Source organism: Clostridium sp. CTA-6 (assembly GCF_054768115.1).
Genome location: NZ_BAAAAU010000002.1, coordinates 115,343 through 173,013, shown reverse-complemented (window position 1 = coordinate 173,013; position 57,671 = coordinate 115,343). Strand labels below are relative to the sequence as shown.

Sequence of the window (57,671 nt, the reverse complement as noted above, 5' to 3'; positions counted from 1 at the left end):
TTTTCACCTACTATAACCGGTGCTGCTTGATATCCCTTTTCTGCTGTTCTTTGCCCTACAACCCCATTAAAACTAAACACATCTCCTGGCATTAATATCTTACCATTTATAGCACTTGTAGATGTAGCTATATTGTTTGCCCTTTGAGGTGAAGATATAGACCCATAATGACTTGAATAAGATCCTATCATTCTACCTACCCCCTGTAGCTTGTCTTCTGTGATTCTAGGCGTAACTGTTTTCATTACAGCTTTTTCTGTTATATCACTAGATATATCATTATTTATTTTAGGGATCAAATCTTTTTTTAATTTATCTTTATCTAATTTTTCCCCATTTTTATGAGATATAACACCAAAGCCACCCCCGTTTAAAGCTAAGGATGCATCTATAGGACTTATATTTACATCCTTTTCTATTTTACTTATTAATGAGTCTATTACCTTCTCATCATATTTGAAATTTATAGAATAATTTTTAGGAGTTTTATTTTTTATCAAACTATACCTTTTAAAGATTATCAAATTTTTTCCATAAGCTTCTGCATCTTTTAATAGATTGTCTAAATTATTTGTAAGTTTTAAATCAGAATACTTTAATGTATAGGTCTTATCTTTAACTTTTACATTAATATTCTTACCTAACAATTTATTCCAATACCTTTCTTGTATAATCTTTTTTGCTTCCTCTTTAGTTTTTCCGGATAAATCTATACCTTCTACAGAAACTCCTGGATAAATTAAATTATTATAAGATTTTATATTATTATATTGATATGTTGCAAAAGCTGATAAAATCAATAATATTGCAACTGATAAGGTAATTAATGCTATCTTCATTGGTTTTAATTTTTTCTTTCTTCTATCTTTTCTTGATTTAACCAAATATATCACCTCTCTAAAGTCCATAAATATTATACTACAAAAGACATAAACTTCCTATGGATTAATAAGTTCTTTCCAATTGAATATTTTAAAATACTAAATTTTAGTATATACTTGGAAGTAATAAAAGTATATTTTTAGGGAGTGTTTATATGGATTACCACAAAAAACTTATATTAAATTATTTAAAAAATATATTAACTATTCCAAGTCCAACAGGCTTTACTAATCATATAACAAATTATCTAAAAAAAGAATTAGATACTATTGGTATACAATATAAAATAGCAAATAAAGGTTCCATAATAGTTACTTTAGAAGGAGAAGATAAAAGCTTTGAGCGAACCTTATCTGCTCATATGGATACCCTCGGTGCTATGGTTAAAAACATAAATGATAATGGAACATTATCCATAGTTCCATTAGGTGGATTTATGATGAATTCTATTGAAGGTGAAAATTGTAGTATCCACACACTAAATGATGAAGTTTATTCTGGAACAATACAAACTATAAAACCTTCCGTTCACATTCATGGTAAAGAAGCTTATGATTTAAAGCGTTCCCCTGAGAACATGGAAGTAATATTAGATGAAAAAGTATTTTCTAAAAAAGATTTAGAAAATTTAAACATAAACATAGGGGATTTTATTTCCTTTGATACAAGAAATATATTTACTGAAAATGGTTTTATAAAAAGTAGACATTTAGATGATAAAGCCTCCTTAGCCATTCTTCTTTATGCTATAAAATATATTCATGTTAATAATTTACCATTATCTTGTACTACTAATTTCTTATTTAGTAACTACGAAGAAGTAGGTCACGGAGCTAGTTACATACCAAAAAATACAAAAGAATTCATTGCTGTAGATATGGGTGCCCCTGGAGAAAATCAAAACTCCTCTGAATATAGTGTATGCATATGTGCAAAAGATTCTACAGGTCCCTATGATTTAGATTTCAGGAAAAATTTAATTAATATATGTAAAACTAGCAATATCCCTTATAAAATAGATATATATCCTTCTTACGGATCTGATGCAAGTGCTGCTTTAAGGGCAGGTTTTGATATAAAAACTGCCTTAATAGGCCCTGGAGTATATGCCTCACATGCTTATGAAAGAACCCATATGGATGCAATACTAGCCACATTAGATCTAATAATAAAATACTGTGTATCTTAATATTAAATAGATTCACCTCCTTTAATTTTAAAAATTTACACACTATTTAGTTTAAAAATAATATATTAATATAAATTACTCTAATCTAATGTATTTTATTAAGGGGGAAAATATGTATCACACAGCCAATATTAAGAACACCAAAACTAAAAAATACAAAATATTATTTTTAATACCTATATTGATAATTTTCATAATCATTAATATATTAGGTTTTTATAATGGTAATTTAATATATGTTAGGGCATGCATAGAACCCACTAGTAGAAACATCACTAACATGTACGATACTTATAAATCAACTTTTGATGAAAGGCGTTTCAATTCATTGAAAAAAGAAAACATAACTATAAACTCTAAATATGGTTATGCTCTAAAAGGGACTTATATGGAGAACCCCCATAAGACTAAAAATTCTGTAGTTATAGTTCATGGTATCCGCTCATCTCGTTGGGAATCAATGAAGTATGCAGATTTATACTTAGATAAAGGCTTTAATGTTTTAATATACGATTCTAGATATCATGGTTTGAGCGGTGGTTCTGATGTAACCTATGGATATTATGAAAGATATGATTTGGATCAATGCATTGATTGGCTAGAAAGAAAAAATCCTGCTGGGATTATAGGTGCTCATGGAGAATCTTTAGGTGCATCCACAATATTACTTCACTCTAAAATAAATTTATCTAAAAATAGAGTAAAATTTTATGTAGCAGATTGTCCCTATTCTAATTTAGAAGAGCTTTTAAAAAATAAGTTAAATGAAGAGCTACACATTAATAATAAAATCATTACTGATTCATTATTATTTTATTCTGGTGCTTGTACCCTTTTAAAATCAAAGTTTCTCTATAGCAGTGTTTCTCCTATAGATTCTATAAAAACTGTACAAACACCTATAATGTTTATACATGGTGATAAAGATATTTATATACCTAAAAAAATGAGTGAAGAAATGTATAAAATAAAACCAGGACCAAAAGAAATATATATTGCTCCTAATGCAGGCCATGCTCAAGCCTATTTATATAACAAGAAAGAATACAGAAAAAATTTATATAAATTTATAGATAAATATGTAAAGATTAACTAAACTATTTAAGGAAGGTGCTAAAATCATGAAAGCAGAAATACTTTGTGTAGGAACTGAACTATTATTAGGTGACATTGTAAATACAAATGCCCAATATATATCTAAAGAATTAGCTAATATGGGGATAGAGGTCTATCATCACTCTGTAATTGGAGATAATGAAAATAGATTATTAAAAGAACTCGAAAGGGCCTTTAATTATTGTGATTTAGTTATAACTACTGGGGGTTTAGGACCTACCAAGGATGATCTTACTAAAGAATCCGTAGCTAAATTTTTTCAGGAAGATTTAATACTACATCAAGAATCCTTAAATCAAATAGAAAAAAGACTATTATGTTTTAATAAATCTATTACAGAAAGTAATAAAAAACAAGCTTACTTTCCTAAGAATTGTACAATACTAGAAAATCCTAATGGGACCGCGCCAGGATTTATAATAGAAAAAAATAGTAAAATAGCTATAATACTGCCTGGCCCACCTTATGAAATGCAACCTATGTTTGAAAACAAAGTAATACCTTATTTAGGTAAACTAACAAATTATACTATAAAATCTAAAGTTTTAAGAATAACAGGCATAGGAGAAAGTGATGTAGCAGATTTAATAAGTGATATTTTAGAAAATCAAACTAATCCTACAGTAGCTCCCTATGCTAAACAAGGAGAAACTACATTAAGAATTACCGCTAAGGCACATTCTGAAGAAAAAGCCCTAAGTTTAATAAGCCCTGTAGAAGAAAAAGTAAGAGAAATACTAGGAGATAATATATATGGTTCTGGTGAAACTTCATTAGAAGAAGTTATTGCTAATACTCTTATAAAAAGAAATTTAACTATAGCTACAGCAGAATCTTGTACTGGTGGTTTACTAGCAGGAAAACTTATAAACTTTCCTGGTATATCATCTATATTTTTAGAAGGGGCTATAACTTATAGCAATGAATCTAAAATAAATAGATTAAATGTAAAAAAAGAAACCTTAGAAAAATATACAGCTGTAAGTAAGGAAGTGGCCCTAGAAATGGCTAAAGGTATAGCAAAATCTTCAGGTACAAATATAGGTATATCTACTACAGGAGTAGCAGGTCCTGGTGGTGGCGCATATGATAAACCTATAGGATTAGTTTACATAGGCCTTTATATAAATGGAAAAACCTTTGTTAAAGAATTAAATTATTCTGGTAACAGACAATTTATAAGAAATATAACTGTAACTAGAGCACTAGATTTTTTAAGAAGAAACTTAAAATAAGGAAAGTGCGTCGCACTTTCCTTATTTTATAGTTTTGATAATCCCATTTCTAGGGCTACTTTTTTTACTTCCTCTGCTACAACTTCTGCTACTCTTTTATCAAAGGCTCCTGGTATTATATACTCCTCATTTAGTTCATTATCCTGTACCAAAGAGGCTATAGCCTTAGATGCTGCTAGTTTCATTTCTTCATTTATAACTTTAGATCTTACATCTAATGCTCCTCTAAAAATTCCTGGGAATACTAATACATTATTTATTTGATTTGGGAAATCAGATCTTCCTGTGGCTACTACTCTTGCTCCTGCCTTTTTTGCTTTATCTGGCATTATTTCTGGAGTTGGGTTTGCCATAGCAAATACTATAGAATCATTATTCATAGTGGCTACCATTTCTTCTGTAAGTATGTTTGGTGCTGACACACCTATAAATACATCTTTTCCTTTTATTACATCTTTTAATGTTCCTTTTTCATTTTCTTTATTAGTTACTTCTGCTATTAATTTTTGAGCTTCATTTAAATTATTATTACCTTTTACTAAAGAGCCTTCTTTATCACACATTATTATGTTTTTAGCTCCTGCTTGTAATAATAACTTACATATGGATATTCCTGCAGAACCAGCTCCATTTATAACTATTCTTGCTTCTTCTAATTTTTTTCCCACAAATCTTAGTGCATTATATATTCCTGCTAAAACAACTATGGCTGTTCCATGCTGATCATCATGAAATACTGGAATATCTAATTCCTCTTTTAATTTTTTTTCTATGTAAAAACATTCTGGAGCTTTTATGTCCTCTAAATTTATACCTCCAAATCCTGGAGCTATAAGTTTAACTGTTTTTATAATTTCTTCAGGGTCTTTACTATCTATACAAATTGGAAATGAATCTATATTGGCAAATTCTTTAAATAAAAGTGCCTTTCCTTCCATAACAGGCAACCCTGCATCAGGGCCTATATCTCCTAAACCTAAAACTGCTGTACCATTAGTTACTACAGCTACTGTATTTCCTTTCATGGTATATTCATAAACTAAAGATTTATCCTCACTTATTTTTACACAGGGTTCTGCAACTCCTGGAGTATATGCTATGGATAAATCTTCTTTATTTTTGACTTGTATTTTCCCTTCTATTGATAATTTCCCTTTAAATTTTTTATGTACCATTAGTGATTTTTCTTTAATATCCATATTATTCTCCCCTCTTTCATTGTATATCCATATATATGATTTATTTAATTTATCCGATGACTACCCGCTCTAATACTCTCATCGCACTCTGTGAAAGCGATTCGCACCAAATCAAAGATTTGGACTCTCTGCTTTTCTTCAAAGTGAGAGTAAAGAGCGGCTACGTCCCTGGATAACGATTTCCCCTAAAGGATAATGACTTCTAAGGAGTGAAACTCCTAAGAATTCTGTTAATAAGCTTTAGTGGGAGTAAAAACTCCCTCTGAAGCCAAGAACTCTGTTTATAAACAAAATCTAAAAAAAATTATCCACATGTGGATATCTTTAATAGCAAAACCATCTTAGATATAAGATAATTTGCTATTATAAGTAAACACTTATATTTAAGATGGTTTAACCTCTTCATTATAATATTTGCAATATTTTTTTATAGTACATTCTTCACATTTAGGTTTTCTAGCTACGCAGCATCTTCTTCCATGAAATATTAACACATGATGCATTAATATCCATAGTTCCTTTGGTATAACTTGTTGTAACTGTTCCTCTGTTTTTAATACATTGCTAGCATCTACCAATCCTATTCTGTTAGATACTCTAAAAACATGGGTATCTACTGCTATAGTGGGTACTTTAAAAGCATTTGCTAAAACCACATTAGCAGTTTTTCTACCTACTCCTGGTAGTGAAGTTAAGTCATTAAAATCATTAGGGACTTCACTTTCAAATTTTTCTTCTAACTCTTTACAAAGTAATAATATATTCTTAGATTTATTTCTATATAAACCTATTTTTTTAATTTTTTCCTCTAATTCTTCTCTTGTTAATTTTAAAAAATCCTTAGGAGTAGAATATTCCTTAAATAGTACTTTTGTTACCTCATTTACTTTTTTATCTGTAGTTTGAGCAGATAAGACTGTAGCTATTAAAAGTTCAAAAGGATTTCTATGTTCTAATTCACAATTAGCATCAGGATATGTGTCTATTAATATATCTATAACATTTTTTATTTCATGATTATTCAATTGAAAATCACTCCCATAATTTTAGTTTAATAAATAACTCTACTTATTAAACTAACCCTTAATTATTATTAAATTTCTATATACATAAGTTTTAGTTATCATATATTCCTCTATATTCTTTTGGTATCAAATTAGCTATTTCACCCATAAGGTAATCCATGAGTTTATCTTCATATTCATGTTTTGATTCTTCTTTATTTTTTTTAGGTAATTCTACTGCTCTTCCTATATTTATTGTTACATTAGCAGATTGAAAACGCTCCAAGGCCATGTCTTTGTCATTTATGGGTAAAAGTTTTTCTGTTCCACTAATTCCTAAAGGTACTATAGTAGCTTTGCTTAATTTTTGTATTAAAACTACACCTTTTTTAGGCTCCATTAATTTTGCAGTTCTACTTCTAGTTCCTTCTGGGAATATTAAAATATTATTCCCTGATTTCAAAGTTTTTACTATATTATATATAGCCTCTTTATCTGCAGTGTTCGGCTTTATTGGTATAGTTTTTGTTATTTCTAATCCAAGTTTAGTTAGAGAATTATCTTTAAGCTTAACTCCTGCTATAAAAGTTATATCTTGATCTTCTAATACTTTATTTATAACTAAAGCATCTGAATTACTTAAATGGTTAGAAATAAAAATAATTGGCTTATCTATATTTTTTAAGTTTTCTTTACCATTTATAGTTAAATTAGCATATTTGTTTATATATCTATTTAATATTTTTTGTGATAAAAATTTTAAAAATCCCTTAGGCATATGTCCTATTATTTTTGTCATTGTAGGAGAAATCATTTATAACACCTCTCAAAGCTCCTAATTTGTCTCATTACTAATAATTATAAAGTACCTAGATTGGTTCAACTAAAATTTATATAGAGTAAAAACTCAGTCTAAATTAAGTTTCCCTTTATAAATACTGTTCTAAATAAATTATAATTATTATTTCTTTAAAAGTCTATGATAATAATCTAATACATAGGGAGATTTTATATTTTTTCCCTGTATATCTATATTCTTATTCATTGTAATACAATTAATTAAAGCATTTCTTTGTAATATACTCTTTCCTCTCCAACCACAGGATGTTAGTTTATATTTTTCTTTAAATTCTTTATTGTTAACATATATCAGCTCTTCTAAATCTAAATTTTCCATAAAATTAAAAGGCTTAAATCCCTCTATATTAGAAGTGTCTATATCCTTATTATAAGGACATACCCTTTGACAAGTATCACAACCAAACATTCTTCCTTTTAGTTTATCAAACCATTCATCCTCTATATTCTTTTTTTGAGTAATGTAAGATAAACATATATTAGTGTCTTTATTTTCTAAAGAATTAGTTGGACAAGCTTTAAGGCATATATTGCAATCCTTACACTTACACTCCATTGGTTCATCTTCATTGATTTCCATATCTGTGATTATTTCACCTAAAAATACATAAGAACCATATCTTTCTGTAACAAGCATATTATTTTTTCCTATAAATCCTATACCACATAAATAGGCAATATATCTTTCTGGCAAATCATTGCTATCTACAAAATGTTCTGCTCTGTAACCTTTACTTTGTATAAATTCACATATTTTTTTTAAATATTCATTTACTATAGTATGATAATCCCTACCTTGAGTATATTTTGAAAAATATATATTATTTTTGTAATCTAAATTAAATAAATAGGGAAAAGCAATAGAAATTATTGTTTTCCCCTCTCTCATATATTGAAATGGATCCACTCTTTTATTTATATCTTTACCTTCAAATTCATTTTGTCTGTTTTCATTTTTTCTTTCTGTAAATTCTGGTATAAGCTCATGAAAAATCCTACATTTTGTGAATCCTATTAAATCTAACCCTAAATTTCTGCAATATTCTTTTACAGATTCCTTACAATCCATATTAATCTTTTCTCCCAAAAACTATATTATCATATCGTTGTATATTACTTTTTTAACACCATTATAATCTTTTATTTCTATAACAGACGCCTTTTTTTCATATCTTACTACCTTAGCTGGTATACCTACCGCTGTAGAATTAGCTGGTATATGATGCAATACCACTGCATTAGCGCCTATTTTTACATTATCTCCTATATTTATAGGTCCTAGTACTTTTGCTCCACTTCCTATTATAACATTATTACCTACAGTAGGGTGTCTCTTACCTTTATCTTTTCCCGTTCCGCCTAAAGTTACTCCATGATATAAAGTTACATTATCTCCAACCTCCGCAGTTTCACCAATAACAACTCCCATACCATGATCTATAAAAAGACCTTTTCCTATAGTTGCCCCTGGATGAATCTCTATGCCTGTAAAAAATCTTGATATTTGAGAAATAAGTCTAGCTAAGAAAAATAAATGTGCTTTATAAAACAAGTGGGATATTCTATAGGCTATTAAAGCATGAATAAATGGATATAATATAAAAACTTCTAAAACATTTCGAGCGGCTGGATCTTTTTCCTTAGCATTTTTTAAATCATATATTAAAGTTTTAAAAGGATTTTTCATAATAATTCACCTCTTTTATTTATCATATAACCCGGTGGATATATATTTTTCCCCACCATCTGGAGCTACAGTTACAACTTTTTTACCTTTTCCCAATTCTCTAGCTATTTTTATAGCTGCTGCTATATTTGCTCCTGAAGATATACCTACTAATATTCCCTCTTCTGTCCCAAATCTTCTTGCATATTCATAGGATTCTTCATCTGTTATAGTCATTACCTCATCTACTACATCTTTTTCATATACCTCTGGTACAAATCCTGCTCCTATGCCCTGTATTTTGTGCGGTGCGGCTTTTCCTCCTGATATTACTGGAGAGTTATGAGGTTCCACAGCTACAACTTTTATATTTTTATTAGATTCTTTTAATCTTCTTCCAATACCTGCTATAGTGCCTCCAGTACCTACTGAAGCTACAAAAACATCTAAATCTTTTACATCCTTTAATATCTCAACAGCAGTAGTTTCATAATGCTTTTTTGAATTAGCTCTATTTGAAAATTGTTGAGGAATAAAATAACCCTTTTTATCTCTAGCTAATTCTTCTGCCTTTTCTATAGCACCTGTCATTCCTTTATTTCCTTCTGTAAGAACCAATTCTGCTCCGTAAGCCTTTATCATGTTTCTTCTTTCTATACTCATGGAATCCGGCATAACAATAATCACTTTATAACCTTTTAATCTTCCTACCATAGCAAGTCCTATTCCTGTATTACCACTAGTAGGCTCTACTATTATATCTCCTGGTTTTATTTTACCCATGCTTTCTGCCTCTTCAATCATACCCAAAGCTGCTCTATCCTTTATACTACCACCAGGATTAAATTTTTCTAGTTTTACATAAACATCTGCCATATTTTCTTCTTGCATATTGTTTAATTTAAACATAGGTGTATTTCCTATTAAGTCTATAGAGCTTTCGTATAACATATTAATCTCCCCTTTTTAAAATAAATTTAATCTAAAAAAACTTCATCTCTATAAAAATATAGAGACGAAGTATATGCTCCGTGGTTCCACTCTAGTTAGATATTAAAATCCCACTTTATCAGGTACTTAATAAATTTATACCCTATCACTATAACGGGTGAACCCGATGTAGCCTACTTTATTCGGTACACAACTCCAAAGGGCACTTCACATAAACCTTCTTTAGAAATTTTCCAGCAAAACAATTTCCTCTCTGAAAAGATTGATTATGCTACTTTCCTTTTTCAACGTTTTTATTTCCGACTATTTTAGTATGAATTCTATAATATAATTATATGATATTTTTTGAATTTGTCAACTACTTATTTACAAAATCTATGTTTGCCTATTACTTTTATTAATGGTCTTGACCAAATCCAAGAACTTGTAGCGGTAACAGGATTAAAGTAATACATAGCCCCACCAGATGGATCCCATCCATTTAAAGCATCCCTAGCTGCATTTATAGAGTTTTGTTCCATAGTTGCATGTATTTGACCATCTACTATAGCAGTAAATGCACCTGGTTGATATATAACTCCGGCCACACTATTAGGGAATTTAGGATTCCTTGTTCTATTTAAAACTACTGCTCCTACTGCTACTTGCCCTTCATAAGGTTCTCCTCTGGCTTCTCCATTTATAAGTCTAGCTAAAAGCATAACATCTTGGTTATTAGAACTTGCACTTCCTCCTGATGATGATCCAGTATTTATTCCAAGTGCAACTAAAGTTTTGTCTCCAATTATTCCATCTACTGTCAAACCATTTTTAGATTGAAAACTTCTTACGGCTGTATAAGTTCCATGGCCAAATATTCCATCTACTCCTCCATTATAATACCCCCAGGCTTTAAGTTTTCTTTGAACCTGTGAAATAATATCTCCTCTATGTCCATAATAATATGCTACAGCTTTAGTAGCATTTGTATAAGGTAATATATAAAGAGTAGTACTGCCATAAGCTATCATTAAAGCTAAAACATATATTATTGCTCTTTTTAAATATATATTCTTCCTCATAATACTCCTCCCACAAAATCCATAGTTTTGCTATTTATTTTAAAATTAGTTTGTGCATAAAATTATAAAAAATACTCTTTTATAAAATAAAATCAAAAAATAAAAAACACATGTAATAAACATATTAATAAATTTATTACATGTATTTTTTATATTTGCTATATTAAATATATTTTAAGATACCATCTTTCATAATAAATATAACTTAAACCGTAACTATTTTAACTTTCTTTCTCCACATAGGTGCAAATACATCCTCTATAATATCATCTATCGATATTGTTCCACATAATTTATTTTCTCCTTCAACTACGGGAATAGATAATAAATCATACTTTATTGCTAATTCTACAGCTTCATTTATATGGTCTGTATCTTTAACTTTTACTATATCCTTATCCATTATATCTTTTAATTTAGCTTTTGGGGTAGATATTATTAAATCTGTGAGGGATATAGCTCCTTTTAGTTGTTCTTTTTCATCTACAATATATATATAATAAGATTCTTCATCCTTAGGTTTTATTTCTCTTAATAAATCTATAGTTTCTTCCGCAGTTATGTTTACATTAAAAGATATAAAATCTTTATTCATTATGCTTCCTGCAGTTTCCTCCTTATAATCCATAAGTTTCCTTATATCCTTAGCATCTCTTTCTTCCATAATAGAAAGAATTTCTTCCACTTCTTCCTCTCTCATTTGTGCCAGTATATCTGCCGCCTCATCCTTTGACATATTATATATAATTTCAGCTTTTTTAGAGGAAGTCATTCCTTCTAACATTTCTGTTTTTACTTCTAAGTCTATTTCTTCAAAAGTATCTGCAGCTAAATCATCATCTAGGCTTTCAAAAACTAATTTTCTATAACTATCATTCATATCTTCTATAATATCTGCTAAATCTGCTGGATGTAATGTTGAAAGCTTTTGGTAAGATACAGATAATTTCAAATTATTATTTACCATTTCTAAAGATTCTACACTATCCCACATTATTAAAGTGTCTTCTATTTTCTTATTAAATATTTTATAAATACTTCTTAATAAGTTTTCCATCCCTATTCTTCTACTTAATGCTAGTGCACCTGTATCTACAGCTATTACTTTATATTCTCCTGCAATTTCTCCAATTCTTAAGTCATGCACTTTAACCATCTTTTTGCCATTTATATCAATTATTTGTTTATCTAAAAGATGTTGTGACAATAAATAGGAATATTTTCTTAATATTATATCTCTAGTTCCTATTACTTTTATAATAGTTTTACTCTCATCATCATAAAAAGAAATATTTTTAAACTCATAATTTGCTAATTCTCTTCCCTTTTTTATCTTATAGGCTATGGCTCTTGGATAGTCATCCTCAGAAGTTACATAAATATCAATTAGTTTACCTATATAATCACCATACTCATCATAAACTCTTTTATTAATAATTTTACTTAAGAAAAAACTTTGTAGCTTCTTCATAAATATTCCTCCTTTCACATTTGTAAAGGAATATTTTAAGCTACAAATAAATAGTTCTGCTTAAATAAATATTCCTCTACAAAATAATATAATTTTTATTTGGCCTATGCTCCCATCATACGGACCAGTTTCCATTTATATCACCATCCTAAAAATTTATAAAACAAAAAGAGCCTATTAGGCTCCTTATACATGCATAACTAAAACTTTAACATCAATCGTTGAGTTTTAGCACTATATAGCTTTGGACTACAGCCAGCTACATTAAGTAAAACCTTACTTCGGTAATACCTGGTGACCCATTGGCATCTCTCGATGTTTCCGGGCAGTAGCGTATATCTATATAGGAGCCTCACCTAACGTACACTATTAACATTTTGCCTTATATTTTTATTATATTGTTTATACCTTTGTTTTGCAACTGAATTTATCAAATTTTTTTAAATTTATTCATTATTTAAATTTATATTGTTTTATTTTAATATATCTTGCTTTTATACCGTATTTCTTATTTTTAAATTATTTTTGATATTAAACAAAATGAACTGTATAATAATATTATTACAAAATTGTATTTAAGATAGGAGAATGAAAATATTGAATAGTATGGACTTTTTACCCATAAGTAAAGAGGATTTGAAAAAAAGAAACATAGATGTTTTAGATTTTATAATAGTAACTGGTGATGCTTATGTAGACCATCCATCCTTCGGTACTGCAATTATAGGGAGAGTATTAGAAAGAGAAGGATTTACTGTGGGAATCATAGCTCAACCTAATTGGAAGAACATAGAAGACTTTAAAAAACTAGGAAAACCTAAATATGGATTTTTAGTTAACTCTGGTAATATAGATTCTATGGTAAATCACTATACTGCATCTAAAAAAAGAAGACATGACGACTTCTATTCCCCAGGTGGAAAATCTGGATATAGACCTGATAGAGCAGTTATTGTTTACTGTAATAAGATAAAGGAAGCTTTCAAAGATTCACCTATAATAATAGGTGGTATAGAAGCTAGCTTAAGAAGATTTGCCCATTATGATTATTGGGATAACTCAGTAAGAAGAAGTATTCTAGAAGATTCTAGCGCAGATTTATTAATATATGGTATGGGAGAAAAACCTATAGTTCAAGTTTCTAATCTTTTAAGATATGGTATGAAAATAGACAGTATAAAAAATGTAAGAGGTACAGCGTATATTGAGAAAGATATATCCTCTTTAAAAGATTATATTGAAATACCATCCTTTGAAGAGGTTTCTACAAATAAAAAATCCTATGCAGAAGCTTACAAAATACAATATTATGAACAAGATTCCATAAGGGGTGAAACCTTAGTGCAGAAACATAAAGAAAGATATGTAGTGCAAAATCCACCCCAACCACCTCTATCTCAAGAAGAAATGGATGAAGTTTATGCACTTCCATACGCTAGGACTTATCATCCTATGTATGAGGCTGAAGGTGGAATTCCTGCCATTAAAGAGGTTAAATTTTCAATTACTAGCCATAGAGGCTGCTATGGAAGTTGTTCTTTTTGTGCTTTGACCTTTCATCAGGGAAGAGTCATTCAAAATAGAAGCCAAGATTCTATTTTAAAAGAAGCAAATATGATGACTAATATGAAGGATTTCAAAGGCTACATCCATGATGTAGGTGGCCCTACAGCTAACTTTAGACATAGGGCTTGTAAAGTTCAAGAAAAACATGGTACTTGCAAAAACAAACAATGTGTATTCCCAAAAGCCTGCAAAAACTTAATTGTAGATCATAAAGAATACTTAAGTTTATTAAGAAAAATAAGAAAAATGCCTAATGTAAAAAAAGTATTTATACGTTCTGGTATTAGATTTGATTATTTAATATATGATAAAAACGATGAGTTTTTTAAAGAATTATGTGAACATCATATAAGTGGACAGTTAAAAGTTGCTCCTGAACATATAAGTGATAAAGTTTTAAACTTAATGGGTAAGCCTACTAGAAATGTTTATGATTCTTTTGTTAAAAAATATTATGATATAAACAAAAAAATACATAAAAATCAATTTTTAGTTCCTTATTTAATGTCTAGTCATCCTGGTAGCGATTTAAAGGCTGCCATAGAACTAGCTCAATATATAAAAAAAATGGGCTATACTCCAGAACAAGTACAAGACTTTTACCCTACTCCTGGTAGCTTATCAACTACTATGTATTATACAGGAGTAAATCCTTTAACTGAGGAAAAAGTTTATGTACCTAAAGATCAAAAAGAAAAAAGCATGCAAAGGGCATTATTACAATTCTCTATTCCTGATAACTATGATCTAGTAAAAGAAGCCTTAATAAAAGCTCACAGAGAAGATTTAATAGGAAATGGACCTGATTGTTTAATACCTTACAATAAACCTCATAAAAAATCTCATAAAAAAAATAATTTTAAAAATAACAATAACCATTCTAATAAAAGTAATGGTAAAAATAAGGATACTAGTAAAAACAATAAAAAAATTAAGAAAAACTCTCTTTCTAAGCATAAAAAAAGAAAATAAACAGCCTCTAGTGCTGTTTATTTTTTATATATTATTAAATAAAAATTATCATAAATTCTATACTCCATTAAATAGTTAAATAAATTTAGTTTTATCTTATCAATTTATTCACAGCTATATATAAAGTATATATCCAAATAATATTCCCTAATATATTGGGTGGTAATATATTAATGTTTAAAAAACTTAGTATAATATCCGATATATTTGCTATTGTACTAAAAAACATTAAATATAATATATTTTTATTTATATACTTATTATTATGTTTTATAAAACATAAAATTAAAAATATTAAATTAATAACTATAAAAAACATGTACATATTAATAGGTGTTAATAATTCCATTATATAGTACTGGCCGTTAAACATATTTATTTTTAAACTATATTTACTCATAAAAAATATTAAAATAGAAGTTATTAATACTGTTATAGAAATTATATAATTTAAGTTAAATTTATTATTTTTTATACATATATAAAAACATATTAATATAGCTATAGGTATAGCTAAAAAATCTAAAAAATATATCCACTTTAGCCAATATAAATTTCTGATATTGCTAACAAATACTAATAAGGTTAAAGATATGAATCTTAAAATCATTAAAAAATATATTATTATAGATATAATTTTTATTTTATGAGGTGCCTTAAAGGCTACTTTTCCACCTTGTATACATATAATAAACATAAGTAATATGGCTGCTATATAAATAAATAAATTTATCATAATTAATTAAACTCTCCAATTTAACAATACTACTACTTATATTTATTAAAATTAAAATTAAAATATTCCTATATTAATCTAATATGCCTAAGATATCTAAACCTTCTTTCACACATTCTATACATAAAGGAAAATCTGGGCCTCTTTCTCCATCTATATCCGTAACTATATCTTCATTAGATTCTATTATAAGCTTATTTGTTTTAAAATATATTAATGCATTTACATCTTCTAGATGTTCTCCTTTTATCATTTTTATAAATAATCCTATCATATCCTTAATAGCGCAAGCCTTTATTATTATTACATCTAACATGCCATCATCAACCTCTGCCTTATAAGCCATATGAAGATTACCTGCTGTTTGTCCATTGAAGACCATCATAAGATACATATCTCCATCAAAATTAACTTCCTCAGATTTAACATTAATCTTCAATCTTCTAAAATTAGGAAGTTGTTCTAATCCTTTTACATAGTAAGCAAGTTTGCCCATAGTATTTTTTAAATTAACATCAGTTTTTTGAGATACATCTGTAAATAATCCTGTGCTAGCAACGTTAATAAAATATTTATCATTTATTTTGCCTAAATCAACCTTTTTTACAGAGCTCTTTAATATTTGCTCACAGGCCTCCCTAACATTTATTGGCATACCAATAAATTTAGCAAAATCATTAGCAGTACCTGTAGGTAATATTGCAATTGGAAGATCAATTGCAAATTTTTTTAAATGATTTACCACATTATCTACAGTACCGTCTCCCCCTGCTACCAATATATATTTATAGCTTTCATCAATAGATTTAAAAGCGTCATCAAGATCATATTCTAAACTTATCCTATAAGGCACTACTTCATATCCATATTTCTGATGTATTCTTATTACCTGGTCTATTTGAGATATTATAGCCTTTTCTCCTGAATATGGGTTATAGATAAATTTTACCTTACTCATTTCAAATCTCCTCTTATAGTTTTTACTTTATAATTAAATTAGCTGTACCATTATATAATAGCAAATCCACAAGATTTTAACAATAAATCCTGTGGATATTTTAACCTAATTATTTTGCTCTGAAATACCACTTAAAGCTTTTTGGGCTTCATTTTCATGTTGAGGTTCTATAGCTATATCACCTAAAGAAACTATACCTACTATATTTTTGTTATCCTCTACAGGTAATCTTCTTATTTGTCTTTCACTCATTATCCTAGCTGCATCATGTATATCCATATCTTTATTAGCTACTACAGGATTAGATGTCATAATATCTCCAACTTTAATATTATTATCTGATCCATTTGCTACGGATCTTAAAGCTATATCCCTATCTGTAATAACTCCAACCACTTTATTATTTTCACAAATAGGTATAGATCCAACATTATGTTCACTCATAAGCCTCGCTGCCTTTTCTACAGAATCATTTCTATTCACCGTTGCTACATTTTGGGTCATAACGTCCATAACTTTCATAATAACACCTCCAAACATAGTTTATCCACATACCTATTTTTTATTTAACAATTATTATGAATTTCTTAATTAATTATTATTTTTTGTTTTTAATTCTATTTATAGCTTAAATATATTTGCAAAATGTTGTATAATATTATATATTTCAATTAATAGGAATTATATTTTTTTAGGAGTGATAATATAATGGCAAAAATAGCAAAGAGTGCCGTACCAAATGCTTTTACTTTAGGAAATTTAGGTTGTGGAATTATGTCTTTAATGATGACATTTCAACAAAACTATAAATGGGCTGCTTTATTTATACTAATTGCGGGTTTAATGGATAGATATGATGGAAGAGTTGCTAGGTTTTTAAAGGTTGATAGTGCTATTGGTAAAGAATTAGATTCTTTGGCTGATTTAGTTTCTTTTGGTGTAGCACCTTCTATATTAACTTTTCACATTTATAATTTTAGCAATTTAGGGATACTAGGTTATTTATTAGTATTAATGTTTCCTATAGCTGGAGCATACAGACTTGCTAGATATAATATTACTGAATTTGATGGTTCTTTTTCTGGTATACCAATAACCTTAGCTGGTATGTTTATGGCTCTATATTGTTTAATTAGCTTAAATAGAATTGGCTCTTCAAGTTTAACTGTAATTTTAATCATAACATTATCTTATCTTATGGTTAGTAATGTAAAATTGAAAAAATTCTAAAAAAATCGTGGTTTTCCACGATTTTTTTATTATTAATAAATTAAGTACATTAAAATCTATGTTTTTGATATTAAATCTCTTTTATACTTTTTAAATATTCGCTATCTAATTCATCCACACTTGAATCTAAATCTATATTTACTGTCAAATTATCGTAACTTTCTTTATTAAAATTATATAAATCCTCTTCTAGCAATTCTAAAAAATATTCATCTGGATAAAACAACTCCACTTTTTTCACCTCTTTAAATTATTTGTAATTTTCATAGTATATTTTTTAAATATCTTTGTTCATATTCATTTTATTCTTACCTCATAAAGTTGTTACTAAACAATATAAGGAAAGTGCATCGCACTTTCCTTAATATTCGTAAAAACAGCTTCCACCTATAAATTCTCTTAATATGGAGTTATCTGGTACTAAGTTCATGTCAACTTCTTTAAAGAAGTTTAAGAAACTTTTTAACCTAGTTGCTTCATAATGAACAGTGCTGTTTTTATCTATTTTGTTAAGTTCTGCAAGAGCATATTTTTTTAATATACAAAGTTCATAAACTATTGTGGAATTAAACATTACATCTGCATTTTCTTGGAATACAAATATATTTCTGTCTTCACCTCTTTTTATGGATGGCCACATTTTTAAGGTTTCTTCTCCTTTATAACCTCTTGATAAATAATCTCTAACTAGCCTTCTTATTATTCTTACATCTGTTGTAGATACTCTGTTATGATTATCTATATTTAATTGAGTTAATGCACTTATATATATTTTAAATTTATTTTTATCCGGTATTTCTCTTGTTAATATTGGATTTAATCCATGTATTCCTTCTATAATAAGTATTCCATTTTTAGGAAGTTTTATTTTTTTATCATTATATTCTCTTTTACCTTTTTTAAAATTGAAAGTAGGTATTTGTACCTCTTCTCCCTTTAATATATGTTTTAAATTTTCATTAAATAAATCTATATCTAGAGCATCAATAGATTCAAAATCATAATCTCCATTTTCATCTTTTGGAGTATCCTCTCTATTAACAAAATAATTATCTAATGAAATAGGCACAGGAACCAAAGCGTTAACTCTTAATTGAATTCCTAATCTATTAGCAAAAGTAGTTTTTCCTGATGATGAAGGTCCTGATATTAGTACCATTTTTATGTTCTCTTTATCATATATCATATCTGCTATATTTGCTATTTTCTTTTCATGCAGAGCCTCTGATACTCTTATTATGTCTTTTATTTCGCCATATACAACTTTATCGTTTAGTGCCCCTACGTCTCCTACATCTAAAATTTTAGCCCATTTCTCTGTTTCTCTAAATATTTTTGTAAGCTTTTTATATTCAACAAACTCTGGTATATTAAATGGGTCTTTTTCCCTAGGATATCTCAATATAAAACCTGGATCATAATACATAATATCAAAATTTTTAATTGCTCCTGTTGAATATGCCATAGGTCCATAAAAATAATCATATCTTCCATCTAATTCGTATAGCTTCACTTCTTCATGTGGAATATGACTTAAAAGCCTAACTTTATCTTTCATTCCATATTCTTTAAATATTTCTATAGCTTTTTCTTTTTTAACTGAAACTTTTTTTATCTTTATGTCTTTACTTATTATTTCATTCATTTTATTTTTAATCTTTAATATATCATTTTCATTTAATGATATATTCTTATGAATTTCACCATATAATCCTTTGCCTAAAGAATGCTCTATAATAACAGTAGCTTCAGGATATAAATCTAAAACCGCCTTTATAAATATAAACTGCAAAGTTCTAACATAAGTTTTTAATCCCATTTCATCTGTTATATCTACAGGAGTGAATACTCCCTCTTTTTTCACTTTGGAAGTTAGTTCATAATATTCTTCATCTATTTTTCCTAAAACAATAGGTATATTACTTTCTAATTTATTTTCTTTTACTACATCATATAAGATTTTATCTCCAGATACTAGAATATTACTACCATTAGGCATATATAGCTTTAATTCTTCCATTTTATTCATCTCCTTATTTTAGGCTGTAATATTATTATAATTCAATTCATTATATTTTGTTACCTATATTTATTCATATTTTTATTTAAATTTGCCACAATATGATTATAAGGAGGTTTGCATATGTTTATAGTCTTAATCAGAACTATAATTTTATATCTTTTGGTTATATTATCTATGAGACTAATGGGTAAAAAACAAATAGGTGAATTGGAGCCTTTTGAGTTAGCTATAACCATAATGATATCAGAATTGGCGTCACTGCCCATGCAAGATTCTCGTATACCCTTATTACACGGAATAGTTCCTATATTAACTCTTTTAATACTTCAAAACCTATTTTCTCTTATTCAACTTAAAAGCGAAAAAATAAGAAGCTTAATTAACGGAGAACCTAGTATATTAATAGAAAAAGGGAAAATAGACTTTCAAGAATTAAAAAACCAAAGATTCAACATAAATGATTTAATGGAAGAACTAAGACTCCAGGGGTATTATGATTTAGAAAATATAGAATATGCAATTTTAGAAACTAGTGGTCAATTATCTATAATCCCTAAAACAGAAGAATCACCTGTTACCAAAAAAGATTTATCTTTACAATTTACTCAAGAAAGATTGCCTGTAACATTAATATTAGATGGAAAAATTAACAAAAAAAATTTAAAGTTAATAAAAAAGGATGAAAAGTGGTTAGAAAACAAATTAAAAAAAGATAATATTAGTTCTTATGATGAGCTATTAATAGCTATTTTAAATTCTAAAGGTAATTTATATTATCAAAAAAAATAAAAATATAAGTAGGTGGTATTATCAAAAGAAGTATAACATCATTTATATTATTTTTAATTCTAATTTTTACTCTTGTTAACTATTCATTTAAACTAAATACTACTTGTAAAAATTTCATGAATCAATGCAATGAATTAGAAGAACTAGTTTCTTCTGAATCCTGGGAAAAAGCATATGGTAAATCCTTGGAACTATTTAATGACTGGCAAGACAACCATTTTGTTATTTCTATGGTTATAAATCATTCAGAAATAGATAATATAAATAATGAATTATGGAAACTTACTCAATATGTAAAATGTAAAAGTGAAGATGAATCATTAGCTTCTATCCATGTAGTTAAATTTTTATTAGAACATATTATTAAAATGGAAAAAATAAATATAGAAAATATAGTATAATATTAATGCATTTTGATATATAAGTATATACTAATATAATATATAATACTCATAATTCATTTATTGCACTTTTAAAAAATATATAAATGAATTATAATTAAATTGTGGAAAATATCTAAGTAATAATTTATAATATAATTATAGTTATTAAACAAAAGTCCCATAGGGACTTTAATTGTCCCTATGTATTTGTTTTAAATTTATTTTTGGAAGGTGGAATTTTAAATGGCATTAGTAACAACTAAAGAAATGTTTAAAAAAGCTTATGAAGGTAAGTATGCTATAGGAGCATTCAACATTAACAATATGGAAATATTACAAGGAGTTGTAAATGCTGCTAAAGCTGCAAACTCAGCTGTTATACTACAAGTATCTGCAGGTGCTTTAAAATATGCTGGTCCTAAATACTTAAAAGCAATGGTAGATGCAGCTATAGCTGATACTGGAATAGATGTAGCCCTACATTTAGATCATGGCGCAAGCTTAGATGTTGTAAAATTAGCTGTAGAAAGCGGATTTACTTCTGTAATGTTTGATGGTTCCCATTATGATTACGAAGAAAATGTAGCTAAAACTAAAGAAGTTGTAGAATATGCTCACTCCCATGGTGTTGTAGTTGAAGCTGAATTAGGAGTACTAGCAGGAGTAGAAGATGATGTACAAAGTGATGTACATATCTACACTGATCCAGAACAAGCAGTAGACTTCGTAAATAGAACAGGTGTTGATTCTTTAGCAATAGCTATAGGAACAAGTCATGGTGCTTACAAATTTGCTGGAGAAGCCCAATTAAGATTTGATATATTAGAAGAAATCCAATCAAAATTACCTGGATATCCAATAGTTCTTCACGGAGCATCTTCTGTAGATCCAGAATCTGTTGATACTTGTAACAAATACGGTGGAGAAATAAAAGGAGCTAAGGGAGTTCCAGCTGATATGCTTAGAAAAGCATCTTCTATGGCAGTATGTAAAATAAACATGGATACAGATTTAAGATTAGCTATGACAGCTGGTATAAGAAAAGTTCTTTCTGAAGATCCAAAACAATTTGACCCTAGAAAATACTTAGGTGAAGGTAGAGCAAGAATAGAAAAAATCGTTGAAGATAAAATAAAAGATGTTTTAGGCTCAACTGATTCTTTAAAATAAATAAAATAATTATGAAGTTATATTAGTAATTATTATAATAGTAGATAGATCTGTATTAAAAACAAATCTATCTACTATTTTTCTATTATTAGTTCGGGTCTTTTAAGTAACTATTATATAAATTTAATATAAATATTTCTTGTTTTTAAATTATAAATGTCTACTTTTGCATATAATTATAAACATTTTTAATCATGATATTTACAGATCCATCCCCTACTCTTTTTACTTCAAACCTTGACTCATCATGATAAGATTCTTCATCTATATACAAATCAATATCCTTATCTATCTTTACTCTTATTCTTTTAAATTTTTTATCTACCCATTCTTTGTCTACGGATATTTTATCTTTTACTCCCTGCTCAGAAATAAAACCTTCATAATTTAATTTAATATCAGGATTTTCTCCGAATATATCATTAGAAACTTCTTTTACATCTATAGTATCCTCTTCTTTTAATAGCTTATTTACTGTTCTTATTATTTTTTCTGAGGTATCTGCATTTTCATTTAGGTTAGATTTAGCCCACTTTTCTGTGGCTTTCACAAAATTTTTTGTAACATCTCTTTCATTCTCTACTATCTTACAACCTAAATATTTACTTATAAAATAGTTTGAACCATATTCTTCACTATCTTTAGATTTTTTCTGTTTATCTATAACCATTAAATTAAATTCTTGCTCTTCTCTTATAGGTTTTATGAATGCACATTTTTGTATCTTTTGGGCACTTGCAGGTAATCCTGTAAATTCTGGCACTATATCTATATCTATCTTATCTTCCACCATATCCACTACATGAATATAATTTTTAACATAATCCATTTTTAATATGGCTAACATTGGTCCATATTCTGTAGATATAGAAACTATCATCAAATCACAGGAGGATATATTATCATTACCCTTCATTAATATAAAAAGTTGCCTAGCCAACTCTTTAGAAACATCTAACAAATCATTTTGACCATTTAAATATTCCTGTGAAAGCTCTTTTACTATATTCCTTTCCTCATTAAATATAGCATATTTCAATTCTTCATCCTTTAAACATCTATCTACATGTTTTAATATAAACTTATATATCTCATCGTCCAGTCTTAATTTATATTCATTTAATATAGGCTCCTCACTATTGTTATCTAATATATGTATTATAGCCTCATTAATATTTACTTCTTTTATGTATTCCAAAAATAACACTCCTCATTTACATTATTTAACATATATATTATATTTCAAACTATACATAAATTCAAAATTCTATAACAAATATATTAACACAAAAGCTTTATTCTTTCCAAAACTCATTATTATATGATTGTACCAAGTTACTAATACTCTGTAATATTTTACTGTATTTTCTTTCAACTATCTAGTTACTCTTCCGATTACTCTCTATATTTACTACCTCATCAGATGTATCTTTGTATATTTTCACACCTAAAAGATCTAATTTTTAGTCCTAACACAAATTTAGAGAAATTCTTTATACTTTTTAGTTTCATTCCTAATAATTCAAATAAATTTTTAATATAAAATTAAGATACTCCTAAATTGTTTTTATAACTATTATGGTACAATATATAATATAAACTTAATGACATCATTTAATTATCCCCATTAGGAGTGATTTTATTGAAAGAAATGGAAACTAGAATAATAAAAATAAATGTGGAAGAAATTAGAAAAAAATTATTGAGTTTAGGTGCTGTAAAAGTTAAAGAGGAAAATCAAATTAATAATATTTATGATTTTTCTGATAAAAAACTATTAAAAAACAAAGGCTATGCAAGAATTAGATATATAAAAGATGTTATTAAAAATGAAGAACATTATTATATGACTGTGAAAAAACTTATAAGTCAAGAAAAATATAAGATTATGGAAGAAAATGAAACTGAAATATTAGATTCTAAAGAAGGTGAAAATATTTTTAAGGCCTTAGGATTACAATTAATAGAGTCTATATCAAAATTTAGGGAAAGCTATAAATATAAAGAAACCTTAGTAGAAATAGATATTAATGATAAAAGTTTTTGTCCTTTCCCTTATATAGAACTAGAATCCAATAATGAAGAAGAATTAAAAGAATTAGTAGAATTATTAGGTTATTCTATGAATGATACTACTTCAAAAACTATATATGAAATATTAAAAGAAGAAAAGGTAAAATAATTTATGTTTGGATACGTTACTCCCTGCAAAATGGAGCTCAAAATAAAAGAATATGAAAAATTTAGAGCTTATTATTGTGGACTATGTAAAACTATAAAAAAAGATTATGGTGAATTGCCTAGAGTCACCATAAATTATGATATGACTTTTTTAGGCATATTATTAGATTCCCTAGAAGATAATAAAAATACATTTACAAAAGAGCATTGCATTATTCATCCTATAAAGAAAAAAGTTATTATAACCAATAACGAAGCACTAAAATACGCATCATTTTTTAATGTAGCTTTAAGTTATTATAAACTTTTAGATAATGTAGAAGATGATAACTCTATTAAAAGTAATATATACTCTAAATTTTTAAAAAAATACATACACAAAAATAATGATTTATATGAAAAACATATCCACACTGTGGATAATTCTTTGAAAAATTTATATATTTGCGAAAAGGATTATGAAAATAAAAACATTGATGAAATTTCTCATCATTTTGCCCATTTGACGGGCTATATATTATCTTCCTATAAAGATTTTTCTTTTAAAGATAGTCTTTATTGGCTAGGATATAATTTAGGAAAGTGGATTTATATAATTGATGCTTTTGATGATCTAGAAAAAGATATAAATGAAAACAAATTTAATGTTATAAATAATGTTTATAATAAAAATAATTTAAATTATAAAGAGTTTCGAAATAGCATAAAAGATAAAATAGATTTTTTACTAGTAAACTGTGCCAGTGCCTGTTTAAATAATTTTAACACTATGCCTATTGTAAAGAATAAAGGTTTATTATATAATATTTTACAATTTGGTTTAATGGAAAAAATGGAACGAGTATTAAAAGGAGTGAATACAGAAAATGAATCCCTATGAAATTTTAGGAATAAATAAAAATGCTTCTAAAGAAGAAATTCAACAAGCTTATAGAAAACTAGCTAAAAAATATCATCCTGATCAATATGGTAATAACCCTCTTAGAGATTTAGCCGAGCAAAAAATGAGAGAAATTAATGAAGCCTATGATTATTTAATGAAAAATAATAATTCCCAAAGCTATAATTCAAATAATTATAATGGCAGCTCTAATAGTCATTCTTCTAATGACTATGCTTCTATAAGGGCTGATATAGATAGAGGAAATATATCTTCTGCGGAACAAAAATTAAATAGTATAAATGTCAGAAATGCAGAATGGTACTATCTTATGGGACGTGTAAATTATTCTAAAGGTTGGTATGATGTAGCCCATAATTATTTTAATAATGCTTATAGCTTAGATCCTTCAAATTTTGAATATAGAGATGCCTTAAACAAAATGAGCAGCAATAATAATTCTTATAGAAAACCTTATTATTCTGAAAGAAGAAGTGATCCTGATATGTGCAGAATTTGTGGTACTCTTTATTGTATGGATTGTTGTTGTGAATGTTGCGGAGGAGATTTTATTAGTTGTTGCTAAAATAATTTGGGGAGATGATAGTTTATGAAAACTACCCATTTAAAATCTTCAAATATAGCTAAAGGTGGAATATTTACAGCTATAAGTTTTTTACTTATTTATTTAAGCACTATATTACCAGTAAATAAACTCTCCTTATTAGCTACTGCTTCTGCTATTATTCCTATAGCTATAATAAGTACAAATGTAAAAAATGGCTTCTTAGTATACTTATCCACATCAATTTTATGTTCTATAGTAGTTGGCATAAGTAGAAGCTCTGTAATTTTTTATATAATATTTTTTGGTCTATATGGAATAATTAAATATTATATAGAAAATTTCAATAAACTTTACATAGAAATAATATTAAAATTTTTATTTTTTAATATATGCTTAATAATTTTATTTTATATATATAAGTTATTTTTTCAGGGTATTCCTATAATTAATAAATATATATATATTTATTTTATTGTAGCTCAGATAGCTTTTATTGCATTTGATTATGTTTTAACTCTATTCATATTTTATATTGATAAGCACTTTATTAAAAATATAAGGCTTTAATATATTGACAAAATTACTCAATTTGTTATAATAAATTTTGTTAATATAATTATTGCCCATTCGCCAAATGGTAAGGCACCTGCCTCTGGAGCAGGCATTTGTTGGTTCGAATCCAGCATGGGCAGCCAAAAGAGTTCTTTTAAAGAGCTCTTTTTTATTTTATAAAATTTCTCTTTTATAAAAAATTATATAATATTTTCAATTTTAATAGTAAAAACTTTGTTTAAAATTAATATATAATATTTTATTCTACTAATAAAATACGCTCACTTGTGCAAAATATATTTATGACTTTTAAGTGAGGTGTATAAAGTGAATTATAAAATTAGAAACAAATTTATATTTTACTCTTTGTTTGTAGTATTACTAACAAGTATTCTATTAATACCTCTATACAATGCAAAAGCTTATAAAGATATTTCTCCAAGGGAGGTAAAACACATAATATCAACACCCTATTCTACTGCCCTAATAATAGATGTTAGAACCCCTAAACAATTTAGTAATGGTCATATACCTAAAAGCTTAAATATTCCAATAGATAATTTTAGGGATACAATGTTATCTAAAAATATAGATAAAAACACTAAAATAATTATTTATTGCAATACTGGTGTAAGAGCTAAAAACGCGTCAAATTTATTAGATAAATTAGGATTCACTAATGTATATATCCTAGACCGCTTAAACTCATGGCCCTATCCTTTAGAATATTAATAAAAATATATATTTACTAATGTCTTGACAATATATGTATCATAATATACAATTGAGTATAAATTAATATTAAAAGCCTTGAACAGGAGTAGTAATATTTTTTCTATATAAAGAGAACTGTTGGATGGTGCAAAACAGTATAGGGAAATGTGAACTTGCCTGGGAGCTTGTCTATCAAAAATAGACACGGGTAAAACCGTTATTTTTATAAGAGAAATCTATTAATTTATAGATTTAATTAGAGTGGTACCGCGGATAACCTTTCGTCTCTATTAAGAGATGATAGGTTTTTTTATTTTATATAAAAATATTCTAAACTTATTTTTATATAATTAAATAAATTTTATTATATAAATATTTAACTATTTTTAATATTTATTTGTAAATAATAATTTATAAAATAGATAGGAGGATTATTATGGGAAACTATAGTACTAAAATCGATAAGAAATGGCAAGAGAAATGGGAAGAAAACTCTCTATACAAGTTTAATAATAAAAATTTAGATAAAAAATTATATGTTCTTGAAATGTTTTCTTATCCATCAGGAAGTAAATTACACGCTGGTCACTGGTTTAACTATGGTCCTGTGGACTCTTGGGCAAGATTTAAAAGAATGCAAGGATATAATGTTTTTCAACCTATGGGCTTTGATGCTTTTGGTCTTCCAGCTGAAAACTATGCAATAAAAACAGGTATACATCCAAAAGACTCCACCTTCAAAAATATTGAAACCATGGAATCTCAATTAAGAGCTATGGGTGCTATGTTCAACTGGGAAAACGAAGTTATAACTTGTTCACCAGACTATTATAAATGGACTCAATGGGTATTTTTAAAGCTTTATGAAAAAGGTTTAGCTTATAAAAAGAAAGCACCTGTTAATTGGTGCCCAAGTTGTAATACTGTTCTTGCTAACGAACAGGTTTTAGATGGAAAATGCGAAAGATGTGATAGCAATGTTGATAAAAAAAATCTGGAACAATGGTTCTTAAAAATAACCGACTATGCTGATGAATTATTAGAAAAACTTGATGAATTAGATTGGCCTGAAAAAACTAAAGCTATGCAAAAACACTGGATTGGAAAATCTGTAGGTGCTGAAGTTACATTTAACGTAGCAGATTCAGATTTAAGCTTTAATGTATTTACTACAAGAGTAGATACTTTATTTGGAGTTACTTATGTAGTTTTAGCTCCAGAAAATGATTTAGTAGATAAACTAACTACAGCAGAAAATAAAACTGCAGTTGAAGCATACAAAGATCAAGCTAAAAACCAATCTGATATAGAAAGACAATCTATAACTCGGGAAAAAACTGGTGTATTCTCAGGTTCCTATGCTATAAATCCTATAAACGGTAAAAAAGTACCTATATGGATAGGAGATTATGTATTAAATACCTATGGAACAGGTTGTGTAATGGCAGTTCCTGCTCATGATGAAAGAGATTTTGCTTTTGCTACTAAATATAGTCTTCCTATAGAAAGAGTTATAGAAGGTGGTGACTCTCTTCCTTATACAGAATATGGTAGAATGATCAATAGTGAAGAATTCGATGGCTTATCTGGAGATAAAGCTAAAGAAGCTGTAATTTCCAAGCTAGAATCTATGGATCTTGGTAGAAAAAAAGTAAACTATAGATTAAGGGATTGGCTTATATCAAGACAACGATATTGGGGTGCCCCTATTCCTATAATTTATTGTGAAAAGTGTGGTACAGTAGAAGTTCCTATGGCTGAGCTTCCTGTAGAATTACCATATAATGTAGAGTTCTCTCCAGATGGGAAATCACCTTTAGGTAAATGTGATGACTTTATAAATACAACTTGCCCAAAATGTGGCGGTCCAGCTAGAAGAGAAGCAGACACATTAGATACTTTTGTATGTTCTTCTTGGTATTATTTAAGATATCCAGATAATAATAACGAAAAAGAAGCTTTTGATCCTGAATTAATAAATAAAATGCTTCCAGTTGATAAATATGTTGGAGGTCCTGAACATGCTTGTATGCATCTTTTATATGCTAGATTTATAACTAAGGCTTTAAGGGATATGGGCTATCTAAACTTTGATGAACCATTTTTATCTCTTACTCATCAAGGACTAATATTAGGCCCTGATGGTTTAAAAATGAGTAAATCAAAAGGGAATACCATCTCTCCTGACGATTATATAAAGGAATTTGGTGCAGATGTATTCAGAATGTATCTAATGTTTGGATTTGATTATACAGAAGGTGGGGCTTGGAGTGACGATGGTATAAAATCCATAGGCAGATTCATAGACAGAGTGGAGAGAATACTAGAAAATGCTAGAGAAGAAATAAAAAATTCTAAAAATAATAAATCTATCATGGATAAAGATGAGAAAGAATTGAATTATGTAAGACATCATAGCATTAAATCTATAACTGAAGATATAGATAAAATGCAATTTAATACTTCTATAGCAAGATTGATGGAATTTACAAATGCTCTATCTAAATATCTTGGTGATGATACTTTTAAAAATGCTTCATTCTTAAAAGAAAGTATAATTGACTTTATAAGATTATTAGCACCTTTTGCTCCTCATTTTGCTGAAGAACAATGGGAACTTATAGGCATTAATTCTTCTGTTTTCAATGAAAAATGGCCTAAATTTGATCCTAAAGCCTTAATAAAAGATGAAGTTGAAATAGCCGTACAAGTAAATGGCAAAATAAGAGCTAAAATAAATATATCTACTAGTTCATCTGAAGAGGAAATAAAAGAATCAGCATTAAATAATGAGGATATTAAAAATTCTATAGGTGATAAAGAAATTAAAAAAGTTATAGTAATAAAAAATAGATTAGTTAATATAGTTGCTAAATAAAATTAAAAAGGCTGTCTCAAGATAAAAATAGATTTAATTTTAATATAGTAAATATGGAAAATACATGTAATAAGCATATGAATAAGCTTTAGAAGTTCTTAATTTGACAGAATTAAAAATTTTCGTAATTCCTCACAGGACGTGAGGAGCCAGTAGTGAAGCCAAGGATGGCGCCTCTACTGGGCAGAAAATTTTTAATGGAGTCAAATTTAGAACTTCTTAGCAAAATGAAGTGCCTTATGAATGTATTTTCTATATTTACAGATTAAAATTAAATCTATTTTAATAAGCCATATTTAACTCTTATTTATACATTTCTATAGTTTTTTCCGTAGATTTTAGAAGACTATTTAATTCAAATACTTCCCCTTCTTCTATAAGTTTGTTCAATTGCTCTTGATATCTATTAGAATCTATAATTTTTCCCATAGATTGCAACGTTAAAATATTATCCATTATGTAAGATACTAAACTTGATTTTACTTCAAAAAGTTTCTGTGCATCCTTTATTTCATCCTTTATTTCCATCATTAATTTGTCTAAGTTAGACGCTGCATCTGCAGCTGATTTAAGCTTCAACTTTATATCCTTAGGTATTTGATGTTTATATTTATAATTTAATGAATGTTCTATAGTAGCCCAAAAATTCATAGCTAATGTTCTTATTTGAAGTTCTGCTAAAATCTCCTTTTGACCTTCTGCCATACTAACAGGATATTTTATAATCATATGATAACTTCTATATCCACTATTTTTAACATTAGTTATATAATCTTTTTCATATATTATTTGCATATCTTTTCTCTGTCTTACTAGCTCCACTACCTTCTCTATATCACTAGTAAATTGACACATTATTCTTATTCCTGCTATATCTTCCATTTCATAGCAAATTCTATCTAATGGTATATTGAATTTATTTGCTTTTTCTAGGATACTAGAAATTTCTTTTACTCTTCCTGTAACAAATTCTATAGGAGAGTATTCATTTTTTTCTCTATATTCTTTTCTTATACTTCTAAATTTAACTTTAAGTTCCTCTACTGCTTGCTTATATGGTATTAAAAAAGTTTTCCATTCACCTAGTGCCATACCCTTCACCCTTTTCAATATATGCTTTGAATTTTGTAATTTATCCTATATTACCTATTATCATTATATATTGTTTTGATATTATAATATAATTATAATTGTATATTTGATATAATTATAATATCAGATATGAATGCGAAAATGAAGGTGATAATTTTGAATTACAATGAATCACATAAAAATAATAGTAAAGATTGGCCAATATATAAAAAAAATAGCGCTGAATGGTTAAAAGAAAAATCTCTTTTATATGATAAAGAAGTCACCTGCCCTGTGTGTGGTAATACCTTTAAAGCAAAATCTATAAAAACTTCTTCTTACAGAATTCTAAAAAAAGATTCTGATCTTTTTATACGATATTCTATTATAAATCCTTATTTTTATGATGTTTGGGTTTGTAATGAATGTGGTTATGCTGCTATGAAAAAAGATTTTAACAAAATAAGATCTTTTCAAATAAATTCTGTAAAAGAACAAATAACTTCAACTTGGATTCCTAGGGAATATCCTGAAGTATATAATATAGATATAGCTATTGAAAGATTTAAATTATCTTTATTAAATTATGTGGTTATAGAATCTGCTTATAGTAAAAAAGGCTTTAATTGTTTAAAGTTGGCTTGGATGTATAGACTAAAGGATGATTATGATAAAGAAAAATTATTTTTAAGTGAAGCCCTAGAATCTCTTAAAGAAGCTTATTTTTCAGAGGATTTTCCTATATATGGGATGGATAGATACACTACCATGTATTTAATAGGTGAATTACTGCGGAGAACTGGAAATTCTGAAGAAGCTTTGCGTTGGTTTAGTAATGTTATAACCTGTCCTGGTATTTCTAGTAGATTAAAAAATTTAGCTAGAGATCAAAATGATTTTATAAAAGAAGAAATGAATAAAATTGATTTTACTACTATACCTAACGAGATTGATAAAATAGATAATACTAAACCCAAAAAGGGAATCTTAGCTAGACTTCTAAGTAAAATAAAGTAAAACTCCTATAAACATATTTTATAGGAGTTTTACTTTATTTATATAAATAGATTTACATTAGAATCCTCAGCTTCTCCTAAATAATATCCTACTCCGCCTATTTTCACTCCATCTATTAATTCCTCTTCTTTTATTCCCATAACATCCATAGACATTTGGCATGCCACTATATTTATACCTGAAGCTATAGCTGATTCTATTAACTCTTCAAGAGAAGATATATTTTTATCCTTCATTACCTTTCTAATCATTTTGGATCCCATGCCCAACATGTTCATCTTAGAAAGTTTTAACTTTTTACTTCCCCTTGGCATCATTGTTCCAAACATTTTATCCATAAATCCCTTTTGTACACTTGCTTTCTCTGATTTTCTTAATATATTTAATCCCCAAAATGTAAAGAACATAGTTACCTTTTTCCCCATAGCTACAGCACCATTTGCTATAACAAAAGATGCTATTGCTTTATCTAAATCTCCACTAAATACAACTAATGTTTTATTATCATTTTGCTTAGTTTGTACTTCACTCTTTTTTTCATCTACTTGTAATTTTTTTTTACCTTTCTTAATAATAGCTGTGACTATTCCTTTATCCTTTGATACATTTAATAGTTCATTATTTGTTCTTTCACACCAGGATTGTATATCTACATAAAATCCTGGATCTGAAGCTTTTACTTTTAAAGTTTCTCCTTCACTCATTTCATTTACAGTGTTGTTTACTTTCATTAGTGGCCCTGGACAACTTAAACCACAAGCATCCAGTTCTAAAATTTCTGCTACCTCTTCCTTAGTTTCATTATTTCCCTTCATTTTATCTTCTGGCATCTTATCTATTTTTTCAGGTATAAACTTATTCATAATATAAGTTTTATATCCACCATTAAGATTTTTAACCTTGTACCCATTGGCCATTAATATTCTAGCACCAATATACCCGCGTAACCCTATTTGGCAATATATCCATACTTCTTTATCCCTTGGAATTTCACTTAGTCTATCTCTTAATTGATTTATTGGTATCTCTATTGCTCCCTCTATTTTCCCATTTTCAATTTCTATATCATCTCTTACATCCAATAATACAATCTCTTCTTTATTCCTATCATCTATATTATTTGGTGATATATTTTCTACTTTTCCTGTTAATAAATTCTCTGCCACAAAACCTACCATATTAACAGGATCCTTAGCTGAAGAATATGGAGGGGCGTAAGCTAATTCTAACTCTTCTAAATCATATATAGTTCCACCAAATCTTATTACTGTAGCAATATCATCTATTCTTTTATCTACCCCATCATAACCAAAAGCTTGAGCACCTAAAATCTTACCTTTATCATCAAATATTAATTTTAAGCTTATTGGTGTACCCCCTGGATAGTAACTTGCATGAGATTGGGAATGTGTATAAACTACTTTATATGGTATATTAAATTTAGATAAAATTCTTTCATTATTACCTGTACTACCGCCTGTTAATCCAAAAACTTTAATTATAGCAGTTCCTTGAGTACCTTTATAAGAAGAATTTAATCCACATAGATTATCTGCAGCTATTCTACCTTGTTTATTTGCTGGTCCTGCTAATGGTATGGCTGTTTTATTTTCATTTATATAGTCTATTACTTCTATAGCATCTCCTACGGCATATATGCCTTCTACATTAGTTTTCATATGTTTATCTACTATTATATGACCTCTAGAACCAATTTCTATAGAAGACCCCTTTAAGAACTCCGTATCTGGTTTTACACCTATAGCCAATATAATCATATCTGCATTTAACTCAGTGTTACTTTGAAGGGATATTTTTATTTTATTATTATTTTCTTCAAAAGATTTAACTCCATCGCCTAAAATTAACCCTACACCGTTATCCTGTAACTCCTGTTCGGCAAAAGTAACCATATCTGAATCAAAAGGTGCTAATATGTGGGGAGCAGCTTCTACTAATACCACATTTATACCTCTCTCTCTAAGGTTTTCTGCCATTTCGATACCTATATATCCCCCACCAACAACTACTGCACTCTTAACATTTTTGTTGTCTACATAATCTTTTATTCTATCTGTATCTGGAATATTTCTTAATGTAAATATTTTCGAACTATTTATCCCTTCTATAGGTGGTTTTATAGGTGTTGCCCCTGGTGACATTATTATATAATCATATGTTTCCTCATAGTTTCCCTTTTCTTTACTATTTACTGTAACTTTCTTTTCTTTGGTATTTATTGATGCAACTTCACTATTTACTCTAACATCAATGTTGAATCTACCCATCATAGCTTCAGGAGTTTGAACTAAAAGATTATCTCTTTCCTTTATAGTTTCTCCTATATAATAAGGTAATCCACAATTAGCAAAGGAAATATATTCTCCTCTTTCAAACATTATTATTTGTGCATCTTCATCAAGTCTTCTAAGTCTTGCGGCTGCAGAAGCTCCTCCTGCTACACCTCCAATAATTAGTACCTTCTTATTCATTATAATTCCTCCTACTTAAATAGAAATTTCTTAGTACTATTACTCATTAAGCAAAATTTTTATCAATTGCTCTACTTTTTTATTAGAAACATGATAATTTATTTGAAGTCCATTTCTATCCCCTTCTATTATCCCTGCACTTTTTAGTTTTTGTAGGTGTTGAGATATAGTGGATTGAGGCATACCTAAACAATTTTGCATATGACTTACATTACATTCTCCCTTTTCTAAAAGTCCTTTCACTATACATATCCTAACTGGGTGGGATAGAACTTTTAAAAGTTCAGCCATATCATTATATTTTACATAATCATTATCCATTATTCTACCTCTTTCTATAATATATTGCTATATTTATATATTACGATATTACGATATAGTTGTCAATTATAAATCCCGTAAGTTTAAATAATCTTTACGGGATCAAAATTTATATAATCACAGGAAGTTAAATAGTATTCTATTCCATCTCTTAACCCTTCTAGTGACCTAGTTGTACTTATTCCATGTAAATGTCCGTATATAACCTTCTCTACATTATATTCCTTTAAAAGTTCAGTTATTGGTGAATCTTCAAATTTATCATTAGTAGCAGGATAATGTAACATCACTATAAATTTTTCCATTCCCGCTTTTTTTGCTGTATCTAGTGATAATCTTAATCTTATAAGCTCTCTTCTATATATTTTTTCATCACGAGTAGTAAAATTATCTGATGGCTTAGGATTCCAGCCCCTTGTTCCGCATATAGCATAGTTTTCATATATAAAAAAATTATTTTGTATGAAATTCATATCCTCATACAATTTGTTTAATTTATTTATAGAATTCCACCAATAATCATGATTACCTTTTATTAAAATTTTTCTTCCCTTTAAATTATGAATCCACTCTAAATCATGTAATCCCTCTTCTATTTTCATAGACCAAGAAATATCTCCGGCTATAAGAACGGTATCTTCTTTAGTTATTTTATTTTGCCAATTTTCTTTTATTCTTTCATGATGCATAAACCACTTATCATCGAATATATCCATGGGCTTATCTTCATTAAAAGCTAAATGTAAGTCTGATATTGCATATAAGCTCACTATATCACCTCTATTATTTTATTCTCTCGTCTATTTCCATAACATATGCTATTACTTTTGCTACTGCATCATATAATTCATAGGGTATAGAATCGCCTATATCTATATTAGTTAAAAGATTTGCTAATTCCTTGTCATAAACTATAGGTACCTTCTCTTCTGAGGCCTTTTCCAAAATTTTATCTGCTACATATCCCATACCAGCAGCAGTAACTACTGGTGATGTGTAACTTTCCTCATATTTTAAAGCTGCAGCCTTTTTTCTTTCATTCAAAATAATCACCCAATCTTTTATTATGCTTTAATATCAATAGCATTTAAATTGTTATCATTAAAAAATTCTCTACAGTTTGATATATTAAATATCTCTGCTTTTTCCTCTACTTTTATAAAAATATTATACCCCATACTGCTCATATCTTCTATAAGTTTATTTTTCCCTTTATCTAATAATTTTACCCATTGCTTTATAGTTTTTATATTAATCTCCATATTGCTATTTTTAAGAGTGATATAAGCATCTACTATATCCATATTAGCTGTAGCTATAGATGTGGCTATCTTTACATTACTAGAATCTATTTTTTTACCCTTACCTCTTTCATCTTTTATTATAATTTTACAGTCACATTCGTTTTCTTTAAAATTTAAAGGTAAATCTAAATAATAATATTCATTGGATATAGTATTAAACATTTTAAAATTATTTATATTATTTTTTAATGTGCCTATTATTTTATCATAGGATGAATTATTGGTATCTTTTAATGTATCTATAAGATTTTTAACTATATCTTTAATCTCATTTGTTTTTACATTTATTTGTTCTTTTATACTTGAAGAATCTACTTGTGCTCTACTTCCTGATATTTCTATTGATTTTGTTTTAATATTTTTTGTAGTTTCCCCTATTAAACTTTGCTCTGTTGCTTCAGTATTTTCAGGTTTTGCTTTTAATCCTAACATTTCTTGCTCTTCTTTAGTAAAATTTTTTAATATTCCATTTAAGTCTTTTTCCTCTAATATTAAATCTCTTACAAGACTTATATTTTCTTCCTTACCTGTGGCCATAAGTGTTTTAAAAGTACTTATCAATTCATTTTTTACAACATTTTGACTTTTATTACTTGCGCCATTTTCTATTGTTTTTGATTGTAGATTTTCCTTTACCAAAGTATCTCCATCAGATATATTTTTGTCAGTTATTATTTGTTTATTATCTATGTTAGATTTATTTAATTCCTTATCCATATTATTTACCTTGTTATAAATGCTAGATTCTTTAAAAACCTCTTTAAAAGCTTTTACATTTTCTTCAGTTAATTCTATATTACTTTCTAATAAAATGAATAAATCTTCTTCTGTTAAGGTTTGTAATTCATTAAATAATCCCTTTAATACATTGCTTATCTCTTGTCCTTTAGCACTTTGTAAATCTATTCCTTTACCCTTTATATAGTTTTGTATAAATGTATCTCCTTCTTGAGGATTACTTTTTAGTTTTTCCATAAAATTAGATAAATTTATAACCTTTAATATATTATCCTTAGTTAAAGGTATATTATGCTTTATCATTTTTTCTAATAAAGCATAGTCCTCTTTATTTAATTTTATATTCTCTTTAAGTAATAAATCTTCTATAGAATTTTGCTCTTTTTCTTGTTCCTTTACCAAGCTACCCTCTAAAAATTTTAAAACTAACTTTCCTTCCTCAAATCCTAAAACTTTAAAATTAAGTAACCCATTAGGTAAATTTCCTTTTAAGTCTTCAATGGATGCTTTAAATTGCCATCCATCTATTAATTTTAATATTACCTCTTCTGGACTTTCTCCCTCACCAATTACTCTGGCAGCAAAAATTTGGTCTACATCAAAAGAAAGTTTACTAGATATTTTTTTTGTATTAGTATTATAAACATTATTTATATTTAAAATGTCTGGCATATTATCATCACCTCTTATAAAACTTACTTTATTATCGTACTAGATCTATATTTACTAAACAAACTTTATAAAGGAATAGTGTAATATACTCATATATCAGTACTATATATACTCTAACATATTTTAAAATTTTATTATCTTAAATAAAATGAATTTATTACTTTTCTATTATAATAAAAATACTGATTAAATAGAACACTAGCTATTTAATCAGTTATTATATTTATATTTTATTTTTCTTCATGTAGTATAGGAGATACGCTTTTATATATAACTGAAGTTATTAGGGATACTATAGCTCCCTTAAGTAAATTAAATGGAATTATAGACCAAAATATAAAGCTCTTTAAATCCACTATTTTAGGATTTAACTTATTTCCTATAGCTACTATAGCTTTTATTGGGAAATTTAGTGCTTTTTCATACAATGGTAAAAGAACATAATAGTTAAATAATCCTGCTACCAGAGACATACATATTGTCCCTATGGCTAGTCCTACTAATGCCCCTTTTTTAGTTTTATCTCTCTTATAAATATATGATGAAACACCTACTAAGACAGATCCTACTAAAAAGTTTGCAAATTCCCCTACAAAGACTGTACTTCCTTTGAATATACTATGCAATATATTTTTCATAAACTCTATTAGTATTCCTGCTACAGGCCCTAACGCAAAGCCACCTACTAGTGCAGGTATGTCACTTATATCAATTTGTAAAAAATCTGGAAATATAGGTATTGGAATCTCTATAAACATAAGTAAAAATCCTATAGTTCCTAGCACAGATATCTTTACCAACTTATTTAATTTACTATTTTTCATACTATCCCTCCATTTTATGTTCTTTGAGAAATTCTCCAATAAAAAAGCCCTGATAATAATATCAGGGCTTTGTAATCGCAGTTACAATTGTAATCTTCTTTCATCCAGACTTTACTGTCGGCTTCGGAATTTAACCGAATCATGCTAAAAATAGCTCGCGGGCTTTACCGCCGGTGGGGAATTACACCCCGCCCTGAAGATATAAATATTAATTTTATGCATTTTTATTATATACTATTAATAATTTTAATTCAATATTAATATTTATGCAATAATTTACTTTTTCATGCTTAAGGAGATTCTATTTCTCTTTTGGTCTACTTCTAATATTCTAACTTCCACTATATCTCCTACTTTTACCACATCTAAAGGATGTTTTACAAAGCTATCTGAAAGTTGACTTATATGTACTAAGCCATCTTGATGAACTCCTATATCTACAAAGGCTCCAAAGTCAGCTACATTCCTAACAGTACCCATTAAAATCATATCTGGTTTTAATTGAGTTATATCAACAATTCCTGTCTTTAATATAGGTTTTGGTAAATCTTCTCTTGGATCTCTTCCTGGTTTTTTTATTTCTTTTATAATATCTAATAGTGTAGGTTTTCCTATATCTATTTTATTACATATATGATCTATACCTGTATTATTAACTCTAGCATCTATATCCTGTAATTTATTATTTTTTACATCATTTACATCATACTCTAACAAACTTAAAAATTTCTTGGTTCCTTCGTAGGATTCTGGATGAACCCCTGTATTATCTAAAGGTTCTTTACTTTCCATAACTCTAAGGAAGCCTGCACATTGTTCAAAAGCTTTTTGTCCTAACCTTTTTACTTTTAATAATTCTTTTCTATTCTTAAATTTTCCTACTTCCTCTCTATAAGCTACTATGTTTTTAGCTATGGAACTATTAATACCTGAAATATAAGATAAAAGTGATGGTGTTGCAGTATTTAAATCTACTCCTACAGTATTAACACAATCCTCTACTACTCCCTTTAGTGATTCATCTAATTTTTTTTGAGATACATCGTGTTGATATTGGCCTACACCTATAGACTTAGGATCTATCTTTACAAGTTCTGCTAAAGGATCTTGAAGCCTTCTTCCTATAGATATAGCCCCTCTTAAAGAAACATTTATATCTGGATATTCCTCTGTAGCTAATTTTGATGCAGAATAAACAGAGGCTCCAGCTTCAGATACTATAACATAATATATATCTTTCCCTTTTTCTTCTTTTATTTCTTTAAGCATTTTGGCTATAACCTCTTCTGATTCTCTACTAGCTGTTCCATTTCCTAAAGATATCACATCAACGTCATATTTATATATCAATTCTTTTAATATTTTTACAGAACCTTCTACATCGTTTTGTGGTGCTGTAGCATAAACTGTAGCTGTATTTAATAACTTTCCTGTTTCGTCTAATACTGCTATCTTACATCCTGTTCTAAAACCTGGATCATACCCTAAAACCACTTTATCTTTTATAGGTGCTTGCATCAAAAGAGCCTTTAGATTCTCTTTAAATATTTTTATTGCTCCTTCTTCACCCTTTTCCGTTAACTCTGATCTTATCTCTCTTTCTATAGAGGGATATATTAATCTTTTTAAAGAATCTTTAACAGACTCTTCTATATATATATCTGTTTCTTTATTTCCTTTTAAGGATCTACTTTTTAAATAATCTATTATTTTGTCTTCATTACAAGTAACTTTTGCTGTTAATATTTTTTCTTTTTCTCCTCTATTTATAGCTAATATTCTGTGTGGAGGAATATTCTTTACATTTTCTTTATAATCATAATACATTTCATAAGGAGTAGGCTCCTTGCTTTCACCTTTGGTTTCTATTACTCCCTCATTAAAGACAAAATTTCTTATCCATTTTCTGTATTCTGCTTCGTCAGATATAACTTCACTTATTATATCCATGGCACCTTGAAGAGCATCTTCAATAGTTTTTACTTCTTTTTCTTCATTTACAAATTGACTAGCATATACTTTTATATCTTCTTTAAAATTACCTTCTAATATTGTTTCCGCTAAAGGTTTTAATCCTTTTCCTTCGGCTATAGTAGCTCTTGTCCTTCTCTTTGGCCTATAAGGTCTATATAAATCCTCTACTTCCGTAACAGTTTTACAATTAATTATAGATATTTTAAGTTCTTCTGTAAGCTTTCCTTGCTCCTCTATAAGTCTTATAACATCTTCTTTTTTAGAACTTAAATTTCTTAGATATGTAAGCCTTTCAAAAAGCTCTCTAAGAGTTTCGTCGCTCATACCTCCAGTTACTTCTTTTCTATATCTTGCTATAAAAGGTACTGTATTCCCTTGATCTAATAAATCTATAACTGCATCTATATACTTAATAGATATATTAAGTTCTTTTGATAAAACACTATTTATATTGTTCATTTTTACCTCCAAATATTAAATAAAGTCACTAAAAATATATTATACCAGTTATATATCCTTTGGCAAATTAATATAAATTAAATTATAAACAATTTATAGGAGATATTATGAGAAATTTTTCCAAGTTATTTTATATAACTATTATTTTAACCTTTTTATGTTTTAGTATACAAACCGCTTTATTTATAAAATCATTTAATATAAACTCTGTACTAAATAATATTAATTTAATATCCTCTAATGAGTTTAAGGGAAGACTTCCTGGCTCTATGGAAAATAGGCAAGTTTCAGAATATATAAGAAATAATTTTAGAAATAATAATCTACTTCCCTATGAAGAAAACTATTTCCATAGTTTTGGATGTTTTTATCCTAGCAAAATTGAAGGTAATCCTTACTTGAAAGTAATAGATTCTCAAGGTAACTTAATTAAAAATTATTCTTATGGTAAAGATTTCAAAGAAGATATGCTTAATTTTAGAGAAAATGCTTTTTCTTTTACTAATAAAAATGTAATTATCCAAAATGATTTTATGAATATAAATTATAATAATGGTAATTTCCTTATATATGCTACAGATGATTACGATTCTAATTTTAGAAGCTCTTTTGTAAAAGAAGCGCCCTATAATATGTATGTTGTCACAAATAAAAAAGTTTTTTCTGAACTAAAAGATTTTATAAAATCAGACTATAAAATAATTTGTTTTATTCCTTATTCCATAAAAGAAACTGAACTTAATAACGTGGTGGGATATATAAAAGGAACAAATCCTAACAATGCTCCTATTATAATTTCTTCCCACTTCGATCATTTAGGTGAGGATTTAAATGGGACTATATATAGTGGTGCTTTAGATAATGCTTCTGGTACTAGCTTTATGCTAGAATTAGTTAAATATATTAAATCCTTAGGTACACCGGATAGAGATATTATATTTGTTTCTTTTAATGCTGAAGAATTTGGTTGTCTTGGCTCTAAGGCTTTTGTAGAAAAATATTATAGCAAAGTAAAAAATTCTACATTATTAAATTTTGATATGATAGGAGGTAGTGAAAGTGTTCCCCTTTGTATAATGGGATCTGATAAAGATACAGCTGATACTCCTCTTATAAAAGAATTATCCACTTTATGTTCTTCTAAAAATATTAATTTTAATTATATGTTTGAAAATGCTAGTGATCATTATTTTTTTAGAGAAAAGGGTGTAAATGCTATAACATTTTGCGATAATGATACTTCCAAAATTCATACTCCTAAGGATAAAATAGAGTTTATAAATAAAAATTCTATAAAAAGATGCTACAATGTAGCCTCATTAAAAATTATAAATTCCGCTTTTAGAGGAAATTTATTTTATGTTCACTATAAAGAATTTCTAATTATATCTTTTGTTTTACTTTTTATATTTATAAGAAAACAGCAAAGAAATAAAACAAAAATTATAAATCTAAATAATTATTTATTATGAATTCTATAATTCGACAAAGTAAAAGGGATGCCTCAAAATAAAATAAATTTAATTTCAATAATTGTGATATTAAAATTAAATCTATTTTCAGGAATCCCCTTTATTTTTTAATTTCTGATTTTAAAAATTTCCTTTTAGATACTCTATTATGAATATATTTATATCGCCATTCATTACTGCATCTACATTGCTAGTTTCTGCTCCTGTTCTATGGTCTTTTACTAAATTATAAGGATGAAATACATAGGATCTTATTTGACTCCCCCATCCCATATCCTTTAGTTCTCCAGTTAGATCTTCTATTTTTTCTTTATGAGATCTTTCCTTTAATTCTACTAATCTTGATTTTAAAACCTTCATAGCTGTTTCTTTATTAGTATGCTGACTTCTTTCATTTTGACATTGTACTATAATTCCTGTTGGTATATGAGTTATTCTTACTGCAGATTCAGTTTTATTAACATGCTGTCCTCCAGCTCCACCTGCCCTATAGGTATCTATCTTTAAATCTTCACTCTTTATTTCTATTTCTTGATCATCTGTTAGTTCTGGTAATACTTCTATAGATGCAAAGGAAGTCTGTCTTTTACCATTTGCATTAAAAGGAGATATTCTAACCAATCTGTGTATTCCCTTTTCACCTTTAAGATATCCATACACAAACTCTCCAGTAATCTTTAGGGTTACACTCTTTATCCCTGCATCTTCAGCCTCTAATAAATCCATAATCTTAACAGTAAATCCCTCTTTTTCAGCCCACCTTGTATACATCCTAAATAGCATATCTGTCCAATCCTGTGCATCTGTTCCTCCTACTCCTGAATGTAGGGTCATTATTGCATTATTTCTATCATACTCTCCAGATAATAGGGTTTCTATCTTAAATCTATCTATTTCTTCTTTTATATTTTTATATTCTGATAATATTTCTTTTCCCATATCGTCATCTTCTTCTGATAACATTTGGGACAATCCTATAATATCCTCTATAGTATTTTTTAAATGATTATACTTGCTTAGTTTATCCTTTAAATACTTTTCTTCAGAAGTTATTTTTTGTGCCTCTTTTATATCATTCCAAAAATTTGGATTTTGCATTTTATTTTGTAGTTCTGATATACTATTTTTTAATTTTTCTATGTCAAAGAGACTCCCCGATTTCTTTTATTGTATTTTTAAGTTCATAGGAATTATTTATTATTTCTTGAATTTCTAATATCATGCCATCACCTCTATTATTTACTTTAGGCGCATGAAAATAAATAACAAGTCAAAGATGGCAGTATATTTTGTGTCAGCCAAGGAAGCAGGTTCCGTCGCTAGTAGTGCTATCGGCGGGCTATGCTGACGCAGTATGACGCAAAATAGACTGTCATACTGACTTGTTATTTATTTGAATGTGCCTTAAAGGTTATAAAACCAGAAACCAAATAAAAGTTTCCGGTTTTATTATAATATATTTTTATGCCATTCTACCACAACAATTTTTATATTTCTTTCCACTTCCACAAGGACATAGATCATTTCTACCAATTCTATTTTCCTTTTTTATAGGTTGTTTTTTTACTGAGTCCTCATCATAATTAGTTGATGTTTCTTTTGCTACCTTCTCTCTTTCAGGTGCTTTTTCTACTTCCACATGGAATAAATATCTTACAGTATCTACTTTAATGTTATAGATCATTTCCTCAAACATTTCACTACCTTCAAATTGGTATGCTTGAACTGGATCTTGTTGTCTATATGCTCTTAGACCTATACCTTGTTTTAAGTGATCCATATCATCTATATGATCCATCCATTTAGTATCTACAACTCTAAGTAATATTACCCTTTCTATTTCTCTTATTTGTTCTTCTCCAATTTCTTTTTCTTTGTGGTTATATATATTTTCTACTGCTTCTAATAATTTTTCTTTTATTTCTTCATCTGATAAATTACTTAGATCTTTCACATTTACTAAACCCTTTGGTAAACATATATCTTCTAAATAATTAACAAGATTTTGAAGTTCTGTCTCAAACTCTTCTTCTACTCCTGAAATATGAGAATTTACTGCAGTATAAACTACATCTCTAATCATATCTCCTATTTGATCCTTTAAGTCTTCCCCTTCTAGAACCTCACTTCTTTGTTTGTATATTATTTCTCTTTGTTTATTTATTACATCATCATATTGCAATAGAGTTTTTCTTATATCAAAGTTATTTCCTTCTACCTTCTTTTGAGCACTTTCTATAGCTGAACTTACCATCTTACTTTCTATAGCTTCATCTTCACCAAGTCCTAATTTATCAACTATTCCTTGTATTCTTTCTGAACCAAATATTCTCATTAAATCATCTTCTAAAGATACAAAAAATCTTGATTCACCAGGATCTCCTTGACGACCAGAACGTCCTCTTAATTGGTTGTCTATTCTTCTAGACTCATGTCTTTCTGTACCTATAATCATAAGTCCGCCTGCTTCTTCAGCTTCTTTAGTAAGTTTTATATCTGTACCACGACCTGCCATATTAGTGGCTATTGTAACCATCCCATATTCCCCTGCATGAGATATTATTTCCGCTTCTTTTTCATGATATTTAGCATTTAATACTTGATGAGGTACTCCTTTTTTCTTTAGCATAGAGGATAACATTTCTGATTTTTCTATGCTTACTGTACCTACTAGCATTGGTTGACCTTTTTTATATCTTTCTACTATTTCATCAACTATAGCTTTAAATTTACCCTTTTCTGTTTTATATACTACATCCGCATTATCTATTCTTGCTATAGGTTCATGTGTAGGTATTACAATTACATCTAATCCATAGATTTCTCTAAATTCATTTTCTTCTGTTTGAGCAGTTCCTGTCATACCAGATAATTTATTATACATTCTAAAATAGTTTTGATAAGTTATTGTAGCTAAAGTTTTAGATTCTCTTTCTACTCTAACGCCTTCTTTAGCTTCTATAGCTTGGTGCAATCCATCGCTATATCTTCTTCCTTCCATAGCTCTTCCTGTAAACTCATCAACTATTAGAATTTCTCCATCTTTAATCATATAATCTTTATCTTTCTTCATTACATAGTTAGCTTTTAAAGCTTGAACTACATGGTGTTGTATTTCCATGTTTTCTGCATCAGCATAGTTATCTACCTTAAAGAAATTCTCTGCTTTATTAACACCTTCATCTGTAAGCATAGCTGAATTAGCTTTTTCATCTATTGTAAAATCTTTTTCAGCTATTAAAGATTTAGTGAAATAATCTGCAACTTTATAAAATTCTGTAGACTTCTCCCCTTGACCTGATATTATTAATGGAGTTCTAGCTTCATCTATTAATATAGAGTCCACTTCATCCACAATTGCAAAGTTTAACTTTCTTTGAACTCTTTCTTCTTTATAAACTACCATATTATCCCTTAAATAATCAAAGCCAAATTCACTATTTGTTCCATAAGTTATATCTGAACCATAAGCTTCTTGTCTTTCTTCATTATTTAAATTATGCAAAATAACTCCTACTTTTAACCCTAAAAATTCATATACCGGAGCCATTAAATCTCTATCTCTTTTTGCTAAGTAATCATTAACTGTAACTATATGTACCCCTTTTCCTGTTAATGCATTTATATAGGCTGGCAATGTAGCAACTAAAGTTTTACCTTCACCGGTTTTCATTTCTCCAATTCTTCCTTGGTGTAATACTACACCACCTATTAATTGTTCTTTATAATGTTTAAGTCCTATGGTTCTATGTGCCGCTTCTCTAACTAAGGCAAAAGCTTCTGGTAAAATATCATCCAGTTTTTCCCCTTTTTCTAGTCTACTTTTAAATTCTTCAGTTTTTAGCTTAAAATCTTCATCTTTTAAGGATTGCATTTTTTCATCTAAAGATTCTATTTTGTTTACTATAGGATTAACTCTTCTAAGTTCTCTTTCACTATATGTACCAAATATTTTATTTAAAATTCCCATATTATTCATCCTCACTATTTATCAAATTTTATAGGTCTTAACTTTATAAATTATATCATTTAACTATATTCCATTCAACTTTTTAAAATAATAATTATGTAAATTTGTAAATAATAATTAATTATAGTAAACCCTAGGTTTATAAACCTTATCTATATAAAAAAGTAGACATATACCCTTGTATATGTCCACTTTTTACTAGTTCTTTATATTAATATGTTAATATATTATTTTAAAATTCAGGTTCTATTAAACCATAATTACCATCTTTTCTTCTATATATAACATTTACTTCCTCTGTATCAGCATTTTGATATACAAAGAAATTATGTCCTAAAAGCTCCATTTGTAAAACTGCTTCTTCTGAAGACATTGGTTTCATGGCAAATTTTTTAGTCTTTACTATTTGAGTCTCTTTATTTTCTCCACTTTCATAATCTGGTATATATTGAAATCTTAATGAGCCATCATGAATATTACGTTGAAGTTTAGTCTTTTGCTTTCTTATTTGTCTTTCTAATTTATCTATTACCATGTCTATAGATGCATACATATCCTCTGTTGTTTCTTCACCTCTTAATATAACTCCATGGAATGGTATCGTAACTTCTATAGTTTGCTTATTTTTGTGTACACTCAATGTAGCTGTTGCAACTACATCAGGGTTGAAAAATCTTTCAAGCTTTGACAGCTTCTTTTCAACTGTCTCCCTTAAAGCATTTGTTATCTCAATATTTTTGCCTATTACTGTTATTTTCATTCTTCAGCCCCTCTTTCTGTTCTTGATTATGTTTTTTAATCTTGTTATGTTATTTATATTTTAATACTATTTTTTAAAAAACTCAATAGAAATTTTTTAAATTTACAAAATATTAAGTTATTTATAATAATTTTTTACTAATATGAATTATTTCATATTAATATAAAAATAAGACCTATAGTTATACTATAAGCCTCAATTAGTTAAAATTAGTTGACCTGGTTTTTGCCCCCACACTCGCCTGCTGGAATTTTCGCTACCCAGAGTTCGTCTTCTCACTACTAACCCTCTCGTTTTTAATAACGGCAGGACTTACTTCTAAGCCGCACCATGCTCATCAAATATTTTTATTTAACTTACGTGGATCGTTTTGCCTGCGACTGGCATCGACTTTCAACCACAAACCTAATTTTACTATATTTAAATTATACATCACTTTTTGCTGCAGTCAATATAAAAATTTCTTTTGCTCCACTCTTTTTTAACTCGTTAGCACAATAAAAGGAGGTAGCTCCTGTGGTTAAAACATCATCAATTAAAAGTATTCTTTTATTTTCTACATATCTTTCATTATAAACTTTAAAACTATCCTTAACATTTAGCCATCTTTCAATTCCATTTAATCCTATTTGATCTTTTGTATTTATATTCTTTTTTAAACAATAGACTATTGGTATATTAATGCTTTTACTTATAATCCTGGCTAAGTACTCACTTTGATTATATCCTCTTTTTTTGTAAGATTTTTTACTGGATGGAACAAAAGTTATAATATCCGTGCTTATATTAATTTCTTTTGCTTTTCTACACATTAAATTAGCTATTACTTCTCCACTTTTAAAATCGCCTTTATATTTTAAATTTAATATAAGTTCCATCATTATACCTGAATAATAGCAAGTAGGGAATGCTGAAAAACAGTTTTTCCCTTTTTCAATAATTTTAACGTCACTACAATGCTTTATAGCGTTAAGGCATTCTTTACATATTAAATCTTCTTCTATATATTTTTCACATATTACACATTTATTTTCATAGGGGTATATTACTTCTCCTATACATTCTATAATATATTTTATATAGTTAAAAATCCTAGTTCCCATGCTTCTTTATTAAAGCCTCTTATTATATTTTTAGCTTTCTCCATATGTACAGTTTCCGTATTAGCTAGAAATATAATTTCACCTTTAAAATCATATTCACCTCTCCCTACAGTACCACATAAATATATTAATTCTTTATAATTAAATTTATTTTTATCTGAACCATAAATTATCAAATCTGTATCCTTTAATTTTGAAAATCCATCATAAAATAAATTAGTTATAAATATACCTTCCTTCATCTTTTCGAAGTTAACTAAACTCTTATTAGAATCTAATTCCATATCTAGTATTACATTTACATCAATTTTATTTATATAATTTTTAAAATAATTATATAAATTTTTACTAATAAAATGTGAAGGGGTATATATAATAACTTTCCTTTTAGACTGAAATGACCACTTCATGTAATCATAAATAATAAAAGGAATCTCTCTACTTATATTTATTCTAGTTAATAATGTTCTTGGTTCTATTATAGGCATTCTATCCTTTTTAAAGGGTATATAAATACTTCTACTATTGATAAATAAGCTTTCTATAGAATACATTATACATTTCCCTTCATTGGTAAGTTTAGACAAAATTAAATCTTTTATACTATCCTTATTATGATTTGCATAACTACTTAAATCATCATATATTATAAAATCAAATTTTTCATCCATATTAAATGCCACATTAAAATTAGTAACTTTTAAGTTTGAAACTATATCTAATTTACTCTTTCTTACATAAGAATATTGTCTAAAATCACTTTTTCTTTTTATATTTTGTATTATATCTATGCTTTTTTCTTCTTCATTTGTTATATACAAAATATTATTCCTATTTTTTATTAGATATAAAATAGAATCCACAAAAAAATTCGTAGTATTATAAGGTATAGATACAACATTTAAGAACTTTTCTCTACCTTTACACCAATTTAATATAACTTCACTAAATTCATATTCTTTTTTGGATCTTTTAAGTAAAGACATACAGGTTCACCTTCTATATATAATATATTATTCTCCATCTATAATTTCAGTATCTAAAACATTACTTATACGCCACTTTAAAAGAGAATATCTTTCAAAAATTTTATCATTTTGTACCATAAAATTAATAGCTTTTAAAGAACCTACCAAAACAACAAGCTTTTTAGCTCTTGTTATTCCTGTATACAATAAATTTCTATTCATTAAAAGCGGTGGTCCTTTAAAGGCTGGCATAACTACTACTGGGAATTCACTGCCTTGACTTTTATGAATAGTTGCAGCATAAGCTAAATCTATTTCATCTAAATATAAATTTTCATATATTACTCTTCTTTCATTATCAAACAAAACTTGAACCGTTTCTTTTTCTTCATCTATGTCTTCTATATACCCTACATCTCCATTAAATATTCCTAACCCTTCTGCTTCCCCCTCACCACTTGTTCTAGTCCACTTTAAAGAGTAGTTATTTTTTGTTTGCATAACTTTATCTCCTACTCTAAATATATAATCCTTAAATTCCATTTCTTTTTTTAAATCATTTTTAGGGTTTAAAACAGATTGCAATTCCTTATTTAAATTAGAAACACCTAAAATTCCCTTTCTCATTGGAGATAGTATTTGTATATCATGAATTTTATGCCAACTTTTATTAAATTTAGGTAATCTTTTATTTGAAAGTTCTAATAATGTATTAACTATTTTTTTAGGTTCACTACATTCTATAAAATAAAAATCTTTATCCTTTTTATTTATAAGGGGCATTTCCCCATCATTTATTCTATGGGCATTTACTATAATCATGCTCTCTTTAGATTGTCTAAATATCTCTTTTAATCTTACTACCTTTACGCACTTACTTTCTATTAAATCTCTTAATACATTTCCAGGACCTACTGATGGAAGTTGATCTACATCTCCAACTATTATTATTCTTGTACCTAATGCTACAGCTTTTAAAAGTGTATTCATTAATATTATATCTATCATGGAAGCTTCATCTATTATCACTACATCACATTCTAAAGGCGTCTCTTCACCTTTAGAAAAAACTTCTTCTGTGTCATCCTGAGATACACCCATTTCTAATAGTCTATGTATTGTTTTAGCTTCTCTGCCTGTAGTCTCAGACATTCTCTTAGCTGCTCTTCCTGTAGGTGCTGCCATAAAAACTCTCATGTTAGCTTTTTCAAACATCTCTGTTATACAATTAATAATAGTTGTTTTTCCTGTGCCAGGGCCTCCTGTTATTATTTCCACCCCATTTTCTAAGGCTCCTTTTATGGCTTCCCTTTGAGAATCATGAAATTTTATATTATTACTTTTTTCAAAATTTAATATTTCATCTTCTATATCTATGTTTAAATTATCATATTGTGACAAAGATAAACTAAGTATTTTTTTTGTAACTCCTAACTCGCAATAATAATAAGGTAGAGTAAAAACGCAGCCTTGGTCTTCTACTTTTTCTATCTTTAATTTATTTTCTGCCATACTATTATATATACTTTCATGTATTTCTTCTTCTTTTACACCTAATATGTTCATAGACTCACTTATAAGCTTATCTAAAGGCATATAAGTATTTCCTAGACTACAAAATCCATTTATTATATAGTTTATTCCACTTTGAATTCTGAAGGGTGAATTGCCTGCTATTCCTAAGCTTCTAGCTATTTTATCTGCAGTTTTAAAACCTATCCCGCTTATTTCTTCTGTAAGTATATATGGATTTTCTTTAACAATTGATATAGAATTTTCTCCAAATCTTTTATAAACTTTCATACATTGATTAGGTGTAACTCCATAATTCTGAAAAAATATCATTATGTTTCGTACTTCATTTTGTTTTATATAGGAATCATATATTATTTCTATTTTTTTCTTTCCTATACCCTCTATTTCTGTCAATCTTTCTATATTATTGTCTAATATATTTAATGTTTCTTCTCCAAATTTTTTTACAATTTTTTTTGCAGTTACTGGGCCTATACCTGATATAATTCCTGAGGATAAATATCTTTCTATACCAGCTATAGTATTGGGCACTACCTCTTCACATATTTCTACCTTAAATTGGTTCCCAAATTGTGGATGGATAACCCATTTACCTTTTAATTTTAAATTTTGTCCTTCTGTTATATAGGGCATACATCCTACTATGGTTGTAACCTCGTTTTCCTCTCTTATTTTTGCCACTACATATCCATTCTCATCATTTTTAAAAAGTATATCCTCTATAAATCCCTGTATTTCCTGCATAAAAAATCTCTCCTAATCTTTTTCATTCCACTACCATTACCCATAATACTTCCACTTCTAAGTATGGTAAATACTATAGTTTTTTAACTCTAATCATTTAGACTAATTATATCATATTATTATAGAAAAATATAAAGGAATGGCATGTTATCATGTCCATTCCTTTTTACACTATTTTAACTTATATATGTTTTTTTATTTCCTCTACTTTATCTAATCTTTCCCATGGTACATCTATATCCGTTCTTCCAAAATGTCCATAAGCAGCGACTTGTTTATATATAGGTCTTCTTAAGTCTAAATCTCTTATTATAGCTCCAGGTCTTAAATCAAATACTTTATTTACTATTGAAACTATTTCTTCATCAGCCATTTTACCTGTTCCAAATGTATCAACTGAAATAGATACTGGTTTAGCTACCCCTATAGCATAAGCTAACTGAATTTCTAACTTATCAGCAACCCCTGCTGCAACTAAATTTTTAGCTACCCATCTTGCGGCATATGCAGCAGATCTATCGACTTTTGTTGGATCCTTACCTGAAAAGGCTCCACCACCGTGTCTTCCATATCCACCATAAGTATCAACTATTATTTTTCTTCCTGTTAATCCTGAGTCTCCTTGAGGCCCACCAATTACAAATCTTCCTGTTGGGTTTATAAAGTATTTAGTATTTTCATCTAATAATTCTGACGGTACTATAACTCTTATTACATGTTCTTTAATATCCTTTTCTATTTGTTCTAAAGAAACTTCTGGACCATGTTGAGTTGAAATAACTATAGCATCTATTCTTACAGGTTTACCATCTTCATACTCTACAGTCACTTGAGTTTTTCCATCTGGCCTCAAATATGGTAATGTACCATTTTTTCTTACTTCTGATAATCTTCTTGATAATTTGTGGGCCATCTCTATAGGCATTGGCATATATTCCTTAGTTTCATTTGTAGCAAAACCAAACATCATACCTTGATCTCCAGCGCCTACAGCATCTAATTTATCCATTTCACCTTTTTTAGATTCTAAAGCTTCATCAACGCCCATGGCTATATCTACTGATTGTTCATCTATTGATGTTATTACAGAGCAAGTCTCACAATCAAATCCATATTTAGCTCTATCATATCCTATTCCCCTTATAGTTTCTCTAACTAACTTTGGTATATCAACATAACATTTTGTTGATATCTCTCCCATTACCATTACCATTCCTGTTGTAACTGCGGTCTCACAAGCAACCCTTCCATTAGGATCTTTATCTAATATAGCATCTAAAACTGCATCTGAAATTTGATCGCATATTTTATCTGGATGTCCTTCTGTTACTGATTCAGATGTAAATAACTTTCTCACGTTAACTCCTCCTAATTACTAATTTTGCCTAAAAAATAAAACCTCTTCAATAAGAAGAGGTTATTATATAACTACTCTCTCTTATCTTGCAGATAGCACTGCAGGAATTGGCACCTTAGTGAATATCACTGGTTGCCGGGTTTCATAGGGCCCTTTTCCCTCCACCTCTCTTGATAAGAGTTCTTTATTACTATTTATTTAAAATCATATCATACTAAAAAACACATGTCAATATTATACTTATAATATATGCATTATAAATCATCTATATACAAATAAAAACATCCTTACTATAAGTAAGGATATTTGGTGGAGGAGGACGGATTCGAACCATCGAAGCGAATCGCAACAGATTTACAGTCTGCCCCCTTTGGCCACTCGGGAACTCCTCCATGTATGGAGCTGGCAATAGGACTTGAACCTACAACCTGCTGATTACAAGTCAGCTGCTCTACCAATTGAGCCATGCCAGCATAATATAAAATTTTAATGGTGGGCACAACAGGGCTCGAACCTGTGACCCCCTGCTTGTAAGGCAGATGCTCTCCCAGCTGAGCTATGCGCCCATTAAAATAAATATGGTGGAGGAGGACGGATTCGAACCATCGAAGCGAATCGCAACAGATTTACAGTCTGCCCCCTTTGGCCACTCGGGAACTCCTCCACATATGGAGCTGGCAATAGGACTTGAACCTACAACCTGCTGATTACAAGTCAGCTGCTCTGCCAATTGAGCCATGCCAGCATATTTTTTTGTGTCGTATCGACAAGAAATAGTATATCTATTTATCAATATAAATTCAAGCAAAATTAATAGCCTTTATATTAATCCTAATCCTATATACATAGTTTTTACTCTTGAATACTTTGTTTTTCTTACTATTTTATTTTGATAAATTTATTTGTAATATATATTTATTAATTTATAATATATTTATAATAAAAATTTATACATATATTAGGGAGGAATATCATGCAAAAATTATTAGGAAAGCTTAGAAGAGCAATGGGAGATTTTAATCTAATACAAAATGGAGATAAAATAGCTGTTGGTTTATCTGGGGGAAAAGATAGTATAGCTTTACTTCATCTACTAAAAAAATATCAAAGTTTTTCTCCTGAAAAATTTGATTTAATAGCTATAACATTAGATACGATGACAGGAGCAGATTTTTCTCCTCTTGAAAGTGTATGCTCTAATATAAATGTTCCACTATACATATATAAGACTCCCATAAAAGAAATAGTTTTTGATGTAAGAAAAGAAAAAAATCCTTGTTCTTTATGTGCTAATTTAAGAAGAGGAGCTTTAAACAATTATTCTAAAAAACTAGGATGTAACAAAATAGCCTTGGGTCATCATAAAAATGATGCTATAGAAACTTTATTAATGTCTATGCTATACGAAGGAAGAGTAAGTTGTTTTTCCCCTAGAACCTATTTAAATAAAGCTGATATAACAATAATTAGACCTATGATATATATAGATGAACTAGCAATTAAAAGTATGGTTAAAAGATATAATTTACCTATAATTAAAAATCCTTGTCCTGCTAATGGTAATACTAAAAGGCAATATATGAAAGAACTTACCTATACTTTAGAAAAAGATATTCCTAAAGTTAAAGACAGACTACTTGGATGCTTAAACAATACCAATCAAATAAACCTATGGGACAAAGATAAAATCGAATAATATTTAGCTCCTTATATTCATATATATTAATATAAGGAGGGGTGTGTTTTGAATATAGAAAAAACTCATTATATGGAATCATTATCTTATTATAAAATAGCAAATTCTCTTAAAAATTATTTAAATAAAGATACTATAATAATATGCATAGGTACAGATAGATGTATAGGGGATTGCCTTGGTCCTTTAGTTGGAACTATATTAAAATATAAAAATATACCTTTAAAATTATATGGAACTTTAGATGAACCTATACACGCTTTAAATATAGAGGAAACTATAAAAAATATTAAAAACTCCTACCCTAATAGTTCTATAATAGGTATAGATGCCTGCCTTGGTGACAAGAATAATATAGGTCAAATCCAAGTAAGAAACTTTCCCATACAACCTGGAAAAGGTGTTGGGAAAACACTTCCTAAAGTAGGAGATTGTTCAATTGTTGGTATTGTAGATTCAAATGAAAACTGTGATATATTTACTTCTGCTAACACTAGATTAAGCTTAATATTAAATATAGCTAAAGTTATTGCCCATTCAGTTTTACACTGTTGTTATATATTAGATATTTAAAAAATATCATTGTAATTAGGTATAGTTTATTAATTATTCTGCATTAATATAAAAAATAAAGCTCATGATTACTAATCAAGAGCTTTATTTTTATATGTAGTTATTTAAACTTATTATACTAAATTTAATCCATCACCGGATTCTGATATTCCCATCTTATCCAAGTACTCTAGCATTTTTCCTGTTCCCTCTGCAACACAAGAAATGGGGTTTTCTGCTATATGTACGGGTACTTTATTAACATTTTCTATTAAATCACTAAGACCAGTAAGCAGTGCACCTCCACCTGTCATTATTATACCTTTATCTGCTATATCAGCTGATAATTCAGGTGGTGTCTTTTCTAATACTGAATGAGTAAGTTCTGCTATTGAATTTACAGTATCCTGTAAGGCTTCTCTCATTTCATCTGAGGTTACAGTTAAGTTTTTGGGTAATCCTGTAACTAAATCTCTTCCCCTTATATCCATTGATGTATCCCCGCCTTTTGAGAAAGCAGAACCTATTTTTATCTTTAAGTCTTCAGCTGTTCTTTCTCCTATCATAAGCTTGTGTTTTTTTCTTATATATTTTATTATAGCATCATCAAACTTGTCCCCTGCTATTTTTATAGATGATCTTACTACTATACCTCCAAGAGAAATAACCGCTATATCTGTAGTACCTCCTCCAATATCTATAATCATACTTCCGCTAGCCTTAGTTATATCTAAATCTGCACCAATAGCTGCTGCTAAAGGTTCTTCTATTAAAAATACCTTCTTAGCTCCAGCATTTCTAGCCGCATCCATAACAGCTCTTTTTTCAACTTCTGTAGCTTCTGATGGAATACATATTACTACTCTTGGTGCAGATATTTTTTTCTTTCCACAAGCTTTTCCAATAAAATATTTTAACATTTTCTCAGTGATATCATAATCTGATATTACTCCGTCCCTCATAGGTCTTATGGCTACTATATTACCTGGTGTTCTACCAATCATCTCTCTAGCTTCTTGTCCAACAGCTAAAACCCTATTTTTGTTTCTGTCTATCGCCACTACTGAAGGTTCATTTAAAATTACACCTTTTCCCTTCATATATACAAGTACTGTAGCTGTCCCTAAATCAATTCCCATATCTGTTCCTACACTAAAAAACATTCCCGTATCCTCTCCTACTCTATTGTAGTTATATATAAATTATGAGAATCCTTTACATTTTTCTCATAACTATCTATTCTAATTATAATAGGAATGTAATTAACCTTCAATAGCTTTATATTTCATCTTTGTAGCTTTTCCACCTCTTATATGTCTCTCCGCCTTATTATAATCTAATATTTCTTTTGCTTCTTCCGCGATTTGAGGGTTTATTTTAGGTAACCTTTCCGTCATATCTTTGTGTATTGTACTTTTACTCACTCCAAAAACTTTGGCTGTTTTTCTTATCGTAGCTTTAGAATCTATAATATAGTGTGCCACTTCAAGAACTCTTTCTTCAATGTAATCTTTCAAAGTGCTACCTCCTTAATCCCTTTATAGTTATAAATATGCTTGTATAAAGGATTAAATTCATTTATATTTAGCCATCTTCCGCATAAAAGCGGAAAATGGCATCCTTATTAATATTTAATATATTTTGAAGGATTTATGTATTTATTTCCCTTCATCATAGCAAAATGCAAGTGATCTCCATATTTTTCATATGCTGCTCTTAATGTAGTTTTTCCTACATTACCTATTAAAGAACCTTGCTTTATTTGCTGCCCTTTAGTAACTTTAACTTTAGAATCTAAATTAGCATATACACTCTTTATTCCGTTTTGATGATTAACAGTTACCTTTACACCATCTTGGCTTGAAGTGACTATTTCTTCAACTTTCCCATCTGCAATAACACAAACAGGTGAATTTAGTTTAGCTTTTATATCTAATCCTAAATTAGCTCTATAACTTGAAGTTGAATTCCAAAATACTGGATCTTCTGAATATACTCTTGCTAAAGTTCCTTCCACTGGTTTTATAAAATTATTATTTTGAGCTTTTGAAACTTGAGCTGTTTCCTTTTCACTTTGTTTGCTCTTTTCACTTTCTTTATTTTGCTCTTTTTCATTTTCTTTGTTTTCTTCTTTTTTCACTTCAAGGGCATTATTATAACTTTTAGAATTTCCTTCTACAGCCTTTGCCGAATCTTTTTCTTTTTTATTTTCAACTACTTTATTTTCAATAGGTTCTTTCTTTACATGTGAATTGCTCTTCACTGAAATTGCTGCTATAGCAGCTACTATGCAAAGACAAAGGAATAAAACTACATAAAACCCCTCCTTCTTAAAAAAGTTTGATTTTTTATTAGATGGTTTTTTTTCCATATCAACACCTCCTTTTTTTAGTTTGTCCAGTAGATAGC

Annotated in this window: 51 protein-coding genes, 6 tRNA genes, 3 riboswitches and 2 other annotated features (1 of these 62 cut by a window edge); of the genes, 19 read left to right on the top strand and 38 right to left on the bottom strand. The window is 28.2% G+C overall.

The window, feature by feature from the left end:
• Positions 1-884 carry the 5' portion of a VanW family protein gene (locus tag ACYUDJ_RS04160; protein WP_080333474.1) on the bottom strand. 253 nt of this gene lie to the left of the window's left edge, so the window shows 884 of its 1,137 coding nt (coding positions 1-884); it begins with the start codon at positions 882-884; its stop codon lies off the left edge, out of view.
• Between the two features lie 152 nt (positions 885-1,036).
• On the opposite strand from ACYUDJ_RS04160, the gene ACYUDJ_RS04155 reads away from it, so the two are divergent.
• The 3 genes from ACYUDJ_RS04155 to ACYUDJ_RS04145 all read left to right on the top strand — a co-directional run bounded on the left by ACYUDJ_RS04155 (position 1,037) and on the right by ACYUDJ_RS04145 (position 4,422).
• Positions 1,037-2,071: a M42 family metallopeptidase gene (locus ACYUDJ_RS04155; RefSeq protein WP_003487755.1), complete on the top strand. Its 1,035-nt coding sequence runs from the start codon at positions 1,037-1,039 to the stop codon at positions 2,069-2,071.
• Between the two features lie 112 nt (positions 2,072-2,183).
• Positions 2,184-3,167 carry an alpha/beta hydrolase gene (locus ACYUDJ_RS04150; protein ID WP_043030945.1) on the top strand — a complete coding sequence of 328 codons (984 nt, stop codon included), beginning with the start codon at positions 2,184-2,186 and terminating at the stop codon, positions 3,165-3,167.
• A gap of 25 nt (positions 3,168-3,192) precedes the next feature.
• Positions 3,193-4,422, top strand: coding sequence for a competence/damage-inducible protein A (locus ACYUDJ_RS04145; protein ID WP_043030943.1), 1,230 nt, complete (start codon positions 3,193-3,195; stop codon positions 4,420-4,422).
• A gap of 26 nt (positions 4,423-4,448) precedes the next feature.
• Here the strand turns inward: ACYUDJ_RS04145 and ACYUDJ_RS04140 are convergent, their stop codons facing one another.
• The 8 genes from ACYUDJ_RS04140 to ACYUDJ_RS04105 all read right to left on the bottom strand — a co-directional run bounded on the left by ACYUDJ_RS04140 (position 4,449) and on the right by ACYUDJ_RS04105 (position 12,632).
• Positions 4,449-5,621, bottom strand: a complete 1,173-nt coding sequence (locus tag ACYUDJ_RS04140; protein WP_043030942.1) for an NAD(P)-dependent malic enzyme — start codon at positions 5,619-5,621, stop codon at positions 4,449-4,451.
• 383 nt (positions 5,622-6,004) lie between these two features.
• A complete protein-coding gene (gene nth, locus ACYUDJ_RS04135) occupies positions 6,005-6,646 on the bottom strand; it encodes an endonuclease III (protein WP_003487763.1) in 642 nt (213 codons plus the stop codon).
• Between the two features lie 91 nt (positions 6,647-6,737).
• A complete protein-coding gene (locus ACYUDJ_RS04130; RefSeq protein ID WP_003487765.1) occupies positions 6,738-7,439 on the bottom strand; it encodes a lysophospholipid acyltransferase family protein in 702 nt (233 codons plus the stop codon).
• A gap of 147 nt (positions 7,440-7,586) precedes the next feature.
• Positions 7,587-8,552, bottom strand: coding sequence for a tRNA epoxyqueuosine(34) reductase QueG (gene queG, locus ACYUDJ_RS04125; protein ID WP_003487767.1), 966 nt, complete (start codon positions 8,550-8,552; stop codon positions 7,587-7,589).
• Between the two features lie 21 nt (positions 8,553-8,573).
• Complete coding sequence (gene epsC / locus ACYUDJ_RS04120) at positions 8,574-9,170, bottom strand: serine O-acetyltransferase EpsC (protein ID WP_043030941.1); 597 nt, start codon at positions 9,168-9,170, stop codon at positions 8,574-8,576.
• A gap of 15 nt (positions 9,171-9,185) precedes the next feature.
• Positions 9,186-10,100, bottom strand: a complete 915-nt coding sequence (gene cysK / locus ACYUDJ_RS04115; RefSeq protein WP_043030940.1) for a cysteine synthase A — start codon at positions 10,098-10,100, stop codon at positions 9,186-9,188.
• 57 nt (positions 10,101-10,157) lie between these two features.
• Positions 10,158-10,397 (bottom strand) — a binding site (T-box leader).
• A 65-nt stretch (positions 10,398-10,462) separates the two neighbouring features.
• Complete coding sequence (gene sleB, locus ACYUDJ_RS04110) at positions 10,463-11,161, bottom strand: spore cortex-lytic enzyme (RefSeq protein ID WP_003487772.1); 699 nt, start codon at positions 11,159-11,161, stop codon at positions 10,463-10,465.
• A gap of 205 nt (positions 11,162-11,366) precedes the next feature.
• Positions 11,367-12,632, bottom strand: a complete 1,266-nt coding sequence (locus tag ACYUDJ_RS04105; protein WP_030032956.1) for a magnesium transporter — start codon at positions 12,630-12,632, stop codon at positions 11,367-11,369.
• 207 nt (positions 12,633-12,839) lie between these two features.
• Positions 12,840-13,003, bottom strand: a riboswitch (M-box (ykoK) riboswitch).
• Positions 13,004-13,229: 226 nt separating this feature from the next.
• On the opposite strand from ACYUDJ_RS04105, the gene ACYUDJ_RS04100 reads away from it, so the two are divergent.
• Positions 13,230-15,170, top strand: coding sequence for a YgiQ family radical SAM protein (locus ACYUDJ_RS04100; RefSeq protein WP_080333473.1), 1,941 nt, complete (start codon positions 13,230-13,232; stop codon positions 15,168-15,170).
• Between the two features lie 91 nt (positions 15,171-15,261).
• On the opposite strand, the gene ACYUDJ_RS04095 is transcribed toward ACYUDJ_RS04100, so the two are convergent.
• From ACYUDJ_RS04095 to ACYUDJ_RS04085, 3 genes are all read right to left on the bottom strand, one after another.
• The gene (locus ACYUDJ_RS04095; protein WP_003487778.1) at positions 15,262-15,906 is read right to left on the bottom strand and encodes a hypothetical protein; all 645 of its coding nucleotides are present in this window, start codon (positions 15,904-15,906) and stop codon (positions 15,262-15,264) included.
• A gap of 73 nt (positions 15,907-15,979) precedes the next feature.
• A complete protein-coding gene (locus tag ACYUDJ_RS04090; RefSeq protein WP_003487780.1) occupies positions 15,980-16,864 on the bottom strand; it encodes a YegS/Rv2252/BmrU family lipid kinase in 885 nt (294 codons plus the stop codon).
• 105 nt (positions 16,865-16,969) lie between these two features.
• On the bottom strand, positions 16,970-17,386 hold the full coding sequence (locus ACYUDJ_RS04085) for a CBS domain-containing protein (protein WP_042385893.1): 417 nt from the start codon (positions 17,384-17,386) through the stop codon (positions 16,970-16,972).
• A 186-nt stretch (positions 17,387-17,572) separates the two neighbouring features.
• Between ACYUDJ_RS04085 and pssA the strand changes: the two genes are divergently transcribed.
• Entirely contained in the window at positions 17,573-18,094 is a 522-nt protein-coding gene (gene pssA, locus ACYUDJ_RS04080) for a CDP-diacylglycerol--serine O-phosphatidyltransferase (protein WP_003487784.1), read from the top strand.
• A gap of 70 nt (positions 18,095-18,164) precedes the next feature.
• Here the strand turns inward: pssA and ACYUDJ_RS04075 are convergent, their stop codons facing one another.
• Together ACYUDJ_RS04075 and ACYUDJ_RS04070 are read right to left on the bottom strand one after the other, a co-directional pair.
• A complete protein-coding gene (locus ACYUDJ_RS04075) occupies positions 18,165-18,326 on the bottom strand; it encodes a hypothetical protein (RefSeq protein ID WP_042385896.1) in 162 nt (53 codons plus the stop codon).
• 129 nt (positions 18,327-18,455) lie between these two features.
• A complete protein-coding gene (locus ACYUDJ_RS04070) occupies positions 18,456-20,114 on the bottom strand; it encodes a nucleoside kinase (protein ID WP_043030939.1) in 1,659 nt (552 codons plus the stop codon).
• Positions 20,115-20,237: 123 nt separating this feature from the next.
• Here ACYUDJ_RS04070 and ACYUDJ_RS04065 point away from each other — a divergent pair, with 123 nt between their 5' ends.
• The 3 genes from ACYUDJ_RS04065 to fba all read left to right on the top strand — a co-directional run bounded on the left by ACYUDJ_RS04065 (position 20,238) and on the right by fba (position 22,459).
• Positions 20,238-20,906, top strand: coding sequence for a DUF421 domain-containing protein (locus tag ACYUDJ_RS04065; RefSeq protein WP_042385900.1), 669 nt, complete (start codon positions 20,238-20,240; stop codon positions 20,904-20,906).
• A 62-nt stretch (positions 20,907-20,968) separates the two neighbouring features.
• Positions 20,969-21,307, top strand: a complete 339-nt coding sequence (locus tag ACYUDJ_RS04060; protein WP_265202684.1) for a DUF4363 family protein — start codon at positions 20,969-20,971, stop codon at positions 21,305-21,307.
• 225 nt (positions 21,308-21,532) lie between these two features.
• Entirely contained in the window at positions 21,533-22,459 is a 927-nt protein-coding gene (fba, locus tag ACYUDJ_RS04055) for a class II fructose-1,6-bisphosphate aldolase (protein WP_003487794.1), read from the top strand.
• Positions 22,460-22,619: 160 nt separating this feature from the next.
• Here the strand turns inward: fba and ACYUDJ_RS04050 are convergent, their stop codons facing one another.
• The gene (locus ACYUDJ_RS04050; protein WP_043030936.1) at positions 22,620-23,657 is read right to left on the bottom strand and encodes a nucleoid-associated protein; all 1,038 of its coding nucleotides are present in this window, start codon (positions 23,655-23,657) and stop codon (positions 22,620-22,622) included.
• Positions 23,658-24,101: 444 nt separating this feature from the next.
• On the opposite strand from ACYUDJ_RS04050, the gene ACYUDJ_RS04045 reads away from it, so the two are divergent.
• The 7 genes from ACYUDJ_RS04045 to leuS all read left to right on the top strand — a co-directional run bounded on the left by ACYUDJ_RS04045 (position 24,102) and on the right by leuS (position 30,232).
• Positions 24,102-24,641, top strand: coding sequence for a class IV adenylate cyclase (locus ACYUDJ_RS04045; RefSeq protein ID WP_042385907.1), 540 nt, complete (start codon positions 24,102-24,104; stop codon positions 24,639-24,641).
• Between the two features lie 3 nt (positions 24,642-24,644).
• Positions 24,645-25,520 (top strand): DUF5685 family protein, encoded by an 876-nt coding sequence (locus ACYUDJ_RS04040; protein ID WP_003487799.1) that lies wholly within the window; start codon positions 24,645-24,647, stop codon positions 25,518-25,520.
• Positions 25,507-26,106, top strand: coding sequence for a DnaJ domain-containing protein (locus ACYUDJ_RS04035; RefSeq protein ID WP_003487801.1), 600 nt, complete (start codon positions 25,507-25,509; stop codon positions 26,104-26,106). The genes ACYUDJ_RS04040 and ACYUDJ_RS04035 overlap by 14 nt, the downstream gene beginning before the upstream one ends.
• A gap of 24 nt (positions 26,107-26,130) precedes the next feature.
• The gene (locus ACYUDJ_RS04030; protein WP_003487803.1) at positions 26,131-26,655 is read left to right on the top strand and encodes a hypothetical protein; all 525 of its coding nucleotides are present in this window, start codon (positions 26,131-26,133) and stop codon (positions 26,653-26,655) included.
• Between the two features lie 53 nt (positions 26,656-26,708).
• Positions 26,709-26,783, top strand: a tRNA-Gln gene (locus ACYUDJ_RS04025).
• A gap of 184 nt (positions 26,784-26,967) precedes the next feature.
• Positions 26,968-27,372, top strand: coding sequence for a rhodanese-like domain-containing protein (locus ACYUDJ_RS04020; RefSeq protein WP_460289525.1), 405 nt, complete (start codon positions 26,968-26,970; stop codon positions 27,370-27,372).
• A gap of 69 nt (positions 27,373-27,441) precedes the next feature.
• Positions 27,442-27,646: a binding site (T-box leader), on the top strand.
• 144 nt (positions 27,647-27,790) lie between these two features.
• Positions 27,791-30,232: a leucine--tRNA ligase gene (gene leuS / locus ACYUDJ_RS04015; protein ID WP_043030935.1), complete on the top strand. Its 2,442-nt coding sequence runs from the start codon at positions 27,791-27,793 to the stop codon at positions 30,230-30,232.
• A gap of 303 nt (positions 30,233-30,535) precedes the next feature.
• Here leuS and ACYUDJ_RS04010 read toward each other — a convergent pair whose 3' ends face one another.
• Positions 30,536-31,324 carry a GTP pyrophosphokinase gene (locus tag ACYUDJ_RS04010; RefSeq protein WP_030032935.1) on the bottom strand — a complete coding sequence of 263 codons (789 nt, stop codon included), beginning with the start codon at positions 31,322-31,324 and terminating at the stop codon, positions 30,536-30,538.
• Between the two features lie 156 nt (positions 31,325-31,480).
• On the opposite strand from ACYUDJ_RS04010, the gene ACYUDJ_RS04005 reads away from it, so the two are divergent.
• Positions 31,481-32,320 carry a DUF2225 domain-containing protein gene (locus ACYUDJ_RS04005; RefSeq protein ID WP_042385912.1) on the top strand — a complete coding sequence of 280 codons (840 nt, stop codon included), beginning with the start codon at positions 31,481-31,483 and terminating at the stop codon, positions 32,318-32,320.
• 38 nt (positions 32,321-32,358) lie between these two features.
• Here the strand turns inward: ACYUDJ_RS04005 and ACYUDJ_RS04000 are convergent, their stop codons facing one another.
• The 7 genes from ACYUDJ_RS04000 to ACYUDJ_RS03970 form a co-directional block, all read right to left on the bottom strand.
• The gene (locus ACYUDJ_RS04000) at positions 32,359-34,812 is read right to left on the bottom strand and encodes a DsrE/DsrF/DrsH-like family protein (RefSeq protein WP_043030933.1); all 2,454 of its coding nucleotides are present in this window, start codon (positions 34,810-34,812) and stop codon (positions 32,359-32,361) included.
• A gap of 39 nt (positions 34,813-34,851) precedes the next feature.
• Positions 34,852-35,133 (bottom strand): ArsR/SmtB family transcription factor, encoded by a 282-nt coding sequence (locus ACYUDJ_RS03995; RefSeq protein WP_043030931.1) that lies wholly within the window; start codon positions 35,131-35,133, stop codon positions 34,852-34,854.
• Between the two features lie 83 nt (positions 35,134-35,216).
• A complete protein-coding gene (locus tag ACYUDJ_RS03990) occupies positions 35,217-35,903 on the bottom strand; it encodes a metallophosphoesterase (RefSeq protein WP_003487816.1) in 687 nt (228 codons plus the stop codon).
• A gap of 13 nt (positions 35,904-35,916) precedes the next feature.
• Positions 35,917-36,177: an EscU/YscU/HrcU family type III secretion system export apparatus switch protein gene (locus ACYUDJ_RS03985; protein WP_003356363.1), complete on the bottom strand. Its 261-nt coding sequence runs from the start codon at positions 36,175-36,177 to the stop codon at positions 35,917-35,919.
• A gap of 20 nt (positions 36,178-36,197) precedes the next feature.
• Positions 36,198-37,847, bottom strand: a complete 1,650-nt coding sequence (locus ACYUDJ_RS03980) for a hypothetical protein (RefSeq protein WP_003487820.1) — start codon at positions 37,845-37,847, stop codon at positions 36,198-36,200.
• Positions 37,848-38,077: 230 nt separating this feature from the next.
• Positions 38,078-38,671, bottom strand: a complete 594-nt coding sequence (locus tag ACYUDJ_RS03975; protein WP_043030929.1) for an ECF transporter S component — start codon at positions 38,669-38,671, stop codon at positions 38,078-38,080.
• 88 nt (positions 38,672-38,759) lie between these two features.
• A riboswitch (FMN riboswitch) is annotated at positions 38,760-38,876 on the bottom strand.
• 71 nt (positions 38,877-38,947) lie between these two features.
• On the bottom strand, positions 38,948-41,104 hold the full coding sequence (locus tag ACYUDJ_RS03970) for a Tex family protein (RefSeq protein ID WP_003487824.1): 2,157 nt from the start codon (positions 41,102-41,104) through the stop codon (positions 38,948-38,950).
• Between the two features lie 107 nt (positions 41,105-41,211).
• Between ACYUDJ_RS03970 and ACYUDJ_RS03965 the strand changes: the two genes are divergently transcribed.
• Complete coding sequence (locus tag ACYUDJ_RS03965; protein ID WP_003487826.1) at positions 41,212-42,576, top strand: M28 family metallopeptidase; 1,365 nt, start codon at positions 41,212-41,214, stop codon at positions 42,574-42,576.
• Between the two features lie 120 nt (positions 42,577-42,696).
• Here ACYUDJ_RS03965 and prfB read toward each other — a convergent pair.
• The 12 genes from prfB to ACYUDJ_RS03905 form a co-directional block, all read right to left on the bottom strand.
• A protein-coding gene (gene prfB, locus ACYUDJ_RS03960; RefSeq protein WP_141650338.1) for a peptide chain release factor 2 occupies positions 42,697-43,798 on the bottom strand; the annotation gives its coding sequence in 2 pieces (ribosomal slippage) (positions 42,697-43,719 and positions 43,721-43,798; 1,101 coding nt in all).
• Between the two features lie 240 nt (positions 43,799-44,038).
• Positions 44,039-46,546, bottom strand: coding sequence for a preprotein translocase subunit SecA (gene secA, locus ACYUDJ_RS03955; RefSeq protein WP_042385915.1), 2,508 nt, complete (start codon positions 46,544-46,546; stop codon positions 44,039-44,041).
• 232 nt (positions 46,547-46,778) lie between these two features.
• Complete coding sequence (gene hpf / locus ACYUDJ_RS03950; RefSeq protein WP_003487832.1) at positions 46,779-47,306, bottom strand: ribosome hibernation-promoting factor, HPF/YfiA family; 528 nt, start codon at positions 47,304-47,306, stop codon at positions 46,779-46,781.
• A 425-nt stretch (positions 47,307-47,731) separates the two neighbouring features.
• The gene (locus ACYUDJ_RS03945; RefSeq protein ID WP_003487833.1) at positions 47,732-48,409 is read right to left on the bottom strand and encodes a ComF family protein; all 678 of its coding nucleotides are present in this window, start codon (positions 48,407-48,409) and stop codon (positions 47,732-47,734) included.
• Positions 48,382-49,395, bottom strand: a complete 1,014-nt coding sequence (locus ACYUDJ_RS03940) for a hypothetical protein (RefSeq protein WP_003487837.1) — start codon at positions 49,393-49,395, stop codon at positions 48,382-48,384. The genes ACYUDJ_RS03945 and ACYUDJ_RS03940 overlap by 28 nt, the downstream gene beginning before the upstream one ends.
• Before the next feature lie 27 nt (positions 49,396-49,422).
• On the bottom strand, positions 49,423-51,657 hold the full coding sequence (gene recD2, locus ACYUDJ_RS03935) for an SF1B family DNA helicase RecD2 (RefSeq protein ID WP_043030927.1): 2,235 nt from the start codon (positions 51,655-51,657) through the stop codon (positions 49,423-49,425).
• A 181-nt stretch (positions 51,658-51,838) separates the two neighbouring features.
• A complete protein-coding gene (metK, locus tag ACYUDJ_RS03930) occupies positions 51,839-53,014 on the bottom strand; it encodes a methionine adenosyltransferase (RefSeq protein ID WP_003487840.1) in 1,176 nt (391 codons plus the stop codon).
• 78 nt (positions 53,015-53,092) lie between these two features.
• Positions 53,093-53,194, bottom strand: a riboswitch (SAM riboswitch).
• A gap of 127 nt (positions 53,195-53,321) precedes the next feature.
• Positions 53,322-53,406, bottom strand: a tRNA-Tyr gene (locus tag ACYUDJ_RS03925).
• A gap of 5 nt (positions 53,407-53,411) precedes the next feature.
• Positions 53,412-53,487 (bottom strand) — tRNA-Thr (locus tag ACYUDJ_RS03920).
• Positions 53,488-53,504: 17 nt separating this feature from the next.
• A tRNA-Val gene (locus ACYUDJ_RS03915) sits at positions 53,505-53,580 on the bottom strand.
• A gap of 13 nt (positions 53,581-53,593) precedes the next feature.
• Positions 53,594-53,678, bottom strand: a tRNA-Tyr gene (locus ACYUDJ_RS03910).
• 5 nt (positions 53,679-53,683) lie between these two features.
• Positions 53,684-53,759 (bottom strand) — tRNA-Thr (locus ACYUDJ_RS03905).
• Between the two features lie 228 nt (positions 53,760-53,987).
• Here ACYUDJ_RS03905 and ACYUDJ_RS03900 point away from each other — a divergent pair.
• Positions 53,988-54,710: a tRNA 2-thiocytidine(32) synthetase TtcA gene (locus ACYUDJ_RS03900; RefSeq protein ID WP_003487842.1), complete on the top strand. Its 723-nt coding sequence runs from the start codon at positions 53,988-53,990 to the stop codon at positions 54,708-54,710.
• A gap of 48 nt (positions 54,711-54,758) precedes the next feature.
• Positions 54,759-55,283, top strand: a complete 525-nt coding sequence (gene yyaC, locus ACYUDJ_RS03895) for a spore protease YyaC (protein WP_042385917.1) — start codon at positions 54,759-54,761, stop codon at positions 55,281-55,283.
• A 113-nt stretch (positions 55,284-55,396) separates the two neighbouring features.
• Here the strand turns inward: yyaC and mreB are convergent, their stop codons facing one another.
• The 3 genes from mreB to ACYUDJ_RS03880 all read right to left on the bottom strand — a co-directional run bounded on the left by mreB (position 55,397) and on the right by ACYUDJ_RS03880 (position 57,633).
• Positions 55,397-56,425, bottom strand: coding sequence for a rod shape-determining protein (gene mreB / locus ACYUDJ_RS03890; protein ID WP_003487846.1), 1,029 nt, complete (start codon positions 56,423-56,425; stop codon positions 55,397-55,399).
• 99 nt (positions 56,426-56,524) lie between these two features.
• The gene (gene spoIIID, locus ACYUDJ_RS03885; RefSeq protein ID WP_003356559.1) at positions 56,525-56,779 is read right to left on the bottom strand and encodes a sporulation transcriptional regulator SpoIIID; all 255 of its coding nucleotides are present in this window, start codon (positions 56,777-56,779) and stop codon (positions 56,525-56,527) included.
• A 107-nt stretch (positions 56,780-56,886) separates the two neighbouring features.
• Entirely contained in the window at positions 56,887-57,633 is a 747-nt protein-coding gene (locus tag ACYUDJ_RS03880; protein WP_042385919.1) for a M23 family metallopeptidase, read from the bottom strand.
• Between the last annotated feature and the right edge of the window lie 38 nt (positions 57,634-57,671).

What these genes read in the sequence shown, in the direction of transcription:
- ACYUDJ_RS04155 (WP_003487755.1), top strand. Translation starts at nt 1,037, where the DNA reads ATGGATTACCACAAAAAACTTATATTAAATTATTTAAAAAATATATTA.
- ACYUDJ_RS04150 (WP_043030945.1), top strand. Translation starts at nt 2,184, where the DNA reads ATGTATCACACAGCCAATATTAAGAACACCAAAACTAAAAAATACAAA.
- ACYUDJ_RS04145 (WP_043030943.1), top strand. Translation starts at nt 3,193, where the DNA reads ATGAAAGCAGAAATACTTTGTGTAGGAACTGAACTATTATTAGGTGAC.
- ACYUDJ_RS04140 (WP_043030942.1), bottom strand. Translation starts at nt 5,621, where the DNA reads ATGGATATTAAAGAAAAATCACTAATGGTACATAAAAAATTTAAAGGG.
- ACYUDJ_RS04130 (WP_003487765.1), bottom strand. Translation starts at nt 7,439, where the DNA reads ATGATTTCTCCTACAATGACAAAAATAATAGGACATATGCCTAAGGGA.
- queG (WP_003487767.1), bottom strand. Translation starts at nt 8,552, where the DNA reads ATGGATTGTAAGGAATCTGTAAAAGAATATTGCAGAAATTTAGGGTTA.
- epsC (WP_043030941.1), bottom strand. Translation starts at nt 9,170, where the DNA reads ATGAAAAATCCTTTTAAAACTTTAATATATGATTTAAAAAATGCTAAG.
- cysK (WP_043030940.1), bottom strand. Translation starts at nt 10,100, where the DNA reads ATGTTATACGAAAGCTCTATAGACTTAATAGGAAATACACCTATGTTT.
- sleB (WP_003487772.1), bottom strand. Translation starts at nt 11,161, where the DNA reads ATGAGGAAGAATATATATTTAAAAAGAGCAATAATATATGTTTTAGCT.
- ACYUDJ_RS04105 (WP_030032956.1), bottom strand. Translation starts at nt 12,632, where the DNA reads ATGAAGAAGCTACAAAGTTTTTTCTTAAGTAAAATTATTAATAAAAGA.
- ACYUDJ_RS04095 (WP_003487778.1), bottom strand. Translation starts at nt 15,906, where the DNA reads ATGATAAATTTATTTATTTATATAGCAGCCATATTACTTATGTTTATT.
- ACYUDJ_RS04090 (WP_003487780.1), bottom strand. Translation starts at nt 16,864, where the DNA reads ATGAGTAAGGTAAAATTTATCTATAACCCATATTCAGGAGAAAAGGCT.
- ACYUDJ_RS04085 (WP_042385893.1), bottom strand. Translation starts at nt 17,386, where the DNA reads ATGAAAGTTATGGACGTTATGACCCAAAATGTAGCAACGGTGAATAGA.
- pssA (WP_003487784.1), top strand. Translation starts at nt 17,573, where the DNA reads ATGGCAAAAATAGCAAAGAGTGCCGTACCAAATGCTTTTACTTTAGGA.
- ACYUDJ_RS04070 (WP_043030939.1), bottom strand. Translation starts at nt 20,114, where the DNA reads ATGGAAGAATTAAAGCTATATATGCCTAATGGTAGTAATATTCTAGTA.
- ACYUDJ_RS04065 (WP_042385900.1), top strand. Translation starts at nt 20,238, where the DNA reads ATGTTTATAGTCTTAATCAGAACTATAATTTTATATCTTTTGGTTATA.
- fba (WP_003487794.1), top strand. Translation starts at nt 21,533, where the DNA reads ATGGCATTAGTAACAACTAAAGAAATGTTTAAAAAAGCTTATGAAGGT.
- ACYUDJ_RS04040 (WP_003487799.1), top strand. Translation starts at nt 24,645, where the DNA reads ATGTTTGGATACGTTACTCCCTGCAAAATGGAGCTCAAAATAAAAGAA.
- ACYUDJ_RS04035 (WP_003487801.1), top strand. Translation starts at nt 25,507, where the DNA reads ATGAATCCCTATGAAATTTTAGGAATAAATAAAAATGCTTCTAAAGAA.
- ACYUDJ_RS04030 (WP_003487803.1), top strand. Translation starts at nt 26,131, where the DNA reads ATGAAAACTACCCATTTAAAATCTTCAAATATAGCTAAAGGTGGAATA.
- leuS (WP_043030935.1), top strand. Translation starts at nt 27,791, where the DNA reads ATGGGAAACTATAGTACTAAAATCGATAAGAAATGGCAAGAGAAATGG.
- ACYUDJ_RS04010 (WP_030032935.1), bottom strand. Translation starts at nt 31,324, where the DNA reads ATGGCACTAGGTGAATGGAAAACTTTTTTAATACCATATAAGCAAGCA.
- ACYUDJ_RS04000 (WP_043030933.1), bottom strand. Translation starts at nt 34,812, where the DNA reads ATGAATAAGAAGGTACTAATTATTGGAGGTGTAGCAGGAGGAGCTTCT.
- ACYUDJ_RS03995 (WP_043030931.1), bottom strand. Translation starts at nt 35,133, where the DNA reads ATGGATAATGATTATGTAAAATATAATGATATGGCTGAACTTTTAAAA.
- ACYUDJ_RS03980 (WP_003487820.1), bottom strand. Translation starts at nt 37,847, where the DNA reads ATGCCAGACATTTTAAATATAAATAATGTTTATAATACTAATACAAAA.
- ACYUDJ_RS03975 (WP_043030929.1), bottom strand. Translation starts at nt 38,671, where the DNA reads ATGAAAAATAGTAAATTAAATAAGTTGGTAAAGATATCTGTGCTAGGA.
- ACYUDJ_RS03970 (WP_003487824.1), bottom strand. Translation starts at nt 41,104, where the DNA reads ATGAACAATATAAATAGTGTTTTATCAAAAGAACTTAATATATCTATT.
- ACYUDJ_RS03965 (WP_003487826.1), top strand. Translation starts at nt 41,212, where the DNA reads ATGAGAAATTTTTCCAAGTTATTTTATATAACTATTATTTTAACCTTT.
- secA (WP_042385915.1), bottom strand. Translation starts at nt 46,546, where the DNA reads ATGGGAATTTTAAATAAAATATTTGGTACATATAGTGAAAGAGAACTT.
- hpf (WP_003487832.1), bottom strand. Translation starts at nt 47,306, where the DNA reads ATGAAAATAACAGTAATAGGCAAAAATATTGAGATAACAAATGCTTTA.
- ACYUDJ_RS03945 (WP_003487833.1), bottom strand. Translation starts at nt 48,409, where the DNA reads ATGGGAACTAGGATTTTTAACTATATAAAATATATTATAGAATGTATA.
- ACYUDJ_RS03940 (WP_003487837.1), bottom strand. Translation starts at nt 49,395, where the DNA reads ATGTCTTTACTTAAAAGATCCAAAAAAGAATATGAATTTAGTGAAGTT.
- recD2 (WP_043030927.1), bottom strand. Translation starts at nt 51,657, where the DNA reads ATGCAGGAAATACAGGGATTTATAGAGGATATACTTTTTAAAAATGAT.
- ACYUDJ_RS03900 (WP_003487842.1), top strand. Translation starts at nt 53,988, where the DNA reads ATGCAAAAATTATTAGGAAAGCTTAGAAGAGCAATGGGAGATTTTAAT.
- mreB (WP_003487846.1), bottom strand. Translation starts at nt 56,425, where the DNA reads ATGTTTTTTAGTGTAGGAACAGATATGGGAATTGATTTAGGGACAGCT.
- ACYUDJ_RS03880 (WP_042385919.1), bottom strand. Translation starts at nt 57,633, where the DNA reads ATGGAAAAAAAACCATCTAATAAAAAATCAAACTTTTTTAAGAAGGAG.